The sequence below is a fragment of the Candidatus Nitrosocosmicus sp. FF01 genome (assembly GCF_047711275.1).
GTDB lineage: Archaea > Thermoproteota > Nitrososphaeria > Nitrososphaerales > Nitrososphaeraceae > Nitrosocosmicus.
The window spans coordinates 925,082-982,752 of sequence record NZ_JBLNIG010000001.1 but is presented as its reverse complement, the minus strand read 5'-3'; the positions used below and the strand labels follow the sequence as shown (position 1 = coordinate 982,752).

At 34.9% G+C, this 57,671-nt stretch carries 57 protein-coding genes, 2 tRNA genes and 1 pseudogene (1 of these 60 cut by a window edge); 28 read left to right on the top strand and 32 right to left on the bottom strand.

Features of this window, described 5'->3' with window-relative positions:
- Positions 1-386: the 3' portion of a PepSY domain-containing protein gene (locus ACMT7R_RS05315; RefSeq protein WP_415310484.1), read on the top strand. The gene continues 250 nt to the left of window position 1, outside the view; the window shows 386 of its 636 coding nt (coding positions 251-636); its start codon lies beyond the left edge, outside the window; the stop codon is at positions 384-386.
- A gap of 124 nt (positions 387-510) precedes the next feature.
- Entirely contained in the window at positions 511-846 is a 336-nt protein-coding gene (locus tag ACMT7R_RS05310; protein WP_415310482.1) for a hypothetical protein, read from the top strand.
- A 152-nt stretch (positions 847-998) separates the two neighbouring features.
- Here the strand turns inward: ACMT7R_RS05310 and ACMT7R_RS05305 are convergent, their stop codons facing one another.
- The 7 genes from ACMT7R_RS05305 to ACMT7R_RS05275 form a co-directional block, all read right to left on the bottom strand.
- Positions 999-1,502, bottom strand: coding sequence for a hypothetical protein (locus tag ACMT7R_RS05305; protein WP_415310480.1), 504 nt, complete (start codon positions 1,500-1,502; stop codon positions 999-1,001).
- A gap of 183 nt (positions 1,503-1,685) precedes the next feature.
- Entirely contained in the window at positions 1,686-3,110 is a 1,425-nt protein-coding gene (locus ACMT7R_RS05300; protein ID WP_415310582.1) for a M20/M25/M40 family metallo-hydrolase, read from the bottom strand.
- A 180-nt stretch (positions 3,111-3,290) separates the two neighbouring features.
- Positions 3,291-4,535, bottom strand: a complete 1,245-nt coding sequence (locus ACMT7R_RS05295; RefSeq protein WP_415310478.1) for a hypothetical protein — start codon at positions 4,533-4,535, stop codon at positions 3,291-3,293.
- Between the two features lie 245 nt (positions 4,536-4,780).
- Positions 4,781-5,293, bottom strand: coding sequence for an HNH endonuclease (locus tag ACMT7R_RS05290; protein WP_415310476.1), 513 nt, complete (start codon positions 5,291-5,293; stop codon positions 4,781-4,783).
- Positions 5,277-5,492, bottom strand: coding sequence for a hypothetical protein (locus tag ACMT7R_RS05285; protein ID WP_415310475.1), 216 nt, complete (start codon positions 5,490-5,492; stop codon positions 5,277-5,279). The genes ACMT7R_RS05290 and ACMT7R_RS05285 overlap by 17 nt, the downstream gene beginning before the upstream one ends.
- Before the next feature lie 12 nt (positions 5,493-5,504).
- Positions 5,505-5,885 (bottom strand): hypothetical protein, encoded by a 381-nt coding sequence (locus ACMT7R_RS05280; RefSeq protein WP_415310474.1) that lies wholly within the window; start codon positions 5,883-5,885, stop codon positions 5,505-5,507.
- Between the two features lie 130 nt (positions 5,886-6,015).
- Positions 6,016-6,384, bottom strand: coding sequence for a hypothetical protein (locus ACMT7R_RS05275; protein WP_415310472.1), 369 nt, complete (start codon positions 6,382-6,384; stop codon positions 6,016-6,018).
- A gap of 105 nt (positions 6,385-6,489) precedes the next feature.
- On the opposite strand from ACMT7R_RS05275, the gene ACMT7R_RS05270 reads away from it, so the two are divergent.
- Entirely contained in the window at positions 6,490-6,969 is a 480-nt protein-coding gene (locus tag ACMT7R_RS05270) for a COX15/CtaA family protein (protein WP_415310470.1), read from the top strand.
- 11 nt (positions 6,970-6,980) lie between these two features.
- Here ACMT7R_RS05270 and ACMT7R_RS05265 read toward each other — a convergent pair whose 3' ends face one another.
- On the bottom strand, positions 6,981-8,012 hold the full coding sequence (locus ACMT7R_RS05265) for an NAD(P)/FAD-dependent oxidoreductase (RefSeq protein WP_415310469.1): 1,032 nt from the start codon (positions 8,010-8,012) through the stop codon (positions 6,981-6,983).
- A gap of 135 nt (positions 8,013-8,147) precedes the next feature.
- On the opposite strand from ACMT7R_RS05265, the gene ACMT7R_RS05260 reads away from it, so the two are divergent.
- Positions 8,148-8,384: a hypothetical protein gene (locus ACMT7R_RS05260; protein ID WP_415310468.1), complete on the top strand. Its 237-nt coding sequence runs from the start codon at positions 8,148-8,150 to the stop codon at positions 8,382-8,384.
- A 103-nt stretch (positions 8,385-8,487) separates the two neighbouring features.
- Complete coding sequence (locus ACMT7R_RS05255) at positions 8,488-8,958, top strand: hypothetical protein (RefSeq protein WP_415310466.1); 471 nt, start codon at positions 8,488-8,490, stop codon at positions 8,956-8,958.
- Between the two features lie 566 nt (positions 8,959-9,524).
- Here the strand turns inward: ACMT7R_RS05255 and ACMT7R_RS05250 are convergent.
- A pseudogene (locus tag ACMT7R_RS05250) lies at positions 9,525-10,409 on the bottom strand (class I tRNA ligase family protein); the annotation flags it as partial.
- A gap of 859 nt (positions 10,410-11,268) precedes the next feature.
- Complete coding sequence (locus tag ACMT7R_RS05245) at positions 11,269-12,561, bottom strand: class I tRNA ligase family protein (protein WP_415310465.1); 1,293 nt, start codon at positions 12,559-12,561, stop codon at positions 11,269-11,271.
- A 233-nt stretch (positions 12,562-12,794) separates the two neighbouring features.
- Here ACMT7R_RS05245 and ACMT7R_RS05240 point away from each other — a divergent pair, with 233 nt between their 5' ends.
- Positions 12,795-13,853, top strand: a complete 1,059-nt coding sequence (locus ACMT7R_RS05240; RefSeq protein ID WP_415310464.1) for a hypothetical protein — start codon at positions 12,795-12,797, stop codon at positions 13,851-13,853.
- Positions 13,854-13,898: 45 nt separating this feature from the next.
- Here ACMT7R_RS05240 and ACMT7R_RS05235 read toward each other — a convergent pair whose 3' ends face one another.
- Positions 13,899-16,103: an elongation factor EF-2 gene (locus tag ACMT7R_RS05235; protein WP_415310462.1), complete on the bottom strand. Its 2,205-nt coding sequence runs from the start codon at positions 16,101-16,103 to the stop codon at positions 13,899-13,901.
- A gap of 345 nt (positions 16,104-16,448) precedes the next feature.
- On the opposite strand from ACMT7R_RS05235, the gene ACMT7R_RS05230 reads away from it, so the two are divergent.
- Positions 16,449-17,285 carry a menaquinone biosynthesis family protein gene (locus ACMT7R_RS05230; protein ID WP_415310461.1) on the top strand — a complete coding sequence of 279 codons (837 nt, stop codon included), beginning with the start codon at positions 16,449-16,451 and terminating at the stop codon, positions 17,283-17,285.
- An 89-nt stretch (positions 17,286-17,374) separates the two neighbouring features.
- On the opposite strand, the gene ACMT7R_RS05225 is transcribed toward ACMT7R_RS05230, so the two are convergent.
- Positions 17,375-18,430: a radical SAM protein gene (locus ACMT7R_RS05225; protein WP_415310580.1), complete on the bottom strand. Its 1,056-nt coding sequence runs from the start codon at positions 18,428-18,430 to the stop codon at positions 17,375-17,377.
- A gap of 149 nt (positions 18,431-18,579) precedes the next feature.
- Between ACMT7R_RS05225 and ACMT7R_RS05220 the strand changes: the two genes are divergently transcribed.
- Positions 18,580-19,707, top strand: coding sequence for a CofH family radical SAM protein (locus tag ACMT7R_RS05220; protein ID WP_415310460.1), 1,128 nt, complete (start codon positions 18,580-18,582; stop codon positions 19,705-19,707).
- A gap of 96 nt (positions 19,708-19,803) precedes the next feature.
- On the top strand, positions 19,804-21,201 hold the full coding sequence (locus ACMT7R_RS05215; RefSeq protein ID WP_415310459.1) for a hydroxymethylglutaryl-CoA synthase family protein: 1,398 nt from the start codon (positions 19,804-19,806) through the stop codon (positions 21,199-21,201).
- 33 nt (positions 21,202-21,234) lie between these two features.
- Here the strand turns inward: ACMT7R_RS05215 and ilvA are convergent, their stop codons facing one another.
- Together ilvA and ACMT7R_RS05205 are read right to left on the bottom strand one after the other, a co-directional pair.
- Positions 21,235-22,410 (bottom strand): threonine ammonia-lyase, encoded by a 1,176-nt coding sequence (gene ilvA / locus ACMT7R_RS05210; RefSeq protein ID WP_415310457.1) that lies wholly within the window; start codon positions 22,408-22,410, stop codon positions 21,235-21,237.
- 758 nt (positions 22,411-23,168) lie between these two features.
- Positions 23,169-24,047 carry a hypothetical protein gene (locus ACMT7R_RS05205; RefSeq protein WP_415310455.1) on the bottom strand — a complete coding sequence of 293 codons (879 nt, stop codon included), beginning with the start codon at positions 24,045-24,047 and terminating at the stop codon, positions 23,169-23,171.
- A gap of 31 nt (positions 24,048-24,078) precedes the next feature.
- Between ACMT7R_RS05205 and ACMT7R_RS05200 the strand changes: the two genes are divergently transcribed.
- Positions 24,079-24,384, top strand: coding sequence for an Lrp/AsnC ligand binding domain-containing protein (locus ACMT7R_RS05200; protein ID WP_415310453.1), 306 nt, complete (start codon positions 24,079-24,081; stop codon positions 24,382-24,384).
- Positions 24,385-24,390: 6 nt separating this feature from the next.
- Here ACMT7R_RS05200 and ACMT7R_RS05195 read toward each other — a convergent pair whose 3' ends face one another.
- Both ACMT7R_RS05195 and ACMT7R_RS05190 read right to left on the bottom strand, forming a co-directional pair.
- On the bottom strand, positions 24,391-24,567 hold the full coding sequence (locus tag ACMT7R_RS05195) for a hypothetical protein (protein WP_415310451.1): 177 nt from the start codon (positions 24,565-24,567) through the stop codon (positions 24,391-24,393).
- 184 nt (positions 24,568-24,751) lie between these two features.
- Positions 24,752-24,848: transfer RNA gene (locus ACMT7R_RS05190), tRNA-Phe, on the bottom strand.
- Between the two features lie 147 nt (positions 24,849-24,995).
- Between ACMT7R_RS05190 and ACMT7R_RS05185 the strand changes: the two genes are divergently transcribed.
- Both ACMT7R_RS05185 and ACMT7R_RS05180 read left to right on the top strand, forming a co-directional pair.
- Entirely contained in the window at positions 24,996-25,181 is a 186-nt protein-coding gene (locus ACMT7R_RS05185) for a hypothetical protein (protein ID WP_415310450.1), read from the top strand.
- Between the two features lie 69 nt (positions 25,182-25,250).
- Positions 25,251-25,805, top strand: coding sequence for a cob(I)yrinic acid a,c-diamide adenosyltransferase (locus ACMT7R_RS05180; protein WP_415310449.1), 555 nt, complete (start codon positions 25,251-25,253; stop codon positions 25,803-25,805).
- A gap of 185 nt (positions 25,806-25,990) precedes the next feature.
- Here the strand turns inward: ACMT7R_RS05180 and ACMT7R_RS05175 are convergent, their stop codons facing one another.
- Positions 25,991-26,599: a phosphatase PAP2 family protein gene (locus ACMT7R_RS05175; protein WP_415310448.1), complete on the bottom strand. Its 609-nt coding sequence runs from the start codon at positions 26,597-26,599 to the stop codon at positions 25,991-25,993.
- Positions 26,600-27,292: 693 nt separating this feature from the next.
- On the opposite strand from ACMT7R_RS05175, the gene ACMT7R_RS05170 reads away from it, so the two are divergent.
- Entirely contained in the window at positions 27,293-32,128 is a 4,836-nt protein-coding gene (locus tag ACMT7R_RS05170; RefSeq protein ID WP_415310446.1) for a hypothetical protein, read from the top strand.
- A 66-nt stretch (positions 32,129-32,194) separates the two neighbouring features.
- On the opposite strand, the gene ACMT7R_RS05165 is transcribed toward ACMT7R_RS05170, so the two are convergent.
- Positions 32,195-32,773 carry a hypothetical protein gene (locus tag ACMT7R_RS05165; RefSeq protein WP_415310445.1) on the bottom strand — a complete coding sequence of 193 codons (579 nt, stop codon included), beginning with the start codon at positions 32,771-32,773 and terminating at the stop codon, positions 32,195-32,197.
- Between the two features lie 118 nt (positions 32,774-32,891).
- Positions 32,892-33,575 carry a class I SAM-dependent methyltransferase gene (locus ACMT7R_RS05160; RefSeq protein ID WP_415310443.1) on the bottom strand — a complete coding sequence of 228 codons (684 nt, stop codon included), beginning with the start codon at positions 33,573-33,575 and terminating at the stop codon, positions 32,892-32,894.
- A 267-nt stretch (positions 33,576-33,842) separates the two neighbouring features.
- Between ACMT7R_RS05160 and ACMT7R_RS05155 the strand changes: the two genes are divergently transcribed.
- Genes ACMT7R_RS05155 through ACMT7R_RS05145 form a run of 3 tightly spaced genes read left to right on the top strand, consistent with a single transcriptional unit; the run spans position 33,843 to position 36,106 of the window.
- On the top strand, positions 33,843-34,481 hold the full coding sequence (locus ACMT7R_RS05155; RefSeq protein ID WP_415310442.1) for an HD domain-containing protein: 639 nt from the start codon (positions 33,843-33,845) through the stop codon (positions 34,479-34,481).
- A gap of 4 nt (positions 34,482-34,485) precedes the next feature.
- A complete protein-coding gene (locus ACMT7R_RS05150; protein ID WP_415310440.1) occupies positions 34,486-34,818 on the top strand; it encodes a hypothetical protein in 333 nt (110 codons plus the stop codon).
- Positions 34,819-34,870: 52 nt separating this feature from the next.
- Entirely contained in the window at positions 34,871-36,106 is a 1,236-nt protein-coding gene (locus ACMT7R_RS05145; protein WP_415310439.1) for a TIGR00300 family protein, read from the top strand.
- Between the two features lie 104 nt (positions 36,107-36,210).
- On the opposite strand, the gene ACMT7R_RS05140 is transcribed toward ACMT7R_RS05145, so the two are convergent.
- From ACMT7R_RS05140 to aspS, 6 genes are all read right to left on the bottom strand, one after another.
- Complete coding sequence (locus tag ACMT7R_RS05140; protein WP_415310438.1) at positions 36,211-36,444, bottom strand: hypothetical protein; 234 nt, start codon at positions 36,442-36,444, stop codon at positions 36,211-36,213.
- 211 nt (positions 36,445-36,655) lie between these two features.
- Positions 36,656-37,267: a hypothetical protein gene (locus tag ACMT7R_RS05135; RefSeq protein ID WP_415310437.1), complete on the bottom strand. Its 612-nt coding sequence runs from the start codon at positions 37,265-37,267 to the stop codon at positions 36,656-36,658.
- Positions 37,219-38,202 (bottom strand): Asp-tRNA(Asn)/Glu-tRNA(Gln) amidotransferase subunit GatB, encoded by a 984-nt coding sequence (gene gatB, locus ACMT7R_RS05130; RefSeq protein ID WP_415310436.1) that lies wholly within the window; start codon positions 38,200-38,202, stop codon positions 37,219-37,221. The genes ACMT7R_RS05135 and gatB overlap by 49 nt, the downstream gene beginning before the upstream one ends.
- A complete protein-coding gene (gene gatA, locus ACMT7R_RS05125) occupies positions 38,184-39,647 on the bottom strand; it encodes an Asp-tRNA(Asn)/Glu-tRNA(Gln) amidotransferase subunit GatA (RefSeq protein WP_415310435.1) in 1,464 nt (487 codons plus the stop codon). The genes gatB and gatA overlap by 19 nt, the downstream gene beginning before the upstream one ends.
- 3 nt (positions 39,648-39,650) lie before the next feature.
- Positions 39,651-39,950, bottom strand: coding sequence for a hypothetical protein (locus ACMT7R_RS05120; protein ID WP_415310434.1), 300 nt, complete (start codon positions 39,948-39,950; stop codon positions 39,651-39,653).
- 36 nt (positions 39,951-39,986) lie between these two features.
- On the bottom strand, positions 39,987-41,348 hold the full coding sequence (gene aspS / locus ACMT7R_RS05115; RefSeq protein ID WP_415310433.1) for an aspartate--tRNA(Asn) ligase: 1,362 nt from the start codon (positions 41,346-41,348) through the stop codon (positions 39,987-39,989).
- Between the two features lie 1,099 nt (positions 41,349-42,447).
- Here aspS and trxA point away from each other — a divergent pair.
- The gene (trxA, locus tag ACMT7R_RS05110; RefSeq protein ID WP_415310432.1) at positions 42,448-42,729 is read left to right on the top strand and encodes a thioredoxin; all 282 of its coding nucleotides are present in this window, start codon (positions 42,448-42,450) and stop codon (positions 42,727-42,729) included.
- A gap of 69 nt (positions 42,730-42,798) precedes the next feature.
- Positions 42,799-45,597 (top strand): alanine--tRNA ligase, encoded by a 2,799-nt coding sequence (gene alaS, locus ACMT7R_RS05105; RefSeq protein WP_415310430.1) that lies wholly within the window; start codon positions 42,799-42,801, stop codon positions 45,595-45,597.
- A 135-nt stretch (positions 45,598-45,732) separates the two neighbouring features.
- Here alaS and ACMT7R_RS05100 read toward each other — a convergent pair whose 3' ends face one another.
- Together ACMT7R_RS05100 and ACMT7R_RS05095 are read right to left on the bottom strand one after the other, a co-directional pair.
- Positions 45,733-46,821 carry a DUF1297 domain-containing protein gene (locus ACMT7R_RS05100; RefSeq protein ID WP_415310429.1) on the bottom strand — a complete coding sequence of 363 codons (1,089 nt, stop codon included), beginning with the start codon at positions 46,819-46,821 and terminating at the stop codon, positions 45,733-45,735.
- A 69-nt stretch (positions 46,822-46,890) separates the two neighbouring features.
- The gene (locus ACMT7R_RS05095) at positions 46,891-47,202 is read right to left on the bottom strand and encodes a twin-arginine translocase TatA/TatE family subunit (RefSeq protein WP_415310427.1); all 312 of its coding nucleotides are present in this window, start codon (positions 47,200-47,202) and stop codon (positions 46,891-46,893) included.
- A gap of 133 nt (positions 47,203-47,335) precedes the next feature.
- On the opposite strand from ACMT7R_RS05095, the gene ACMT7R_RS05090 reads away from it, so the two are divergent.
- Positions 47,336-47,656 carry a hypothetical protein gene (locus ACMT7R_RS05090; protein ID WP_415310426.1) on the top strand — a complete coding sequence of 107 codons (321 nt, stop codon included), beginning with the start codon at positions 47,336-47,338 and terminating at the stop codon, positions 47,654-47,656.
- Here ACMT7R_RS05090 and pyrH read toward each other — a convergent pair.
- The 3 genes from pyrH to tmk are packed head-to-tail and all read right to left on the bottom strand — an operon-like array spanning position 47,643 to position 50,325.
- Positions 47,643-48,332, bottom strand: a complete 690-nt coding sequence (gene pyrH, locus ACMT7R_RS05085) for a UMP kinase (protein ID WP_415310424.1) — start codon at positions 48,330-48,332, stop codon at positions 47,643-47,645. The genes ACMT7R_RS05090 and pyrH overlap by 14 nt on opposite strands.
- A gap of 34 nt (positions 48,333-48,366) precedes the next feature.
- Positions 48,367-49,680: an HD domain-containing protein gene (locus tag ACMT7R_RS05080; RefSeq protein WP_415310422.1), complete on the bottom strand. Its 1,314-nt coding sequence runs from the start codon at positions 49,678-49,680 to the stop codon at positions 48,367-48,369.
- Between the two features lie 42 nt (positions 49,681-49,722).
- A complete protein-coding gene (gene tmk, locus ACMT7R_RS05075) occupies positions 49,723-50,325 on the bottom strand; it encodes a dTMP kinase (protein WP_415310421.1) in 603 nt (200 codons plus the stop codon).
- Between the two features lie 62 nt (positions 50,326-50,387).
- Here tmk and ACMT7R_RS05070 point away from each other — a divergent pair, with 62 nt between their 5' ends.
- On the top strand, positions 50,388-50,717 hold the full coding sequence (locus ACMT7R_RS05070) for a hypothetical protein (protein ID WP_415310419.1): 330 nt from the start codon (positions 50,388-50,390) through the stop codon (positions 50,715-50,717).
- Positions 50,718-50,724: 7 nt separating this feature from the next.
- Here the strand turns inward: ACMT7R_RS05070 and ACMT7R_RS05065 are convergent, their stop codons facing one another.
- Complete coding sequence (locus tag ACMT7R_RS05065) at positions 50,725-51,432, bottom strand: hypothetical protein (RefSeq protein ID WP_415310417.1); 708 nt, start codon at positions 51,430-51,432, stop codon at positions 50,725-50,727.
- Positions 51,433-51,517: 85 nt separating this feature from the next.
- Between ACMT7R_RS05065 and ACMT7R_RS05060 the strand changes: the two genes are divergently transcribed.
- Positions 51,518-52,792 (top strand): aminotransferase class V-fold PLP-dependent enzyme, encoded by a 1,275-nt coding sequence (locus ACMT7R_RS05060; RefSeq protein ID WP_415310416.1) that lies wholly within the window; start codon positions 51,518-51,520, stop codon positions 52,790-52,792.
- Between the two features lie 20 nt (positions 52,793-52,812).
- On the opposite strand, the gene ACMT7R_RS05055 is transcribed toward ACMT7R_RS05060, so the two are convergent.
- On the bottom strand, positions 52,813-53,064 hold the full coding sequence (locus ACMT7R_RS05055; RefSeq protein ID WP_415310414.1) for an Lrp/AsnC family transcriptional regulator: 252 nt from the start codon (positions 53,062-53,064) through the stop codon (positions 52,813-52,815).
- Between the two features lie 155 nt (positions 53,065-53,219).
- Here ACMT7R_RS05055 and ACMT7R_RS05050 point away from each other — a divergent pair.
- The 7 genes from ACMT7R_RS05050 to ACMT7R_RS05020 all read left to right on the top strand — a co-directional run bounded on the left by ACMT7R_RS05050 (position 53,220) and on the right by ACMT7R_RS05020 (position 57,240).
- Positions 53,220-53,303 (top strand) — tRNA-Ser (locus tag ACMT7R_RS05050).
- Positions 53,279-53,554, top strand: coding sequence for a hypothetical protein (locus ACMT7R_RS05045; RefSeq protein ID WP_415310412.1), 276 nt, complete (start codon positions 53,279-53,281; stop codon positions 53,552-53,554). Before ACMT7R_RS05050 ends, ACMT7R_RS05045 begins: the two co-directional genes overlap by 25 nt.
- Before the next feature lie 1,298 nt (positions 53,555-54,852).
- On the top strand, positions 54,853-55,050 hold the full coding sequence (locus tag ACMT7R_RS05040) for a hypothetical protein (protein ID WP_415310410.1): 198 nt from the start codon (positions 54,853-54,855) through the stop codon (positions 55,048-55,050).
- Positions 55,051-55,439: 389 nt separating this feature from the next.
- Positions 55,440-55,709, top strand: a complete 270-nt coding sequence (locus ACMT7R_RS05035; protein WP_415310408.1) for a hypothetical protein — start codon at positions 55,440-55,442, stop codon at positions 55,707-55,709.
- A gap of 252 nt (positions 55,710-55,961) precedes the next feature.
- Complete coding sequence (locus ACMT7R_RS05030) at positions 55,962-56,102, top strand: hypothetical protein (RefSeq protein ID WP_415310407.1); 141 nt, start codon at positions 55,962-55,964, stop codon at positions 56,100-56,102.
- A gap of 457 nt (positions 56,103-56,559) precedes the next feature.
- Entirely contained in the window at positions 56,560-56,757 is a 198-nt protein-coding gene (locus ACMT7R_RS05025) for a hypothetical protein (RefSeq protein WP_415310405.1), read from the top strand.
- Positions 56,758-57,000: 243 nt separating this feature from the next.
- The gene (locus ACMT7R_RS05020) at positions 57,001-57,240 is read left to right on the top strand and encodes a hypothetical protein (protein ID WP_415310404.1); all 240 of its coding nucleotides are present in this window, start codon (positions 57,001-57,003) and stop codon (positions 57,238-57,240) included.
- Positions 57,241-57,671 lie beyond the last annotated feature (431 nt).

The window sequence follows — 57,671 nt, the reverse complement described above, 5'->3', positions numbered from 1 at the left end:
TAATGGAAACTATGTATCAGGCTATTGAATCAAAGTTTAATGTCACACTAGTAGATGCCATTACTACGGCTGAACAATCAGTTGGAAATGGCACATATGCAATGTCCGCTAACGGTGAAGAAAAGGACGGATACTTGGTATATTCAATAATTTTGGGCTCTCCGGATATGAAATTTACAAAAGTATTGGTTGACCCAGGTAACGGCGAAGTTTTACAGACCAAGAACATTTCAATGATGGAGTGGATGATGATGATGCATTCTCAAGGACACCAAGATATGGGCATGAAGGGGATGCACGGTGGTGGTAGTAGTAGCGGTTATGGTCAAGGTCAAGGCTATGGCGGTAACCAAAACTGGGAAATGAATCCAGGTTCGGGTTGGTAGCAAAAGCTAAATAAAAAAAAGTTTAACAAATCTATTTTTTTCTTAGTTCAATACTATTAAAGTTTGGAATTGTTGCCTTGATATCAAATTTATTAAATGATTTATGCCCTCTATTACTAGTCTCATGTCAAATAAAAACTCTGAAGAAAAAAGCACCGATTTGAATCGACGAATAATTTTGACAGAAAAAGAAGTTTCTGAGATTTCTTCACTATATGAAGCCGCACTGAAGCTTTCAGAAAAGTCTTTTAATTCTCAAGACAGGCCATCAGACCAAAAAAACACAATCATTTCATTAGATGACTTCAATTCAGGTTCTTCTGTAATTCAGAGAAAGAAAGCTTGGCATGCAGTTCAAGAATATCTAGAAAGATTGGGTAAAAAGTATGATTATGACCCTGAAAAGTTTGTGATAAACAAGCTAACAAGAGAGCTTGAACCATACAAGCCAGATTTGTAATAAGCAATTCAGTCTAAAATATTTAGAAAAATGGTAAGACGGAAGGCGTATACAGAGTTGTCACTATTTTTTTGACATAGGCACGCATAATCGATTTGATAAATTAATAGCAAAAAAGGGGATCTAATGGTAGGGTTCAAAATTAAAAAAAATTAGTTGCTTGCAAAGATCTTGTAAATATGGTTTCCACTCTGGCAATCATCATCTGGGTCATCAGATGTCACCTGGAGAGTGTATACTTTTGATAGATTCATGATAGTAAAACCTTGTGGAATAAATTCTACAGTTTTACCGCTAAATTTGGGGGTACCTGTTAAATCACCATCCTCAAGACAAGCCCCTATCTCAAATTTTTCCACTTGAAATGAATCGGCAGAATAATATGGCTTACTTTCATCCACACCTAGTGCTACGGTGGAAGCGAATACACCCTTATCAGTCACAAATGTATAGGCGTAATACGATTCATCTCCCATATCAACAGAAACTGATCTGCCAGCTTCCCCTTGTACAGTCATAAATGGATTGCCATTCTTTACTCCATAGTCTGTGATTACAAAGTCCTCTCTATGAAATATGCCGTATGCCTGTGGAAAATAAAATACCATTAAAAGAGATACAGATAAGATAATTGCAATAAGAATGCTGTATTGCATTTGTCTTATCTATTGGAATAATATTTATCCTTTTTCGTTGCAGAAAAGTTTGATATGGCTGATTTTAGATTAAGTATGGATGAAAGTGACCTTTATTCATGACCGAACATACATGTACCCCATTACAACAATGCTATTGAAATAATCCAATGGGGATTGAAACGCACTTGGTTTGTCCCTTTGCTATTGCTTCTCCTCAGACATATTGCCAGGAAACTTTGAGAAATTATTTATTATTTCTATAAAGCAATTTGTTCCCTTGTGAAGCAAATCAAGATTAGTAAACTCGTTAGGTGAATGCATCTTGTTAGGTAATACTGTACTTCCTATGCAAATCGAATCTACACCCAAGATATCCTTAAACACATACATAGGTCCAGTCCCAGAAGATGATAAGTTTAAAATTACACCGCTGAAAATTTTTGATGCAGAATTAACCACTAGTTTGACATATTGGCTGTCGACAGGTGTACGATATGCAGGTTCACCACTCAGGTATTTAATGGACACTTCTTGCTCAGAAAATCCTTTTGCCCTTAAATAATTTATCAACCTTTCGAATTGTATTTTGGGATCCATTTCTGGGACCAGTCTAAAGTCTAACTTTGCAGAAGCGACAGCAGGTAAAATCGTCTTCACGCCCTTCTTTGTGTATCCAGAAGACAAGCCCGATATATTACAAGAGGGTTCTAGGGCCAGCGCTTTTTTTATTTCGTAAGATTTTTGATTATTAATGAAATTACTTATTCCATATTCTTTTTTGAAAGCCGCTTCATTAAATGGTTCATCTGCAAGTACTTGTAATTCCTTTTCAGTCAGGGGTTTTACTTCGTTATACCATCCATCTATCAAAATTTTACCATCTTTTGAATCATATAGTAAGGACAACAAATTCACCAATTTCCACGCCGGGTTTTCTATTGCAACGGCAAGGCTTGAGTGGATGTCTCTAGAAGGTCCGTTAACACTAATCTCTGTGTTTAGTATTCCCTTTTGACCTAAAGAGATGATTGCTCTCTGGTCCTTGTCAACATAACCGCTTTCCCAGATTACCAAGTCACAGTCTAATTTTTGTTTGTATTTTCTTACGTAATCAGATAAATTTGGACTTCCAATTTCTTCCTCGCCTTCCACCAGGAACTTTATGTTACATGGCACATCTCCAGTTTTTTGGAGAATAAATTCGACGGCCTTTAGCCTTGTAATAAGTTCACCTTTATCGTCTGATGATCCTCTTCCATAAATTAAATTTCCAACAACCTTTCCACTGAAAGGATCTTCATTCCATTTTTCTATTGGATCAACAGGTTGAACATCGTAATGGTTATAGAACAAAATTGTTTTTGAATGAGGGTTTGATTTTGATTTAACTTCGCCAAAAACTATAGGGGGTACTTGCTTCGTAATTCCGCTTTCTATTTGATCTTCTATATCCAAGTACAAAAGCTCAGAATCTATTCCGGCGTTTTTCATCATATTGGATATCAAAATCGCACACTGTTCCAAGCCTTCAGATGTTGCAGAAATACTAGGTTGTCTGATAAGGATTTGAAGATCTGCTATCAGCTCATGCATCTGATCTTCATTGAAGGAAGCAGATATCAACACGTTATCCAATCATTTCACCTACACCCCAATATACATCAATAATAAGTATAAAATGCTTCCTAATATCCATATACCAGTTTACCCAACTAACACACAATATTATCTATTAAAATTTTGTTAAATGAATTATATGACTTTTCAACTAAATAAAAGTATATAATAATTGAATATAACAATCTATCATAAAAGGGGAGAATTATTCTTGGTTTTATCCCATACATGTTGGATGATTTCAGACACTGTTTGATAAACATTGCCATTATAGGTTGATTCCCATTTTTTAGCAACGTATTGACCAGGTGAAGTTTTGGCCTCCAAACGCTTTTCCAAAATCCCGATGAATTCATTTCCAAGACCCAAATCCTTTAAGCCTTGTTTTGCCACATGTAACTGAGTCTTTACTGTTTCAGAGACATTAAAATGGGTTTTGGCATCGTAACCTGAACGGATTATAGCAGCACGTTCCTCTCTTAGTGACGACAATGGTCTTAGTGGTTTTCCTTCTAATATTGCGCGATACAAAAATCCAATAAAGAATTCAATCATTGCTACTGTTTCTTTTGGTGTAGGCTGTACGGACATTATTCTTGTCTCCACTCTATAGTTCGGAGAATTCAATCTGATTCTTAGATCATCATGCCTATCTTTTTCCAGACCAAAATAGTCGCGCGTCTCATCAAGCCCGGGTCTTGAAGCAATATAATCTATATATTCATCAATACGATCAAGATATTTTGGAATAGCCGGAAAACCAGAGTTTTGTTGTTCTGAATGATCATATAAATAAACCCTCGGCTCGTAAAACGAGTACAGTCTGCCAGCAAATAGTCTGCTATTTGATCCAAGTAGAATTGCTGACGGCAGAAGGTTGAGGATGTAATTAAACATATGAGTAGTATAGATAGGATTCAAACCTTGTAAGTGTAAATGAAATCCCTGTATTGCAGTTGCAATAGCGTTGGGTTTGTATATTTGGCCTTCAATTTCAATATCCGGAAACTGTTTTTGCCATTCATAAAAATTAAGATATCTTTCTTTTCTTGTGATAAACTTTCTTTTAAAAATATCAGGCGAAGGATTACCTCCTAAAAATGTAGGTATTACATTACTGTTTTTGTATACTTTTCTTATTGATTTATCCAAGTATTCAATAAAATCTACGAAAAAAGTGTTCACAGTAGACAAGTCATGCATGGAAATTGGCTCTGTTTTAACCTCAAACTGGCATTTTCCATATTCCGCATCCATATCAAACTTTTTGCTCAATTCCTTTATCAGGGGATTAGCATTAACCGGCTTTGCTTTATCATCAAGCAGACAGATCTCAATCTCCACTCCTACACGATAGAGTTCATCCCAACGATGAAGGTCATCTTGAATTCTTTTCTTTAATCCAAGAGTCTGGTCTGCCAATGGGCTAGTCAAATTAAGTAAATTTCTTTGACGAATTATTATATAAATTTCTTTATATGTTGATTTGACCGGGATGGAGTATGGTTATATCTCAGCAATGTACAACAAAGTGTGCTAATTAATTTTAGAACGATATTGATTTGCTATTTTCATATAGGATAGCTTAATAAAGTGTTACCATAATCTATATCTATATACGTTTAACTAGTAGTATATCATTTTAGTATTATAAGTACTATATTATGATAACAGGAGCATTAGTTGGTATCATCATAGGGGTTTAATAATTTGGACCTGTCGCTTACTACATTGGCACTTAAATTCTTATGACATTTGTAACATAACGTTCTCAGGTTGTTTCCATTGTGTATAAATTCAAGAATTGTCTTAACCTTGTTATCAAGTGTATCAAATTGATAACCTAAATGGTAATAATATGATTTAGGTATAATATGATCGCATTCAAGCCAGTTCTTTAGTGGCTTGTTGAATCTTTTCTTTCTATGGAGTACGATTCCGCAAATTTGACAAGTATAATTGTCCCTTTTTAGGACTTGGTTTCTAATATTTCTCCAGTAAAAATTTGCATTATACCACTTCGTGAATTGAATGCTGCATTTTTTTGAGCAATATTTCCTAAATGGTTTGCAAACGGATTTCATACAGTTATGATTTCTGCATTTTTGGTTTCCACTTTCATCGAACTTGTCAAATTCATGAATATAAACTATAAAGTTTGAAATCTTTGGAAAATTAAATTTTGAAGGCATATTCGGTAGCAGTAGCAGCAGTAGTAGCAGTAGTGGTGTTGGTGGTATTGCCAACATTAACGTCTAATTTTTGAGTAACGCTGGATACTACATTTGAGTCTTGAACCACTTTTTTTATCTGTTTTTTAGTTTTTCTCTTCTTAACTATCATTTTTTTCTTGCTTGCGACCAGATATCTCTTTAAAAGCTTTGGTAACAAAAATTATATCGATTAGGAGCTGGGCCACAACCATATGTTTCTATGTGCTGATCCATTTGAATACAAATCATATTCATAAATACCTGCCTTATTGGCAAGATCAGACAATTGACCCCCTGGTAATTCATTTGATGTAAAGTAAATGAGACCGAGGTACTTTGTGACACCTTGTAAGTAATCATACACCTGATCATAGGCATTCCAACCGATTCTGTCCGAATCACTTGTTATAAAAAAACCTGTGCCCTTTGCATACGTAATGGTTTTGTCCAATCTTGATTTATTGACTTGAATGTCAAAACTAGATTCGTTGGATGCCAATGATCTTGGCTTAGATTCTTCAATGTAGTAACCTATATTATGAACCGTCTCAGAATTATAAATTTTCCCCATCTCATAAAATATTTGCAGATCCATACTTGTATTAAAATTTGAGTCTGCTGAAATTAAATCCAATTTATTTAAAAGTATGCTATTATTTGAGTCATAAAACGGGTTTCCAAGTGAAAGGTCTGTTGTACCTTCATTGATTTGCGAATTGTTTTTGAGAGGAGGTGTTGGAGGTATTGCTAGATCTGATAAGGATGAAGAACTGGCAGTGTTGGGATCGGACTGCAGTGGTGATAGTTGTGGGTGTATTGTCCATGGTGTTGGGTGCTGTTGTTTTTGTGGTGGAAGTTGTAGCAGCAGCAGCAGCAGCTTCACCAGTCGTACCAGCCGATGTCTCGCTATCATTTTTTGCAGCGGCTAGTGTTGTAGTGGCAAAAGAGTCTTGTACTACTAAATTGCTATTGCCTTCAAAACTAATACTAAAAAGCAAAATTCCAAACATGCACCCAAGGATAGAATAACAAAGATCTTTTCTTGATGCCTTTTGAAACAGTAAATGCAATAATATCACATCAATGAAAACTTCAAATTTATTATTAAACATTATCAAGTGAATAAACATTTAAAACACCTATTTTAGATAATTTATTTATTTAACTTGAAGAGTATGGGTATTGGTAAGACTCGTTTTCCAGCCAAAAAATTGTTTATTGTTACTATGATAATAATTGGAATTACTTATTCGGTTATGATGTTAGGGGTATACCTCTCATCCATACATCAAGGCCTATCGTGTTTAACTTGGCCCCTTTGTCCAAATGGCTTTGATTTTCCTCCACCAAAATACTTTTATGAACACCTCCACAGGACATTAGTCCTTGTTTTGATGATTTCGCTTTTCTCATTGGCTGCATATTCTTTTGCCAAATTAAATAATAAGAATTTCAAAATAAAACTGGGATTAGCTTCAGCATTACTTGTCGGTCAGGTTTTACTAGGATGGGTTATGATTGTTACTAAGTTGCAACCACTCGTAGTCGCAAGTCATCTTGCCACGGGTATTGCTTTTTTTGGTATCTTGATCGTTACCTTAATTTCCCTACATCACCATATACAAAAAAACAACAATCTTCAAAAACAAAATTAAAATAATTATCCTTATATTTTTGTTAACTTTAACATATTGAGCATGTTGACCTCCATTCCAAATCGATCCTCACTGCTCTTCATGTACTTGTAAATTTTCAATACTTCAACAAAATCTTTTATTATATTGAATTTCTTGTTAATGCTTTTCCTTATAAAATTGTAAACATTTGTATATATTTTGAAGGTGGACAGCACCTCGGCTATATATTTTTGATGATCATAAAGATTTTCTACAAACAACTGCGCGCATATAGTTGAGGGAATTATCCCCTCACCTAGTAGTGCATATACCGTACCTATTGATTCTCCCACACCGATTGTTTTTCGGCCATCCGTGAATGGAAGACAGTGGGAAGGTGGTGTTATTCTAACAGGCCTTCCAACTTTTTTTAGTACCTGGCATGGGTATTTTTTCATGAAAGATTCCATGAAAATATGAGTTTGTTTGCGCTGAAAGTCTCCAGAACCGATATGGGCATATCCATTTCCAAGTGGAAAGTACCAAAAATATCCGGATAGTGAAGGAAAAGCTTTGAGGTAAAAATCATCAAATGGAGTATTGTCGTATTTTACTTTGTATTGTATACAAGGTATCCACAATTCATTTTTCAATTTAGGGAGATAATGTCGATGAAAACCTGTTGAATCAACAATGATATCGTACTCATCTTCAAGAGTGGCCTTGTTTGGGGCTTTTTGAAAGCTAATATCAGTACCTTTTATCATATCCTGGATGAGTCTTAACTTGTCATAGCTAACCATTCCTTTCAGATTGATTTCAATGTTTTTGCTCGAGTTCGTGCCATCACCCACATCTACCTTCATTTTTTTTCCATCATGTAGAATGTAATTTTCTAAATTTAGACCACACTGCTTGGCATAATCTTTCATAACATTATCGCATGTAGCCCAAGCACAGACTGCATCGTGTTCCTTTTCAGGCATTCTTTCAAAGCCTTTTACCTGAACGTCATGGAGGTCACTTAGCTGATTCATCAAGTATGCCCCCGCTACGCCTATCCCAACGACTGCAATCTTCATAAATTAAATTAACAGATGACAAATAAAATGATTTCATTCAAACAATGAGAATAAGTGAAAATAACCAAGAAAAAAAACGAAACAGAGAGAGATATAAATAAAAAGAAGAATTCAAAGATACTGATATAGATCTAGATGGTTGATAAGAGAACCCCAGTGCCTAAAAAGAAAAACAGAAAAAAAATGGCAGGACCACTTAGGGCAGGAATTGCACTCATTATTTTGGGAGCTTTTATTGTAGGGATGGGTGCTCTTTTTAACAGAGAGTCAATGTCACTTTACGGATTTATAGTTGTAGTTTTCGGGTTTTTTTTGTATTTTGTATCTTTTTACTACCTCGATAGAATCCAAAAAAAGAAGTTAAAAAAATAATAATTTAGCACATAAAAAAACAATCAATGATATCTGTTTAGAAAATGACAACAATACATTTTAAAAATGATGATAATTATCTAATAGGTAATCTCGAATTATTATGGAAGACGATTTATTTAGAAGGTTTCATAATCAAAAATTAGGTGTCTCATTCTTTTACAACTCATTGTTAAATTCCAATAAAGATCAGGCAAATAGCGAGCATGAGAATGACCTCCAACTAAAGCATGAAGAATTAAAATTCAGAATTATCAAACTCTCTTCTGAAGCAAATGTAGGTTTACAACTATTTGGTTTAGAAAACGGATTGAAATCTTCGTTAAATGAAAATGAAACCATAACTGAAGATAGTAAATTAACACACACCCAAGTAGCAGGCAATGAAACTGCTCATACTACAACAATTTATCCCACACCTGTTGGAAACTTTAAGATAAGAAGATATCTGGTTTCTCATGGGGGCCAAGGATATTTGATTGCATTCCAGGACAGGGCTGAAAAATTCGAATCCGAGGAAAGTCAAAAAATTTTTGAAACAATACTTGATACCTTTAAATTTCTGGATTCATAAAATCTTATATCTATTTATAGTAACAATTGACCAGTCCAGGATAGTGACTGATAGAAAAAAGCAAAGTGATAGTGGTGATAGCGGTGGCGGTATTAATTCCAATAAAATCATTGGATGTAGATTGCAGGTTTGTAGGGTCTTGAAAACCTAGACTTATTCTTGGGGTCTACCAACTGCTGATCATTTTCCTCAAATATCTCAATATCCTGTGGTTGTATATTCAATTCATTAGCAATAAGTGATTTTGCATCAAGTAATGGTATTTTTTCGTCAAAGTGCGTTATTTTTCCTCCTGCTCCTGCTCCTGCTCCTGCTCCTCCTTTTCCCCCTCTTCTTGCTAATTCGGTGGGAGACAAGGATAAGATATCCTCATTAATTTTTTTTACCAAATCAGAATTGCTTTTTATGAATTTCTTCTCATCCTCAGATATTGTAACGTCACTCAATAGCGATTTCATTATTACACCAAAATTTCTGGTGTTTGCGTTTATTACAATATCTATCATGCTTTTATACAACCTTTTTTTATTGGCAGATGCCAGATAAATGTAAACTTTTTGAGGGTTTGTGTTTTTGGTAACTTTGACTATCTTATTCAAATCTTCAAGTAAATTTGAAATCATCAGTTCATTTTCTTCAGTAACAAGATTTTCCAGATTTTTATCAAAATCTGGCCAACTAGTACTAAATACGGATTGATTGTTTGTTTCTTTGCCGGATAGTAAATTCCAAACCTCCTCTCCTAGAAAAGGACAAAATGGTGCAAGCATCTTAATTCGGAATTTTAAAAACATGTATACGACAAAGACATAGTTTTCTTCCTTGATTTGGGCTTGATCTTTTGACATTCTCCTTTTATTATACCATTCAAAGTCTTTATCCATCAAATACAATACGGTATTAAGAGCATCTCTTATCCTAATCTCATCAAAAGATTTTGAGACTTCAACAGTAGTGCTATTAAGCCTGTGAAGTAACCATTTATCTTCCAAATTCAAATTGTTAACAAAACTAGTCAATGGACTAGGCTCACCATCAGAAACACCAACCAGTGTCTCTATTGATTTTGATTTTATCACATTTTCATTTTGTGCTATAAAATTATTGGCAAATTCATAAATTTCATTTAGTCTTGAGTATATACCTCGTAAAGTCGTAAATGAAAAATCAACATCTTGAAGCAATTCTCCTAATACCAGCATAGCAACACGGATGGAATCAGCATTAAATCTCTTTATTGTACTTCTCAGTGGAATTATATTTCCCATAGACTTTGACATTTTTTTTCCATCCATAAGCACTGACCCATTTACCACTATCTGCTTTGGCCACAACTTTTTTGGAAATATTATCGAATGGTTGAATATAAAAAATGACAAGTGATTGGGAACCAAATCTCTTCCAGAGTGCCTTGAATCTAACGGATAGTAATATTCAAACTCATTTTTGATCTCTTGTGAGATTTCTAAGAACTTTTGATACGAAATATCTTTTTCTTTTAATTCATTCTGTTTTGCTTGATTATGATCCTTTATTTGGGATTCATTGAGATATGGAGCATTTTTGTCTTCAAAATTATTTGGTTTCTTATCCAAGAGCACATAATCAAAAAAAGAATTATCAATATAGCCTATGTACTTGTCTAAATCATACAGATTAACGTATTTTGCTATGATGTAGTATACCATATAGATTACAGAGTCAGATAAACTTTCAATTAGCCATTCTCTATCCCAGGGCAAAAGTGTGCCTAACCCAGACTTTCTTGCACATGCTCTAACCTTAAGCCAATCAAAAACATTTCTAAACTCTTTTAAAATTTCTTGAGGTATTATTTCCATTGAATCAAGGCACTCATAAGCGAGTGACTTCCACTTTGCATTTCCATAATTTAGAAACCATTGATTGTCCAACAATTTTACATAACATTGAGTTCCGCACCTACAGTAAACAGGTTTATTTGTCAATTCATAAAATAAAACTGCATGATTATCTTTCATTAGATCCTCTTTTACCTTCTCCTTTGCAGTAGCAACGGTCATATTAGAATATGGGTATGCCTTGTCGTTCATTTTTCCAGAATAATATTCCAATGAATAGAGCTCCGATGTGGCTTTTTCTAGATTAGGATCACTTTGTCCAGTAATTGAATATTTTTCTAAAAATAACATTGCTGGTACCTTGACATCTTTGTTAGCGGATTCAACTCCCTCATTGATATTGTTTTTTTCGTTGGTTGAATGCTCTTCGGTATTTGCAGATTTAGAGGAATGGGCGTCAATTGTGGTGGAGGTGGAAATATTGGTGGTATTAGTGTGTGCACCTGAAGCTGTCAGAAATATCAGGATCAACAATTCCTGCCCGAGCAATATTAGAGTTCGTTGTTTTGTTACCAGTTACCGTATTTTGTTCCTCTTGTGACTGTAATTTAGACTCTATAATGGAAATTGGTATAATATCCTTAAAATTAGAACGGGTAATATTTTCAATCGAATCTGTTTTCTTAATATCTATCAAGGCCTGAAGATCGTAAGGAGCGTGCGCCGGTACGGACATGACTACTCCGCTTCCTTCATCCGAAGTAACAAAACTGGCAGGCAAGATCGGAACGCTTTTTTTGGTAATCGGGACTGTCACCGTCAGACCAGCATATTCTGCGCCGCTAACCTCTTTAACTATGTTAACGTCGTAATTGAGATGAGTTAGTTTGTTTGTGGCTTCTTTACTTACCAACCAATTTTCTTTACCATCAATACTTACTATCAGATATTTTTCGTTTGGGTTAATCCAAAGATTGGTGACTCCAAAAAGAGTTTCAGGTCGTAGCGTAGCTACAGGCAAAAACAGATTACCGCTTTCAACTCCTTCTAGACGAAGCTTTATCAAAGTATATTCTGTAAACGCAGGTTCTACATCTCCCAAAGTATCGTGTTGACTCACAGGATTGCTATCATTTGGACACCAGCCCACTGGGTGAGACCCCTGTTCGATAACTCCGAGTTTTTTTAAGGTTTCAAATTGCCAAGATATTAATTTCTTGTAAACCGGATCGATAGTAGTAAATTCACGTCTCCAATCAATAGAGTATCCCATTTCCTTCATCCCCAACCTGATTTCATTGTGAAAGTACTTTGCAATCTTTAGAGGATCAACAAATGAATCGATATCTTTTTTATCAACTTTATAAATTGTCTTAAAGTTCTCTATAATTTCGGTATCACCGGCTTGTACTCTCTTTGACATTCCTAGTATTGGGGTGCCCGTATAGTGGAAACCCATCGGAAAAAGGACATTGTATCCCTTCAACCTCTTATACCGGGCATGTACGTCTGCAATGGTGTATGTTCTGCCATGTCCTATATGTTGAGGCGAATTTGGATACGGATAGGCCACAGTAATAAAAAACTTTTTTATGTTAGGTTGTGGGTCCGATCTATTTGTATGATTTTTATCCCAATAATCTAGCCATTTTTTCTCAATTGAATTCCAAATGTTTTCATCACTTGACATTTCCCTATCCCTATTGAAATTATTTCCCTCCTGTATTTGAAAATTCGGAATTTCTTTATGAATTTGTTGGTCAAAAATTAATAAATCAAGCAATCCAAAAATTTCTTAAGTCACTCCTCTAAGTTTCAGATGTAACAAAAAAAATTTACAGAAATTACTTTGCTTGCTTAGAAATATCTTGTCCTATAAATACACATGGGTAATTGGATTGTAGTATAATCTTTTTATGCTGAATATTATGCCCGCCCAAAGTCGATTTAAGTATACAAGCATCATGGGGGTTTGTGAAAGGCTTAAGTTAACCTCAAAAAGAATTATAGTTAAGATTGGAAAAGTCATTCGACTATTCTAAGTATCGAATTAGTAGTATTCTCATTCCGCTATTAATTGGAATTGTTTTGTTTTTGATTCTTTATCTTTATTCGCGTCTCACTACTCCAGGTCAGGATATATATCTCTCCAAGTCGCTTTATTCACTTGCTCAAATCGTCCTATGTTCCTTCCTCGTCAGTTTGGCTTTGTTTTTTGTCAGCATTCATAGATTCTACTTTTCTAAAAGCCATGCAGAAAAGGATCCCAAATCTCTATTATATCAGATTCAATACCCATTTAGGCTAAAAAAATACAAACTCATATTTTTTGGCAGTGCTGCAGCCTATTTCATTTTTTTTGGATTTCTATCGAATATTTTTATTTATTTCATTGACGATCACACTATTTTTTCGATAGTAACTTTACCTGCCTCAAACCACGGCTCGACACAGGTAGCAGACATAATTCCAAATGCTAATAGTACTGCAAATCATGCACCCCAGCAACAGCATCAAGAATTGCCTTCTAATAATCATCAGGATCTTTCTGCTCCCCATACTACCAATCCTGCTCCTTCTTCTTCTGAAACTTCTGCTCTTAATTATGAACAAGATCAAAATACTTTTAATTCAACCTTTGCAAAAAATTATCCTTATTTTCAACTGGTTATTTGCTGTAACTCAATAGGATATGTCCCGATGCTAATTATGAAGATGACTGAGCATTTTTCAATATTAATAATTCCTCTTAATTTAATAATTGCTACTGTAATTTCAGTTTTAGTGGGTCTGAACACCACTTTGAATATTTATTTGCTGTCGAGGCAAAGATCAATCAAGCTATCAAAAAGAAACTTTTTTGGGGCTGTAGGGATATCCGCTGGACTTTTTGTAGGCTGTCCCACATGCACTGGTAGTTTGTTTTACTCTTTAGTAGGGATCAGCTCGTTAGTGCTTTTTACATCACTTAATCTCTACCAAATACTCTTTGTTCTTATTAGCGTTCCCATGCTCTTTGCATCATTGCTTTTAATGATGAAGATTGCTCCAGAAATCTTTTATAGATTCGTGTAGGCTGTAAAAAAGAGAATTTAAAAAAAATGTGGGATGGCGGTTGTTTTACTCTTTGTCGATAAATTCGTCTGGAGATGGAGGTTCTGGAGCAATACCTTTTCTCTTTCTGATATCAGTTACCAGACTCCTGATAACCGATTGAGGTACTGCTTGCCATGTCTTAAAGTAAGTGCTCCACATTGCTTTGCCGGCTGTGCCACCTCTCATTGTTTCAGACAAGTCGAAAGTCTCTGAAGCAGGAACTTCTCCTAAAATGATAGCAATGACTCCTTTTTGATCTACGTTTAATAATTTTCCACGCTTTCCTGATAAGATACCGGCCACAGTGCCTATCTGTTCTTGTGGACATTTTACCTCAATTCCAAGAATTGGTTCCAAGAGTACCGGATCAGCAATAAGCATAGATCCCAACATAGCTCGTCTTGATGCGGGCATCAATTGTGCTAAACCTCTGTGAGCAGGATCCTCGTGGGGAACAAAGTGATGTAATACAAATTTGAGACCTCTTACTTGTTCTTGAGCAATTGGACCTGAATGAATTACATCATCAAAACCTGATTTTATGGAATCCATAGATTCCTGTATGAATTGGACACCCTTTGTCTCATCTGCAAGCATGTTACCGGTTGGATCAACTGTTACAACACTTCTTGCTTCGTCTGAACTCCAACCCTTTTCCCTTAGTATACGGGCCATTTCCTTTTTATCCATATCCTCTTTTAGTTGGCCCGTTCGTATCATCTCTATGATTTCCTCACTAAGAGGTTCCACCCTCAAAAAGATCTTGTTATGTTTGTTTGGTGATTTGCTCATTATTGGACCTGCTTTACCTTTTATAGTTTCACGATAATTAATCAATGGTTGAGTCGTTTTAATATCCAACCCTGCTTCTTGCAAAAGAGAAGTAGCAATTTCAAGGTGTAATACACCCATTCCAGCCATTAACGTCTCTCCGGTCTCCTCATTGATCTTAACAATAAGGTTAGGATCTTCAACTGTGATCCTTCTTAAGCCTTCAACTAATTTTGGTAAATCTTTAGGATGTTTTGGTTCCACTGCAATAGTAACTACAGGCTCAGAAACATACTTTATTGATTCAAAAGCATCAACGTTTTTCAATGATGATATAGTTTCTCCTGCAACAGCGTAATCTAATCCCAACAAAGCGGGTATATTACCGCATGGCAGAACACTTACAACTTCACGAGTATTACCCATGTAAATATTAACTGACTGTACCTTGCCTGTTCGTTTTGCATCAATCAAATAGACTTCATCTCCATCCTTTATGGTTCCTGAAAATAGACGTCCTGTCGCAACCCTACCTGCTTGTGGATCAACGTTTATCGTAGTAACCATCATCAGAGCCGGTCCATTCTCGTCACAATTAATCAGCGCTTTTCCAATGTCTGAATCTAAATCACCTTGCCAAATTTTTGGAATTCTATATTTTTGAGCAACGTGAGGTGGAGGGTGATGCTGAACAACCATACCCAGCACAGCATCATGTAGTGGTGCCCTTTCTGATAATTTCTTTATAGATGTGGGATCAGTTGAAGTATAAGCGTCATAAACATCTTTAAAACTGATCCCCTTTTTCTGTGCCACCTTGAAATTAAAACCCCAACGATCTTTGGCCGAACCAAAAGCTACTGTATTGCCTTGAATACTTACCTTCCATTTCTCTTTTAACTCGGGTTCAGCATATAGATCAACAAGTCTATTAAACTCTGCAATAATATTAGACAACCATTTTTGCATAGCGGCTGGGTCTAATCTCAATTCTTTAACTAATCTATCAATTTTATTAATGTATAAAACTGGTCTAACTCTCTCTTCTAGAGCTTGGCGTGTTACAGTTTCGGTCTGGGTCATTATACCCTCTACAGAATCAGAAACTACAACAACCCCATCAATTGCTCTAAGAGCTCTAGTAACTCTTCCTGTAAAGTCAATGTGCCCAGGCGTATCAATCATGTTGATCACATATTCTTTACCATCATCATTTTCGTAGAATAGCGTGACATTAGCCCCTCTGATAGTCATCTGCCTATTTTGTTCTAATTTCATAGAGTCCAAGGCCAAGGCTTGACCAGCTACACTTGGAGATATAATTCCGGAAGCTGCTAAAAGACTATCACTCATAGTTGTTTTTCCATGGTCTACATGAGCGATAACACCAAAATTTCTGATTTGATCTTTATTTCCAATAATCCTAAGAATATCTTGTGTCGATTTAAACTTGGGCATACTACATTTCAAAAAAGTTTTTCTAGGGTTATTAAACCTTCCTTGAGATAACAAGCACCTTATCATTTGATCTCTCCTCATCTGACTATGACAAAAAATGACAAGTTCTCATAGTTTTCCTAGGATAATAACAAGTAATTTCACTGAAATCTACCCTGGTTTAGTGTGCAGGATTAATCTATACGAAGAAATATACAATTCAAAAATCAAGAGTTAACTAGGCAAGACAGTCATGACTTTTGGCAGTTGTAAATTTGATGACCGCGAAATAATGGACGCCTGATCGTTAGTTAATCGCAACCCGTTAACTTATATTGCAACATTTATCTAAAAATTAGTAAAGTCATGGTAGATGAAATTAGGGTAGGTCATACTCCTGACGCAGATGACGCTTTCATGTTTTACGCCATAGAAAATGAATTAATCCCTATGAACAATTTTAGGATTGTCCATCATGTGGAGGACATTGAAAAATTAAATAAAAGGGCATTAGACCATGAGTTAGAAATTACCGCAATCTCCGCTCATGCACTAGCCTATCTAAGCAATTATACAATTTTGATGAGTGGTGGAAGTTTTGGGATAAATTATGGTCCCATAATTGTATCAAAAGAAAAAAATTCACTTGATAATGTATCCAATGGAGTGATTGGGATTCCTGGCTACATGACATCTGCATATTTGCTTATGACAATTTCTCTTGGAAAACAAAAATGTAAAGAATTTCTTTTTAGTGACATTCCTGATGCAGTATTTAACAATTTAGTAGATTATGGTCTGATAATCCATGAGTCTCAAATAACCTATGAATCACAAGAATTACACAAGTTATTTGATTTGGGGCAATGGTGGAATAAGACTTCGGGTGGTCTACCTGTTCCCCTTGGAATAAACGTTGCCAGCAATAACTTGATGAATATTTCACGAATTCGGGATTTTGATGAATTATTGAAAAATTCCATACAATATAGTCTGGATCATTTAGAAGAAGCAATTGAATTTGCTTCAAAATATGGAAGAGGGACTCAGAGATCGGTTTTAACAGAGTTTGTGAAAATGTATGTTAACGAATTTACCTTAGATATGAGAGAACAAGGAAAGAGTTCCATATCAAAGTTGTTTGAATTGGCACATGAAAAAGGCATTATTGAAAAAAATGTTCCTCTAAAATATTCAAGGTAAATTGGCTAGTCGAAATTTTGCTCACCCAAAGTAAGAGACTAGTACCAATATGCTTGTAAGCATGTTTAATTTAAAAACAATGTAGAAATTCAATCATTGCTGATAGGATTAAAGAAAGTATCCCTTTGCACCGGCTGTCGTCCTATTTCTTTTATCAAGAATTTCAATTCATTTGTTGTAGTTTGATTAGGTTTCCCAGCGGCTTTGAAAATTTCTTCTGAAAAGGCCGTTCCCACCAAATCATTACCACCATAGCAGAGTGCCACCTGTGCGAGTTTCTTGCCTAATGCGATCCAATAAACGGAGACATTGGGCAATACATTTGCCAGCAATAATCGCGCCAATGCAATTACCCTTAGATCATACGTTGAAGGACTTTCACTTGTAATAGTATGCTCCTTTTCCAACCGTGTATTCTCTAAACTAAATTTTAGCGGAATAAATGTAGTAAAACCGCCTGTCTTTTTATTTAACTCACGCAACTTTATAATGTGATCAACAATATCTTCTGGTGTTTCTATATGACCAAAAAGCATCGTACAATTGCCCCTCAAACCGATTTTATGTGCTTGATAAGCTGTATCCAACCACTCTTCTCCAGAGCATTTTCCAAGGACAATTTTATCTCTCGTATTCTTGTTAAAAATTTCTGCCCCACCACCAGGCAATGCATCCAGCCCCGCCTCTTTAAGTCGAGTCAATACTTCCTTTATCGAGTTCTTCGTAACCTTTGAAATAAAAAAGATCTCGGCAGGTGTCAGTGCCTTAATTATAACCTTGGGAAATCGTTGCTTAATAGACCTGAACATTCCCTCGTAATACTCCATATCCAACTTTGGATGGAATCCGCCAACGATATGAAGTTCAGTAGCATTTAATTGATTAATAGCTACTTCTGCTCTCTTCACAATGAGTTCATTTGTTAAAGTGTATGCATCATCATCCTTTTCCTTTCTATAAAATGCACACAGTTGACAACTTGCAGCACAGATATTAGTATAGTTTAGATAGTATGATGAAACAAATGTAACATTTTCGCCACGTATCTGTCTCCGCAGCCGATCGGCAGCGTTACCCAACAAAAATAGGTTTTCATTTTTCATGAGGTCGACGCCGTCCCTAAAGTTTAGTTCTTCGCCGTTCATCGCCTTTTCCAACGAAGCCGTTGGCTTGGCCAAAATGTTAGACAATACTATTAATCAACCATTTAAAAAATATAAGTGCTTTCAGAAAAAAAAACTAAAACTGTCAAAATCAAAGATTAAATTGTACGAAGAACAAGATTATTTAATCATTGCAAAATAGCCAGATCAGTCATGATATTTTTAAAGGTTCTGAATTAGAAAATACGGTAGATAAAATCCTAAATGATCAAGATTTAGAGATAAATGATCTCATTTATTTACTAAAATCGCCTGAAATTCAGAGGCTCGGATTAATAGGTAATAGCTTGCGTGAAAATTTGTATGGTAAGCAGGTTTCATTCATCAATAATATAATCCTTAATTATACAAACGTATGTGTAACTTATTGCAAATTTTGTGCTTTCTACAGGCCTCCTGGACACGAGGAGTCCTACACTGTCAGTAAGGAAGAAATAATTGAACGAATCGTTTTTGCAAAGAAAAATTATGATATAAAGCAAGTCTTATTTCAAGGCGGACACAATCCGAAGTTAAACATAGAGTACTTTGAAGATATATTTAATACGATCAGGTTAAAGTGCCCAGATGTTGCAATTCATGGTCTATCTGCATCTGAAATTGACATGATTGCAAGAGTAGATAAAAGTTCGCATCGAGAAGTTTTAGAAAGGCTGCACATAGCAGGATTGGAATCATTACCTGGAGCAGGAGCAGAAATACTTGTAGACGAGGTGAAGGAAATTATAAGTCCTCTTAAAATTTCAAGTCAAACTTGGCTGGAGATTATGGAGACTGCGCATAAGATTGGAATCAAGTCCTCAGCAACTATGATGTATGGAACAGTTGAAACAATAGAACAGCGTGCCCGTCATCTCCTAAAGATTGCAGAGCTGCAAAAACGTACACGTGGATTTATGGCTTTCATACCATGGAGTTTTGAACCAAATAAAACCGAGATCCAAGAAATTGGGACAGTTCAATATGCCATGGGAGGGTTTGAATTGTTGAAAATGATATCGGTATCAAGAATTGTGTTTAATGGATTAATAGATCATCTTCAATCTTCATGGCTTACTAACGGAATTGGCATGGCACAACTTGCAATATTCCATGGATCCGACGACTTTGGTGGCACATTAATAGGTGAAGAAGTAGTAAGCGCTACAGGTGCTCGGTCTACTGAGCTTTTGGCAAATAACATAATAAATGCAATAAAGTCAATGGGTTTTGTTCCAGTAGAGAGAAATAATAGCTATGATTGGTTGAGAACATTTTAGAAATTTTTTAGTTTATTTAATTATATAATTTTCCATTTTGACAAACTGAACTAATATAAATAGGTTTATAAATGAATTTATGTAAAAAATACAATTGTGCCAGTTGGAATAGATGACATGGCTATCTATGTTCCGAAGCTATATGTGGATTACAAAGACTTCGCTGAGGCTAGGGGAATAGACCCTCAGAAATTAGAATACGGTATAGGAATTAAAAAGATGGCTTTGGCCGATGCGAATCAAGACCCTGCTAGCATGGCCGCAAATGCTTGTATGAGGTTAATGAAAAATAATGATCTTCATCCTCAAGACATTGGTAGGATATATGTTGCAACAGAGTCTGGCTTGGACGAATCAAAAGCCATGAATTCATTTGTGATCGGAATGCTAGAACAAGTGTATGGAGAAAGTACGCTCGAACATGCGGGGGGTATCGAATGCAAATTTGCCTGTGTTAGTGGCTCATATGCTTTGTATGATAATACTAATTGGATTAGGGCTGGTGAAAGTAACGATAAAGCAGCTATTGTAATAGTTAGTGATATAGCAAAATACGATATTGGTTCCGCCGGAGAATATACCCAAGGAGCGGGGGCGGTTGCATTATTAATAAAGGAAAATCCCAGGCTTGTATCCTTCGATGAAAGAGTTACGTCAACTATAATAAAGAATGAGTATGACTTTTACCGCCCATTTGGGAAAGAAACTCCACTAGTCAACGGCTTGTATTCAAACTTGCTTTACCTAATTCAAGTAAGAAAGGCTCTTGAGACTTACAAAGAAAAAGCTCTCAAAACAGGAATTGTAGTTCTCAAGGAAGATGAATCAATTACAGATCATATCGACTATATTAGTGTGCATCTACCTTACCGTCGCATGGGCGAGAAAGCTTTGGCTTACTTGCTAAGACATGAATGGAGACACTTGCCACGATGGAAAAAAATAACAGAAGAAATAGGATTGGATGAGCCTGTACCCAAGGATCCTCGTGGGACTATAGAATCGATTTTGGCAGATGTGGAATTTATGAAGGCAGATGAAAGGTTTAGAAGAGAATTCATGAAAACTGAACATTACAAGAACGTATTTGACAGAAAAATGTCTTCATCCCTGCAAGCTTCAGCATTAATTGGAAATCTGTACACTGCTTCGATGTATATGGGGCTGAGGAGTTTATTGGAATTTGAATATCTAAAGAACGTTGATCTTTATGGTAAACGAATTGGATTTGGTTCTTATGGAAGTGGTTGTAGTGCAATGGTATTTTCGGGAGTGATCCAGGAGAATTATAAAGAATTAGTATCTCGTATGAATTTAGACAGAGATATTGGACCTAGGACAAAAATGTCTATTGAAGATTATGAGAAATTGCACAAAAATACACGAAAATATGATCAGGCATTTTTGAATGCAGAGGATGAATTTATTCTAGTTAATATTGGTGGCAATACCGCCGACAGAGCTGGATTCAGAGAATACTGCTACGCATCCTAGCCTGCATTATCTAATTTTTTTGTAAATGCTCAATTATTTCATCAATTTATATTTTATTTTAAGTTTATCAAAAAGATTTATCAATACTTTAGATTGATCTTTATTTTCTAATTCAAGGCTTAAATAAACTCCTGCTGTTCCTGCAGAAATGTTTGAACTTAATCTGTCATGGACTACTTCAACTATGTTTACATTTGCTCTTGTAATTTCATCAACAATGTTTTTGAGTGCACCAGGTTTGTCAGTCAACTCAATAAATAGTTTTATCATTCTCCCAGTTTGCATCAGCCCTTTTGCAACTACCTGACCTAGCAAATACATATCGACATTCCCTCCTGAGAGAATTGACACGATATTCTTATTTTTAGAAAGGAGTTTTCTATTCGATATAAGGTATGCCAGCGAGGCTGCACCTGCTGGCTCCGTAACTATTTTAGATCTTTCCATAAGTAGAAACATAGTTTTGACTATTGATAGGTCGTCAACTACTACAATGTCGTCTACAAATTTCTGAATTATCTGGAATGGAAGTTTTCCAGGTGTTTTTACTGATATACCATCTGCAATTGTATAACCATCTTGGACATTACTAATCTTATTTTTTTCTATGGATCTTTTCATAGATGGGAAGGCAACAGACTCAACCCCAATTATCCTGATTTTTGGATTAAATGATTTTGCAGCTATTGCAACGCCAGCTATTAATCCTCCACCTCCAACAGGAACGTAAATTTCATCAATTTGCTTCAAATCTTCAAGAATTTCTAAACCCACTGTTCCTTGTCCTGAAATAATGTCAGGATGGTCAAATGCAGGTACTGGTGTTTTCCCTTCGGTTTCTGAGATTTGGAGGGCATACTTTGATGATTCATCATAATTGTTTCCTTCTAAAATAACCTGGGCGCCATAAGATTTGGTGGCCGCAATTTTGGCTGGAGATGCATTCTTAGGCATTACAATTGTACATGCCATTTTATTCATCGCCGAAGCATAAGCCACACCTTGTGCGTGATTACCCGCCGATGCAGCTACAACGCCATTTCTTTTTTCTTCTCTGCCGAGTCCTTCGATCATAGCAACAGCACCTCTGACCTTAAAGGAGCCAGTCTTTTGATAGCATTCTAATTTTAAAAATATCTGATTATGACATATATTAGAAAAAGTATTTGAACGGATTAAGTCTATTTTTCTAATTGAAGACTTTGGCATTAACCTTTGGGCCTCTCTAATAGTATTTAGATCGATATTAGAAATTTCTATTCTCAAAAGATAGGTAATTTATGTTTAATTTATATCTAATTTTACAGAATTGGATTCTATTTAAACTACCAAATTGACGTATAGTATTCTCAACAAAAAGTGTATGTCATTTCAGCTGCCATGAATGAAGTAGCGAGTAAATTTAGCTAGTCCCGGAGTTACTTTTTTTAGCCGGTGTAATCATAAACCGTAGAACAGCGTCTTCTATTCTCAGAATAGTAATGGTAAATTTTTGAATATATTGCGATAGCTAATTGAATTCAATTTACAATGTAAAATCCGTAGGAGAAAAGGCGTCAACCTCAGGCAACGATATAACCTTTCTCACGCTTTCCTATCTAGGCCCAGAAATTTATTTTAAGGACTTAATAGTTATCACACAAATGTAGCTTTTTTCTCCATCAATTTTACATTGTGATGTTTATTGAATATTTACAGAATCAAGGATTCAACCTAGAAATAGCCGGTTGTATGGATAAAAACAGTATCGAATATTAGGAGTAAGTTCAAGATATTTGGCCAAATTAATAGGAAGGTTTCAAAATTGCATCCTTTGTAAATTGTCATACGAATAAAGCAAATTAAATATGACTATGACTGAGCATCTATTTTCTAGATATTTATCTTGTTTCACGTCTTTTATCAGATAGATAAATCTAGTTTTATCTATCCATAATATCCTTTTGAGAAATCTTATGAAATGGGGATTAATGGATTGCTAATATCTCAGTTATTTCATCAAACCCTCTTTTTATTTCATTTAGAGTTTCCTTAGATATTTTTTCGAAATTTATGACTGAGGTTTTTTCTTTTGTTTTTTTGTTTTTCATCATTTCAAAGTCAATATAGATTACCATACCTTCCTCTCCTTGAAGCATTTTATTTTGATCTAGGGAAGCTAGGTTGATTTGGTAAGCTTCTATAATAAAAGATTCTAACTTTTTCTTTAATTTACCTATGTGAATATCGTTTTCCTCAACAGAAGGATAATTTTCTTCCAGCTGTGAAGCCTTCTCAATAAGTCTCCCAGACAGTTCACTTTTTGTAAACAAATCTTCAAAAAGCTGAGAATTATCGACTTCTTTATAACCCAACTTTTCTAATTCTTCCTTAATTATCCGATCTCCTTCGGTGGTAATTTCATTCTTCGTATTACTGTTTAGATTCTCAGCCTCCCTAATTTGCTTTGATAGATTTATGACTTCTTTATCAACTTGATAGTAGAATAGGGAATGAAATTGTATACCCAAATAAACATACAAGTAATAATTTTCAATTTCTAAACTCAATTGAATATAGATACGCCGCAAATCGTCTGACTTGGTTGACTGAACACTCACTATTTGCCACTTAGTGGGACGGCTGGTTATTGATTTCTCAACTGAATTGAAAAATTTGACAATGTGATTTGGGTCAAATGAGCTGATATCTATAACAGAGAAATCAGCAAGCATAACTTTGGTTTCAAAGGTTACAAAGTTTTTCTTTATTGCATTTTCGAATGCTTCCTTCAGGTCATGATAAAAATTATTTATTAGAATGATAATATCTTTGTCTTTTCCCTTTTCTTTTAAAGGTAATCGCATTTATTTTAATATTGACACTACCTATTTATGTTTGAATAAAAGAGTACGCATCAATAGATTAAAATATCATCTGATGGACAATATCTTTATGCCGACTGCTTATATATTGATAAATTGTATCTTAGGAAAAGAAGAGGACATTATAAAGCAAATATCTCAAATTCAACAGGTAAAAGAAGTTCGTGGCACATATGGTGTTCATGATATGTTTGTGAAAATTCAAACCGATACGGTTGATGAGATGAATAATACAATAACGAATAGCATAAGAAAAATAAATGGTATAACTTCGACTGTAACTCTAGTTTCCATTCCAGAGCAGGGTGGAAGAGGTTAACTTTGTTTATTTTTTAATATGCAAGAAAATTAGAAATGTGCTTAATCCAACGGTAATCCAACCTACAGCTCCAACTATAACAAAAATGAAATAAATCGGGACTATCAATGCAATTGCCGATAAGGCCGCGCCAAAACACCACATAAAGAGAAGAATTTGAATATCTATTTTAGAAACTTGCATTTACCCTCTTAAATCCTCATCGTATCCCAATATAGTATTAATCGTGGTTCCACACTCATTACAGATTTGGAATTCGATGAACTCCAAATCATCATACTTACGGTAAGAGAAACTTTTCTTATGCATACAAACCATTTTTCTAAAATTCTTGATTATACAGTTAGCACCTCATATATTCTTGAAGTGCCGCCGGTGAGATTTGAGCTCACGACAGCTCGGTCTTCAGCTTCACCCTGCTTTATCTTGCAGTCGAGTGCTCTTCCAGGCTGAGCTACGACGGCACATTTTAAAAACATTATCTAATATTATATATATTATTGCTTTACTGGTTGGTAGAAAAAATTTATATCAAAAAGATATGCATGATTATTAAATAAAATTCAACCCCAATCCTAATAAATAAATGAGTATATTTTAAAGAATTAGCTATGACAAATAAGAATGAATTGGACACTTCAGCTAATGAATCGTCTTCAGTATTTGAAAGTCCAGAAGAAAAAAAGAAAAGGTTTCTAATGGAATTCGAAAATCCATTTAAATGCGACAAATGTAGCGAGAGGTTCAAAAAGAAAAAATATCTAAGAGAACACAAAGCCGAAGTACATGCATACTAGTTGTGTTAGCTTGAGGATGTTGGCTTCTGTAACCTTTTAAGAAGCGCTAAGAAAAATTAATTCAATTATATGAAGATTTATACCAAATCTGGGGACAAGGGTAAAACTAGTCTATTTGATGGAAGCCGTGTTGATAAAGCAAGCAATAGAATAAAGTCGTATGGTGTCATAGACGAGGTAAACAGCCATGTTGGAGTTCTCATATCTCTCTCTTATAACAAACATGAAGTCCTAGATCTAATTAACATGCTCTTGGTTATACAGAAACAATTATTTGTTCTTGGAAGTGATCTTGCTAATCCGTCGAACAAAATTTCGGATTATCCTCGTATAAACCCGGAGGATGTCACTTATCTAGAAAATCAGATTGATGGCCTAGACGAGCATTTGGAACCTTTAAAATCCTTTATTCTTCCTGGCGGATCGATCCAGGCATCACAATGTCATGTGATTCGTACTGTAATTCGCAGGGCCGAAATTTCTATGGCCGAATTATATTCAAATAATGAAATAAGTGATAGTGCTTTTATCTATATTAATAGATTATCAGACCTTTTTTTTATGCTGGCTAGGACATTTAACAAGCGACAGGGACGGGATGACATAATCTGGAAAAAAGGATGATTTTTTTTGGAATCTTGTCATAAAGTAACTCGATTTGCTCATAAGGCAAGAAAATAAATTGACAAATCATAAAATACGAAGTTGTCAACGTTATCTGATATTATGCTCTAATACTATAGGTATCAAGACACCAGCGGGTTCAACGAAGTATTTTTCATTATAAGAATTTTGAATGGAAATTTCAGTTACAAGTGTTTTTTCTTTGTAATTTTACTAAAAATCATGTAAATAACCCTAAGATATACAGTATGGAAAGTCGATACAAAGAGGGTTATCCCACTCCCTAGAATTATTCCGCCTATTACATCTGTTGGATAGTGAACACCCAAGTAAATGCGAGAAATAAATACAAGCAGCGCCTCTAGAACGAGTCCTGAAAATATTAGTAAGTTTCGTTTGGTTTTTTTCAAAAACAGCCCAAACGCAGTGATTCCAACTGCGACTACACTTGCATGACCAGAGGGATAGGATTTGTCCTCCTGTTTTTCTGATAAAACATCTAGTAAGTGAATGGGTGGTCGATCTCTATCCGACATTTCTTTTGCCAGAGAATTAAACGGAATAACGATTAGCAATGAGAAAACAATTACTACTGAGATCATCTTTCCGTGATAACCAGCGAAAACAAAACAAACCAATATAACAAATATCCAAAAAAACTCTCTTCCATAATCCGAAATAAGTTTCATAAGAGAATCTAAATATGAATTATGAATTAATGAAAAGTAGACCACTACTTGCTCATCAAAATCCATCAAAAATTGCCCTTCGGGAAGAACACGATTGTTTGTCAAAAAAATAACAGTTGAGAATAAGATAAAAACTGTAATAAGAAAAATTCCTGTATAAAAATAATCCATTGACATGTTTGGCCTACATGATGCTTTATGGGGGGGAGACTGATGGTTCAATAATTAGTCAATCATACCCTAAACTTGAATTAATTTCTATTGAAAATTATATGTATTAAACTTAAGAACTAATCAAATGACAGATATTTTAAAGCAGATAAGTTAATGCCTTAAAGTTTGATGCTAAAGAGACTGGAAATCAATTAAGATCATAGCAATGGAGGAATCGAATATTCCCACATATCAAATAAATTTTGACAAATTGTATTAAACGAATTTCAAACGGTATTCCCAATTGCCGTAAAAGAAGCAGATCGATGATGTACAAACCTGTCGAATTCTACAATCTCAAACATACTAAATTCTTAAATATATTAATTGTGCTGAAAAATAAATTTGAATCGTTTGATTATGGATAGTACTTTAATTACCTTAATTAAGAATAGTAGTATAATTTTTGATTTAACTGTACTAAATGTATTTGACAGTATTATAAACTGTAATCTCTGTTACCTCAAAATTTACTATAATAGTTACCGATATGGCATAAAACAAGAATTTGCAATTGCTTGCCTACTTGTCTTGACAGCATTTTCTAATACGAAAAAAACAGCGTACCAAAAGGGGGTATAAATATTGGCAACATATTTCGAACGGATCAAGTTTTTTTATGGCATTGGATTGGCTATAATGATTCTCTTAGGAAATAGTGGATTTGTAATCATATCTCCTAAAATTTCTCTTGGACTCATAAATGATCCTTCGATATTACAGTTACCTATTGACATTTCATCCGAATCCCTCCTTTCCAAACAGCAACTTGAAAAATCTCTTCAGTTATCCAAAAATGCTGAATCCTTATTATTACAGGAACCGGATAATGATGAGGAAAGAGACCATTCTAGAACCGACAACACAGAAGAATCAAACGAGCCAAGCTATCTTGATGAAGATCAATACCAAACAGAAAAAAGATACAAGCAGGTCGGAGAAAAAGGAAATTCTGTTTTCCAAGAGAAGAACTATATAAAATATGAAGAGAAAGAGAACGATTCTAAAAATAGCAATGATAATAATCAAACTCCAACCAATACTAACAATAACAATCAAGGTACCCAAAACAACAACCAAAACAAGCAAAAGAATATCAAAGGTCCTGTTAAACTCACTTTTGTTGATTCTTATTGGACTAATAATGTCGCTCCTGAAACAGTTGTAGCAAGTATCTCTTCGGGCCAAGTTACAGCTCAGCAAATGCCTCCAGTTGCTAGACAGGAAGTAGACCCGGGAGAGGGTAATTCGGTACTTGCTGTCACAATAATTAATCAAGGTTTTTCCGATATTTCAGGCGTTAAGGGTTACTTTGATTTTCCAAATGGCTTTAAGGCCCTAGTTACACCTGATAATGTAGATTCAGATACTGCAATTTCTAGTTACAATGGTGTAGTAAAAGCGGGGCAATCATTTGTCCTTTACTTTCCAGTCAATATTTTGCAAAATACACAGGTGGGAAAGGAATATCAAGGAGATCTGAAAATTAAATATTTTAAATTAACGGAACAATCAAAAAAGGATTTTAGAACTGCCAATATTGAAGTGCCGTTTCGATTAACAGGAAAGGTAATCTTGGAACTGAAGGGAACAGACCAAGACTCAATTGCGCCAAATGCAAATGGACCTAGTAATATTTATCCTTTCGGTAGATCGGACATCATTAATGTTATGGCCGGCTCTCCAAATACTCTTGACATCAAATTGTCAAATAAGGGTACAGCTACAGCAACTGGCGTTACTGTCAATGTCCTAAATAGTAATCAACAAGTAACGACAAATGTAAATCCGGGCGATGGAAGTAGTAATTCTACACTACAATCGAGTCAGTCTACCACGCAGGTTCCCTTCATTAATTTAGGAAATACAGTCTTTAACGTAGGTTCTATATCGCCCAAACAAGAATTTAGTATCGACCCAGTCATTTTCCCTCCAGCATCTTCTGGAAACGTCCTTCAAAATATAGATATCAGAATTTCTTTTAATGACGCATATGGTAATAAAAAGACGATAAACCACTTGGTGGGCATTCAAATCGTTCCTACATCTCCGCAGAACGATCTCTATGTATCGCCTGCAACAGTTGTGACGCAGGAGAATACGAATATTCAACCTATTCAATTTGAAAAAGATCAATTCATTAAATCTGAATCTAACGATCAACACTTCGGATATGAAAAGTTGGCAGATTTGTATCCCTACCACCTCTACCCTCTAACGACATTAGTATCCCCAAAAAATCATCTTTATAATGTCCAATTAACGGATAACGCTCCAAAACCAGACCCTACCGAGGAAAACCAGATTCAAATCGTAGCAGGAAAAGTCTCAAAAATCAATTTTAGCATTAATGGATTCGACAATTCTGGATCGGGAGGCAAAAACATTATATCCAATCTTGCAGTCAGTATTACACCACAATCACCTTCGGTAAAAATTGTTGGAAAATCTCTATGGAATTTACCGACCTTGGGCTCCCAAAGCAACATATTATCTACGGACGTTTTTGCTTCGCCATCGTTGATAGGGAACCCAATTTTTTTCACGGTGAAGGTTCAATATCTCAAGAATTATCAAGAACTAAAAACGGCTACTTTTAATCTTGGTGCAATCATTACCGGAAACATAAAATTATCTGTGAATGATTTGACTATAAGAGCTATCGGTAACCAATATAATCTTGCGGGGAATATTCTAAATGAGGGTAACTCTGTAGGTCAATTTTCTAAAATATCCATACTTGATGACAGTGCGAATACATCCGCGAATGGTATTACGCAAGAATCCCCGCTTCCTGAAAGTGAAGAATACATTGGAGATCTCCCCGTAAACATTCCAATTCCTTTTAATATACCACTGTCCCAATCCATGATGTCAAAATTAATAAAAGAGACCGAAAGTCAGGATGGTTCTTACCAAGATGACATGACATCTACAGTGATGATCCCGTTGAAACTGACTTATACAGACAGTGTCCAAATGATACAAGAAAGCATCAATTCATATCCCCTCACATTAGACGCGAAAATTGTCTCTGCATTCGGCGGATTGGCCTTGAACAACGGCTTTGTAGATTCTTACTGGGCGGTAGATGCACCATTACAAAGCAACTCGGCATCTACAACTTCTTTTACTAGAACCTCTATACAAAAGGCCGTTGCTCCTGGGGATGGGTCTTCTATACTAGCTGTTGAACTAACGAACACAGGATTTGCAGACATTTCTGGAATTACAGGTTACTTGCGATTACCACCAGGATTTCAGCCTGACAATTCTCAATTTAACAATGGTAACAATGGACTACCTTATCCTGATACATTAACTGCAGTTTCATCCAATGGTAACATAATCAAATCTGGTCAAACGTATACACTTTATTTTAAAGTGAAGGTATTGGAATCGGCCACAATTGGAAATCATATAGGATCTCTCACGATCTTTTACTTTAAGGTTCCTGATACAAAAGTGGGTACCTATCGAACCCAAGAAATAGATTTTCCGTTTTACCTTCCTGGAAAACCTATATTGGATCCATCGTCTAATGCAACAGATCTTGAACCAGGAATAAGTAATCCAGTTAAGATTTATATAAATAATAGAGGAAGCGCACCTGCTACAGGCGCGACTCTGCAAATTTCAGAATCTGATGATACAGTCATATCATCCGGTACCGCAGAAATAATAGGACGGAATGCAACTTCCGCCAGTAGTATCCAAGATGATTCTGTCTCCGTCCCTCTGATTACGACCGGCCAAAGTACGTTCGATCTTAAATCCATCCCAGTGAATGGTTACTCTGAAGTCCAGATTAATATTATTCCGTCGGTAGACTCCGAGGAAAGTTTGCAAAAACTGAACCTCCACCTCACCTATGTTAATCCAGTTGGAGTCCTTACTACAACTGACAAGACCATAGGTTTTAGGGTGTTACCAAACCCACCTGATGGGGGATTGAGTGTAACTGGTAGTAGTCCGGCTGATGAGAGTACCGAAGAAGGGTTGAGTGTAACTGGTAGTAGTCCGGCTGATGAGAGTACCGAAGAAGGGTTGAGTGTAACTGGTAGTAGTCCGGCTGATGAGAGTACCGAAGAAGGGTTGAGTGTAACTGGTAGTAGTCCGGCTGATGAGAGTACCGAAGAAGGGTTGAGTGTAACTGGTAGTAGTCCGGCTGATGAGAGTACCGAAGAAGGGTTGAGTGTAACTGGTAGTAGTCCGGCTGATGAGAGTACCGAAGAAGGGTTGAGTAGAAGTACTAACAGTTCGATATTAAACGTGGAAAACAATACTGATGGTCAAACCGAGAGTTTGGTAGAAAATTCTGTAAAACAGCCTCAAAACCTGTCTCAAAATAGAGAAACCGAAAAACTTGATGGAGAGTTATCCTTCATTTCTTTATCTGATACTTCAACTAGGACAAATTATTCAAACAACCTTTCCAAACAGCCTTTGTCATCTAAGAATCCACAAGATCAAACTATATTCATAACTGCGGGAAAAATTGATGATTTCAGATTCAATATTACCAACAATAATGATAACGAGATACGTAATGCAGTGGTAACGTTAACTGTAAATACAGATTCTTTAGAAATACTGGGAAGCTCTAAATGGGATTTAACAAGAATTGATCCAAAAACATCCGTATCACTTCCAACAAAAATATTCGCCTCAACTTCCTTGATAAATAGTCCTGTATCTTTCAATGTGAACATTGAGTATGTAAGCAACGGTCAATTGAAAACAAGTTCCTTTAACATAGGAGCAAATGTTGTAGGAGAAATTGACGTAAGTGTTAATGATCTTGCAGTAGATAACATAGGAGGTATCTTGAATGTAGTAGGAAACCTTCTTAATAAAGGAAACACAGGAGGGCTATTTACCACTGTTGAATTAGTAACTGATGAAAAATTAATCAAAGACGAGATAAATAAAATGTCATTAACAGGGAAAAATGTTACTAACTTACGAATAGTTTCACCGTTATCTACTACTCCTCAGTATTTGGGAGATTTAGAAGAGGATTCACCATTACCATTTAATATTCCTCTTTCAACAAGCAACAAATCTTCCTCTGGAAACTATTTGGTTCCATTAAAAATTGAGTATTATGATGATTTAAGAAATTTATACACAGTTTTCTCAACCAATATTGTAAATATTGAAATGCCCCCGCAGCCTACGAACGACAATCAGGGCTTGGGAAGTATTTTTTCTGGCTCCAACCCATTAGGTTTTATAATTCTGATAATTATTGCTGTTATTGTATTACTAGTGATAAGATACCTGAAAAGGAGGAGGAGAAATAAGAAACAGAAAAGTAAGAAACAATTGAGTAAAAGTAATAATTTCATCGATTTGTTAGATAATGTCAAGAAAAGTGGAGAAATAAATCGTAAAGACGAATCAGAGCAGAAAAAATAAATTCTTCTTTTTAAGGAGTATATAATTCTGCTGACGCTACCTAATAGGAGTAACTAATTGTGCCAATTACCCCAGAATTTTTAATCCAAACCCAACTAATAGTACAATTGTTAGAATGATTGACCCCAAGCTTAAGAATTTTAGAGCGTTTTCATAACTTTTTGTTTTTTCTGTTAGGATGTTATTTCGTTTATTTTCCTTGTAGATCCTCGAAATCTTTATCTCCATGTAGCTTAGGGCAAAAGGAATCAAAGATAGTGAAATTGCAAGAAGGTGTATGAAATTAGTTTGAATCACAAATCCTGCAAGAAAAGGAAGCATCCCCCATGAAATCGAAAACCAAAAATTGTTGTGAAATCTCCCACCAAACAACTCAAAGTTATATGCAAATAGAAAAAAACCTTCTAGTAGTCCAATGATAATTAAATAAGGTGCAAAATTATAAGCATAGTAGAATCCTAAACTGTAAGCAACTACTAGTGTAAAAATAATAATAGTCCAAGATTGTTTTTTGCTTAACAATTCTCCCCAAGGTTTTACCCGATTCGATCCAATGGCATCTGCAACATGAGCTGCAATCCCCAAGGACAGAAAATAAACTAGTATAATTCCCGCCATTCTCTCAAAATGAACGTTCGGTGACAACAAACACCCCCAAACGACGAATGATAAACACATACCTGTATATGGAAGAAAAAGCATTCCGCAGACCATTCGAAATTTTAGCGGTCCGAATTTTGGTACGAACCACTCATTCATCCTACTATCGTATGTCATCTTTTATTGCAGTAACGATAAGAGAAGTTTGAAAAGTCAAGTATGTTAATGCGATTTGACTAAACCCAGATTTATCCAAGATACCCTCAATCCTTGAGTCCCATCGGTTTTGCTTTATAAGATCATCAAGATTATCGAACACATTTTTCCATTTATCATTATTTTTCCATATGTAGCTAATAATTTTATAGTAAATGTTCCAAGCAAACTTGTACAAAGAATTTCTTGGAAGAGTAAAATCATGGAGGACTATACATCCACCAGATTTTAGAACTCTATAACATTCAAAAATTAAGAGGTCTAGATTAGTATATTTTGGCAAATAAGATGTCACTATGAAATCAAATGTATTCTCAACAAATGGCAACATTTCTGCATTTGCATTTATAAGATTCATTTGGATCCCTTTTGAGGAAAACATTTTCAAATATGCGAAAGTTAAATCAACACCTATAACTTTGTTGCCGTTTTCTAGGAGCGAGGACGAAAGAATTCCTGTCCCGCAAGCAAGATCTAATCCGAAAAGATTGGTTTGAATATTGCCGGCAATTTTTTTCTTCCACTTCGAATCCTGACCGATGGTGGCTAATTGAACCAATCTGTCATAGTCTCCTGAATTCTCTTGTCCAAAAAATGCGCGAGCATAATCTACACCAATTTTAGAATTCACAAGTAAAATGCGCGCTGATACCTAATATCTCTGCTGGTTTGATGTTTTACCTTAACAAAGATATAAATTAATTCATATCAAACAACAAAGCATGACCCAAATTACAAACGTTATGTATATTATATTGATTACCATATCGATGTCTATTTTAGCCACCTTTTTCACATACCTATTCGATATATCATTTGACGTCAAAAGTCTGGTCAAAAGTATCCCGCATATAATATTTGGCGAGCATTTTCAATATAAGGTGGTCATTTAGCAAGTTTGACGGATTACCTCAAGGCACAATCAAACGATTTGAAACAATTTACTTTACCTTACTACAAACTTAAAGAGTTACTCAGAACAGGATGGATAGAAAAACTTCAGATCGAAAATTCTGAGTCGGTGGCATCCCATACTTTACTTATGATCGTAATTATATTATTTTTGGCTTCCAAATACTCGTTTACTAGTGAGAAAAAATTGAAGCTTATTCAGATGGCCCTTATTCATGACTTGGCGGAATCAATAGTTGGAGATATTACCCCCGAAACTATGAGTATTATTAAAAAGCAAAAAGCCGAGGACAAAGCATTTAAATTAATTTTGAAAAAATTGCCTCAAAGCAAGTTAAGACGCGAATTGTCAAACATCTGGAGAGAATATAATGAAAATAAATCATTTGACTCAAGGTTTGTACATATAATAGATAAAATGGAGATGTTGCTTCAAGCAGACTTTTATCAAAAAAATAGAAAAAATGTAAAGCGTTCCAATGTTGCTCCTTTCAAAAAGAGTGTTTCGTTATTTGTGAAGAACAATACAGACAAATTTGACATGAAAATGAATTCCGAAATAACTTCAACTGAAAATATGAAATTGAACGAAATTAAAGAAATATTAGCGTATCTTTGCAAATAAATTTATGCAATATTTTGCTGCTTTAAAGATGGGTGAAAAGAGGGTTAAAGATGCACAAGATCTTTTGTCAAATTTCATTTCAGATAACACTCCAGCGCTACCAGCATTGGCTCTCAAGGACAACAGGAGTAATAACTGGGAACCAGTAGGAGAAGAGAATTACTTTGCAATTATAAAAGAAGAACAAGGTTATCTAATTGCCATATGCGACAAAAATGGGATTGCTAAATCTATTGCAAATTGGTTTTCTGAGGAAAAAAAAGATGTAATAAAAAGTAGAATAAAACAAAAAGGGGGTTTAGAGGAGTATTTTGGAAAGGTTTCATTACCAATTTAGGTTGAACTCAAATTTGAACACGCTGAAAAATACTTTGAGGTTTTGAAGAGAATTGGGTAACTACGAAAAAGAAATTGAGGTCAGGGGTCATCTTGTAGACTCTTCTATACTTACTCGCATTTTTGATAAGGTAATGGATATGAAAGGTGATTTTACAGTTGAAGAATTCATTATTGGAAAGAAGAAAGAGGATCATAGCTACGCGAGATTGGTCATAAGAGCAGAGACAGAATTACATCTCTCAGAGATTTTGGAGAGCTTGTTCCGAGAGGGAGCAACAAGTGTTTCCACAGATGCTGTAACTTGCACAAAAGCACCTAAAGACATGGTATTACCTGATGACTTTTATAGCACCACGAATAATTCAACCCAAATTTACTTTGACAATCAGTGGATAAGCGTTGAAAGAATGATGATGGATAAATGCATTGTGCTTGATCCAATCTCAAAAAGGGCCGAATGTAAAACAAATCGAGAGGTAAGAAAAGGTGATTTGGTTGTGACGGGTGAAAGAGGGATTAAAATTGTACCTCAGGAAAGACCCAGGGAAGGCGTAGATATTTTTCAATTCATGAGTAGTACTAGTTCCAGCGAACGTCCAACACAGCAAATAGCAAAAAAAGTTGCGTTAGACATCATCAAAACCAAACAGGAATCAGGTAAAATAATAGTAGTTGCAGGACCGGTCGTGGTTCATTCAGGGGCTTCGGATGTTTTGGCAAAAATGATCAGAATGGGATTAATCGATGGAATATTGGCAGGCAATGCATTAGCCGTACATGATATAGAAAACGCTTTGCTTGGCACATCTTTAGGTATGCATGTGGACGATGGTACTCTCGCTGTTAGAGGACATCGAAATCACATGTCAGCTGTGAACGAGGTTTTTAAGGCAGGATCTATCAAATCAATGGTAGAAACCGGGACCCTTACTAAAGGTATAATGTATGAATGCATTAAAGCAGATATTCCCTTCGTATTATGTGGTTCCATAAGAGATGACGGTCCGATTCCAGACGTTATCACAGATGTTGTAGAAGCCCAGATGCAGTACAAATCAGTATTAAGAGATGCCAAATTGGTCATTATGCTGTCAACTATGCTCCACTCTATTGCAGTAGGAAATATGTTACCTGCGTCAGTTAAGGTAATAGCTGTAGATATCAATCAACCCGTTGTTACTAAACTACTTGATAGAGGAACGACGCAAGCCATAGGAGTGGTTACTGATATTGGCTCTTTCTTGCCTATTGTGATGAGAAATTTGGAAAACCTATTACCCAATTGACAAAATCAAGTTTATGGTTTTTGACATAAACTTGATTTCTAGCATTAATAACAAAATAATCCAAGTTTCATTACTTCTATTTATCTAAATCAGAGGGTTTTCGTTTAGAAGTCCTCGCTTCGCATTACTTCTGCATCAATAAATTTGATTAGTTTTTTGTCAGACACCCTTGTTGTGTGATCACACCCGACGCACTTAAAAAATACTTGAGATTTTCTGATTTTCGGAGTCTTTTTAGACTCCAGATGTTTAACTATCCAGTCCTTTGGAGATTTGGTTTTACAAAACGGACAAACAATACATGTTGAAACTTCATCTATATCGTTTGAAATTGACATATGGATACCAGTCTAGTAATGTTCAACCTATTTATTTCATATATATCAACCAATGTATCAAGGCCGATTGTTTAGAAGATCCTCAAATTTTGCATATACAATATATACGATTTAAGAAAAAAACTATCAATTAAAAGTTTAAAACTCACAACTCCCCTAATAATTTATTTAAAAAAAGGGTGATGAAATAATCATTAAAAAATAGGTATTATCATGATTGCTTGTCACTTTGAGAGATGATTTCTCTTATTAAGTTCATCGAGACTTGCGGATCTGCCTTGCCCTGTGTTTCTTTCATGATCAAACCGAGAATGAAATTGGTGACGTTGGGATTACTCTTTGACTGGTTAATGAGGTGAGGTTGATCTGAAACTATTTTTTTTATCAAATCAGCTATTTGTTCAGTATTTGAAATTCTTTTAGTATCCAATCGTTTTACCAATTCAAATGGATCATCACCAGTTTTCAAACAGGTGTCAAAGATCTCCCTTGCCATACTCCTACTGGTTGTTTTTTCTTCGACGAGTTTTGCCATGCTAGCGATTAAACGGGGAGACATATGTGATCCTGACAAAATGTTAAATGATGTCTTGCTACTATCAGATTTTTCCAATTCATTTATTTTCGTTAATAATTCGTTGACGATCCAATTAGACACTTCCACTGGAGCCGAGTAAAATTTTAGTGCCTGCTCAAAAAAATCGCTTATTTTTTTACTATTTACCAAGATTCTGGCAGTATGTGGGGTGATTTTAAACGTATCTTTGTACCTGGCTAGCCGTTCAGCAGGCAGTTCGTGCATTTGGGATCGTAGTCCAGACACAAAATTCTCCCCCCCAAGTTAATTCTGGGAATATCCGGCTCAGGAAAATACTTGTATTCTTCCTCTTTTTCCTTTGATCTTGCAGCGATTGTAATTTTTCTCCTTTCGTCCCAGTGTCGGGTTTCTGCCTGTACATCGATATCATGCATAACCAAAGTTTTCTGCCTTGTAATTTCGTAAAGAATCGATTTTTCAACGTCTTTAAATGAGCTAATATTCTTGATCTCGACTTTTTTTCCACCGCTGATAGAAACATTCACATCACAGCGAATCGAACCCTCCAAGGCCGGGTCGCATACTTCTAAATATTCAAATATATTGATAATTTCATTTAGGAATAGCCTGACATCCGATGGGCTTGTGAAATCTGGCTCTGTTACAATCTCAACAAGCGCTACTCCTGCCCTATTATAGTCAATCAAACTATAATTGTTGATAGAAGATTTGTCATCCTCGTAAACAATCTTTCCCGGATCTTCTTCTAGTTGAATTCTGGTGATCCTAACAGATGGCTTCTGATTTTCATTCGACGAATCACTACTGCCTCCAAGTAAATCATTAGCAAAATAATACAATCCATTGTAACCGATACTACTTAATTCGTATGAGTTGTACTGGGTAATCTGAAAATTTTTCGGTAAATCAGGGTAAAAGTAATTTTTCCTATAAAACGATATTTTTTCAGGTATACTGCAATTGAATGCTAAGCAAATCATAGAAGCAAATTCCACTGCCCTCTTGTTTAGCAAAGGTAAAGTTCCCGGTAAGCCGAGGCAGATTGGACATGTATTCTCATTTGGTGGCAAATTTCTATAATTACAAAGACATTTGCAAAATAATTTTGTATTAAGATTGGTAAGTTGACAATGTATTTCAAGACCTATCTTAAGCTGATCGATGTTTTTTGTATCCAATTTCATAATTCTGGGAAGCACTCTCCATAATCTGCTTCTTTTTCAAAGAGAACCGCAATATCAACCAGTTTTTGTTCTTCAAATGCATTCGCGATCAATTGAACCCCAAATGGAAATCCCTCTTTGGAAAATCCTGCTGGAATGGAAATTGCTGGTAGCCCAGTTAGATTTGCTATTATTGTAAACAAGTCCAAATTGTATATCTCTACAGGATTAGATATTTTTTCTCCCAGTTTGAATGGCAAAACTGGCATGGTAGGGAGTAAGATGATGTCAAATTTCTGGAACAAATTTTTGAATTCGTTTCGAATTAATGAGCGTACTAATTGTGCCTTAGCATAGTATTTACCAAAGTAACCGGCTGATAGAACATATGATCCCAACAAGATACGCAGTTTAACTTCATCACCAAAAAGTGATCTTGATTTTGAAAAATAACTTGTCCATTCATAACCCTCAGGGTTTAGATGGTAACCATATCTAATATTGTCAAACCGAGAAAGATTACTAGAAGCTTCAGCGGTGGCTATAATGTAATATGCTGCAACCGCAAAATCTATCATCGACAATTTAATATTCTCCAAATGATGATGATGCTTTTCCAAAAGATCTATTTTGTCTTGAATCCCGCTGATGATTTGATGATCAGAACTTTGAATCAGATCAGATAACAAGCCTACCTTAAATTTGGCTGTCCGTAACTCTTCATCGGATTTTATCCTACAAAAATTAGTTGAAGGGGAGGTGGTATTATCATTAATATCTTCTCCAGAAATTGTATTCAAAAGAGGAACAATATCAAATATAGTCCTTGCGATGGGTCCAATTTGTTCTAAGGAATTTGAGTAAGAAACTAATCCATTTCTGCTCACGGTTCCATAGGTTGGCTTGAGTCCTATCACAGAACAAAAACTAGCAGGACATCTAATGGATCCCCCGGTATCAGATCCTAGTGATATTGGTATCTGGAGTGATGATACCGCTGCAGCACTTCCACCAGAAGACCCGCCAGCAACGTACTCCGTGTTCCATGGGTTTCTCACCGGTCCGTATGCCGAAAATTCTGAAGTAGTTCCCATCCCAAATTCATCCATATTTAACTTTCCTATAACAATCGCGTCTTGATCTTCTAAACGATCTATCACCGTTGCATTATATGGAGAAATATAATCGCTAAGCATTCTAGACGCACATGTGTTTTTCAATCCCTTTACATTGATGTTGTCTTTGATTCCTATTGGAATACCGGCAAATATCCCTGTTTTTTCTCCGGTTTGTATTTTCTTGTCGATTTTCTTTGATTTTTCTAAGGCATCTTCAAAATTCGTGGTGATAAAGGAATTTATTCTACCATCGGTCTCGTTGATTCTCCCTATAATTACAGAAATATATTCCTCTGCACTGAATTCACCATTCTTAATCTTGCTTACAACTAAGTTAGCTGGGAGTTTAAATAGATCCTTCAAAATTTAAATCCTCGGTCCAAGGATGTAACCATTCTTTGAGTTGGAGAATTTCATCTTGGTTTCAAGATTACGTTTAACAGCATTTGTGTTAAATGCCTGGTCATCTCGCAATGCATCAATAGGTTTTTCTATTATTATATCATTATTGGTATCAATCTTGTAATCCGCCTTATCAAATTCGTCAAGTTTGTCAAACAATAGTAGAACTTCGCTTATTTTTTTTCCGGTTTCGATCATCAATTCATTTGGGATTTCCAATTTAGAGAGATCACACAACTCCCTCAAATCATCTGTAATTGGCATTAACTAGGTGGGTTCACACTCAACTTTATATTTATCTTATGGAGTTAATCGATCAATATCACGTGGATAAAAAGTCGCATCTCTGATATTCTCTAACTTCAATATTGCCATGATTAGTCTTTCTAGACCTAACCCAAATCCGGCATGTGGAGGCACTGCATAATCAAATACTCGGAGATGATACTCAAATGCTTTATCATTTAAACCTTTTTTCTTCATATTCTCGATCAGAATCTGTTTATTGTTTATACGTGTGCTGCCAGACGACAATTCTAAACCACCATACATCAAATCAAAAGACTCGCTAAGGATCTTTTTTTCGCTGATTTCCTTTTCCGCAGAGAGTTTGTCTTCGGTGATTGTTTTAACGTAAAACGGTTTGGTTGATGAAGGCCAATCAACAATAAAAAAGAATTCATCGCCAAATATGTCTTTAAGCATCTTAGGTGAAATATCATCACCCCATCTAATGTATTTGTGATTTTCTTGAAGTTTTCTCACCAAGTCGGTGTATGTTATCCGAACGAAAGATTTACTAACTTGTGGTAAATCGATACCCAAATTTTCTAAATCGTCAGCATTCTTCTTACTTATTTGACTAATGACATGTTGTATTAGTTTTTCCAGATGATCCATCATGTCGCGATAATCCACGTAGGCCTTTTCTGCATCAATAGAAATCGCTTCAGACAAATGTCTGTTTGTTCTAGAGGGCTCTGCCCTGAATATTGGAGCGATTTCAAAAACACTTTCGAATGCCATAGTAAGCTGTTCTTTGTATAACTGAGGGCTTTGAGCCAAGAACGCCTCTCTATCATAATAAAATATCGGAAATAGTGCGGCTCCTCCCTCCGTTGCCGTAGCAATCATTTTTGGAGTATTGACTTCAACAAAATAATTTTCAGTAAGATATTCACGAATCGAATTAATTATCGTATTCCTAATTCTAAATACAAATTGCAAATAGTTACGTCGGAGATCTATAGCTCTCAAATCCAGGCGAGTATCTATTCCTACGGAAGTAACTGATTGAGTTAAGAAAGGGGCAGGTTTATTAGAAATTGAGAGAATCTTGATCTCATTTGGCTTGATTTCAACTTGATCAGTTGAACTTTTCTGCTCTACTACCACTCCAGTAATAGCTAACGAGGAGTGTTCTTTCAAATTTCTTAGTGTGTTAAACAAGTCAGAGGAGACCTCCTTCTTCTTGACAACTACCTGTATTTCTCCAAACTGATCTCTTAGTTGCACAAAAAGGACGTTACCATGATCGCGTTTGGATGAAATCCAACCAATAATGACAACCGTTTCATCAATGTTGGATCGGCTTAATTGAAATGAATAATGTGACCGCCTCAGATCTCCAAGGTCATCTTCATTCACGATTTTTTCATCCATTCTAATACACTTGTTTCAATTTTTTATTAGAATATATCTCTTGTCCTCATGAACTCTCAATCCTTAGACATATAGTTAAACCATGGTAGTGTGCCATATGGAATGAAGATGATAGATATTTTTCTGGTGCTTAGGATTATAGAAGAGCATTTGAAAGTATAAACAACTGGAACCAAATAGGTTTCCAAATAAAGCGGCCAAAAGATAAATTATTTTTGTAGGAACAATTTATTGCTCTAAAACTTTTAATGTGTATGTTAACTTAATTACTTGTAACCTTACTAGTTTGTTGACATCCTTTGGGCCTTACAAATCTGGTATTTGGCATAAGTTAAATTCAGACTATTTTGAATCTGTTTATATTCACACAACAGGTCAGGTTTTTCGACCCAAGCAACATGATAGCACAATAGATCGAGGCCGTCTTGTTCAAATATCGAAGACAATCTCTTGACAGTAAAGTTTTCTGAAATTTGACTAAATTAGATCGAATTCATCTTTTTTGCTCAAATAATTAGCCTGAATAGTGTAATACACCTAAGACAGATTATTTTTTTAGACAACGTTAATTATGAACATAGCATACTTGTGTTTGAGTCGTTAGCATCTTGGATTTGAAAAGAAAATCTATTTTCATTTCAAGCCCTTTAGTCGTACCCCAGGAAATATGCTTACAAATGTGGTGGCATTTTCCTCTCTTGTATACTATTTTAGGTATGGTTTTTCCCAGCCAATTGTGAGCATAATGATATCAACATTTCAACGGGGTTTTATTAATAAGTGGGTCGGTCTATTCTGCTAATAGTATTAGCCCAAAAAAATGATATACTGTATTTTTATAACAACTTAATTCAATATGTGGAATTAAATGATCTTTCTTTAGACAAATTAACAAAAATTAATATTTTTTAACCGAAAAGTACAAATTAACAACTTATTTTTAAATCAATTTACTGAAATTGCGTAGGCAATTTAATCCTCAAAAGATTTTCAATATTTAAACGTCAACAAATATTCAAATACCGTTATTACGTTATGAATAATATGGGAAACGACAATGTCACTCATGTAAACTACTGGGAATTGGGATTCCGAGGTATTGAAAGCAGACAAGCCTGTGTTTGTTGACTTTTGGGCTGAATGGTGTGGTCCCTGTCGAATGGTTGGTCCGGTTGTGGAACAGATAGCACAGTCCTACTCTGACAAGGTAAAGGTAGTAAAATTGAATGTGGATGAAAACCAAGAAATCGCAATGAAATATGGTATTCAGTCGATTCCTTCTCTGTTGATTTTCAAGGACGGCAAAGAGATAAAACGAACTATCGGTGCAGCCCCGAAGGATACTTATATCAAGTTCATCAATGAAGCGATCGCAACTTGAGAATTCACATTTAATTTTTCAATAATTTAAAAGCATTAATATCCTCTTTCACCTTAGATAATTTTCAATTTGAATAAGTCAGAACTTCTTTCCTTATTTTCATCCGATTATAAGAAATATTATAATGTTTCATTATTTGATAGGCTAGGATTTGCAAGACAAAGTTGCACTGTTTGTGGACGATTCTTTTGGTCAATTACCCAGAAAGAGATATGTCCTGATCATGAAAATTATACATTTATTGGCAATCCACCAACCGAAAAGAGATTTGGATATACCCAAACATGGAATGAGATAAAAAAATATTTCGAGAAGAATAACCACGGAATAGTAAATAGATACCCTGTCGTATGTAGATGGAGAGAAGACCTGTACTACACAATAGCATCTATTGTGGATTTTCAGCGAATTGCAGAAAATCGCGTGATTTTTGAATTACCCACAAATCCTCTTTTAGTACCACAAATGTGTCTGAGATTCAATGATATAGAAAATGTGGGCATAACCGGAAGACACTATACTTCTTTCTGTATGGTTGGCCAAGCCTGCGACGCTGACTCACCTGGTGGGTACTGGAAAGACCGCTGTATAGATTTAGATTTTAATCTGTTAGTTGATGTATTTGGAATTCCACCTACAGAAATTACCTTTGTAGAGGATGTATGGATTGGTGCGGGAGCATTTGGCAGTTCCTTGGAGTATTTTGTGAGAGGCCTTGAGCTAGGAAATGCAGTATTTACCGAATTTGAAGGAACTGAAAATAATTACAAAGTTATGAAAAATAAGATAATTGATATGGGCGCCGGTTTGGAGAGGTTAGCATGGATAACCAACGGTACGCCGACTAGTTATGACTGTACCTTCGATCATGTCTTGACAAAAATCCTGGAACAAAAGCAAATTTACTCTTCAAGTTCTTTTGGAGATAATGATGAAATTAAAGGTCTATTATCAAATTATTTTAAAAGAGTAGCGAGTAGACTTGAAATCAATAACGATATTCCATTAACTAGGAGACAAATTGCCAAAGAGATGGGAATAGATGCTGACAAATTACAAAAAATAGTAGTCCCGTTGGAGTCATTATATACAATTATAGATCATGTTCGAACATTGGTCTTTGCTATTAGTGATGGTTCATTACCGTCTAATGTAGGAGGAGGTTATAATCTGAGAGTTTTATTAAGAAGAACGTTATCACTTTTAAAACAGCTAAAGCTTGATCTCCCAATAACAGACGTTGTTGATTTGCATATCGAGCAATTATCCCCTATGTATCCTGAATTGGAAGAGTATAGAGAAGATATTCATACTATACTAAGGATCGAATCTGATAGATACTCAGAAACCCAAAATCGCATCACTACAATAGCTGCAAAAATTAAAAAACAGAAAAATAAATTAAACATAGATGATTTATTAACGCTTTATGAATCCGATGGGGTGACTCCAGATTATTTGGTTGAAGTTGGGTTATTAAATTCAATACCAACAAACTTCTACACTCGACTGGCTGAGATTCATTCAATTAACAAACCCCAACACGCTGAAAAAAATGATTTTGACCCTAAAGATAATTTTGATTTTAGCGCAATTGAGAAAACAAAATTGCTGTATTATGAAAATCCGTCACAATTGGTCTTTTCCGCTAAAGTCGTAAAAGTCATTGATGGAAATTTCGTTGTTCTTGATAGAACTGGTTTCTATCCTAGAGGTGGGGGACAAGAACCTGACCATGGATATATTGGTTCCTTTAAAGTTAATAATGTTACAAAAATCGGTAACATAGTATTACACCATATAGAAGGAATTTTTGAAGCAAAGGAAGGACAAACGCTAAGTTGTGTAGTAGAGAAGGAAAGGAGAGATGCAATAACACGAAATCATACCTCAACACATATCATAAATTACTCATCCAAGAGCGTATTGGGATCTTGGGTTTGGCAAAATTCGGCTTTTAAAGAGGAACAATATGCCAGATTGGACATCACTCATCATTCTTCATTGTCGAGGGCGCAGATGCAGCAAATCGAAAAAAGAGCAAACGAAATAGTTAGACAGAACTTGCCAGTTACGATTAATTTTTATGATAGAGGAATAGCAGAACAAAATTATGGGTTTAGTATATACCAAGGTGGAGTAGTACCTTCCAATGACGTAAGAATAGTAAAAGTGGGAGGATTGGATATTGAAGCCTGTGGAGGTACACATGTCTTTTACACGGGTGAAATTGGATTGATAAAAATACTAAAGACCGAGAGAATTCAAGATGGGGTAGTTAGAATCGAATTTGTCTCTGGAGAAAATGCTTTGAACCGGGTGCAAAGTCAAGATGATCAAGTTTATGTCCTCACTACAAAACTTGGAACTAGTCGTGAAAAACTTTTGGATACTTTATCAAAGACCATTGAGGATTTGGATAAATCGAAAAAAAAGGTAAGAAATATCCTAAAAAATACCTCCCCATTATTCATTGAGAAAATTATGAAAGATGCAGATATTTTGGAGTTGGATACCATAACGATAAATGATAAAATTAAATTTTATCTAAATCGCGATGAAAACCATGATGAAGAGTTTCATTTAGCGGCGGGGAAGCTTTCAACGGAAAAAGATCATTATCTGATTTATATTGGTTTAATTATGCAGGAATCAAAATCTATCAAGATTGTTGTATTTTGTGGAAAAATAGTAGCAGAGAACATTGGCGCAAATATTATTGCCAGTAGTATAGCCCATAATTTTGGTGGTTCCGGAGGAGGGACGATATATTTTGGTCAGGGGGGAGGAAATTTATTGGAAAAGTTCAATACAATAGCGGAGTCAATACCAGAAATTTTGAGGGATATATATTCTAAAAAAAGCTGACTAAAACAAATAAAATCTTAAAGCATTTTGGCGATCTACCCTGAATTAAAAGCCATGAAAGTTCTTTCTGGAAATACCTCTATTGTTATTCATTTCATAAACAATAACTACTTTATTACATATGATATGGTCATCTCAGGTCACCAGTTTAGCTAAGTTTGATTGTTTTAATGAATTCTTAATTTCGATAGCTATCCTCCTACCTACTCCAAATGTTTCTCCATATCGGTACTTGGTGTAAGGCGAGGTAGTTGCCAGGATCGGATTACCTGGAACCCTCAGAGATACATCATATACAATAATATCGAGGTCGACTGTTACCACACTCTGAAGGGAAAATGGTCCGATAATACCTGGTGGATACTCTTTTAAACATGCACTTGCAAATTTATCACCCATCTTAAAAACTTTATCTAGCAACGATTCTCTAATACTGGCAGGAGTATGGCCCACTTCGATATTCTGCAAATCAATTTGAATGTCAAGTTGATTTCTTGCAGGGACTGATGTGGTAAAATCATGTATGTTACTTTGAAGCCTTCTTTCTATCCCCAGAAATTCTACATCGTTGTCTAAAGGAGAATAAAAATAATTAAAGTTAAAGTATGTTCCAATTAAGTATTGTTCAATGATCGAGGAATTAAGATCATTTTGGTTAATCATACCTGATTTTATCCTGCTATCAGACTTATTCTTGAAATCCTCATATGAAGTTACTATAAAAAATGCACGTTCAAGACTTCGTTTTGCTTCTTGAATCTTGACTATTGCAGGACCATCAATTTGCGCCGGGGATTCATATATACGAGGCAACATGAGATTTGCCTCCCTAAGCAAGAAATATTGATTTCTAGGTAACTGTCTTTCTTCAGCTTTTAATATATATTTATTACCAAAAACAGGAATCTTTAGACGTTTTTCAATATTTTCTATTCCCAAATATACCACAAAAGATCTATGAGGGACAATTATTGTATTTAGATCACGTAATTTTTGTTGATTTTCCTCGTGGATCAAATCCGAAAAATCATCTAAAATAAGGATTTCATTAGATAATCGTTTGAATTTTTGGTAAGGAAGTTCTCTCCCCTTTTGACATATGCAGATGGTTTTGAAGCCTTCGTCTTTGGCACCATCCAATATTTCTAAGGCAGAATGGCTTCCCAAAACACCGATGGTAATATTTTCGAAATCGTAATTGTCAAGGATACCATTTACTGACATTCAATCTGCACTGTATTTGATATTATATTTGTAGTATTCGGATTTGCATATTTTTGATTTATTTCTCGTTTATTGTGACCCTTGTTTTTTTAATTTTTCATCAATAGCATTTTTCAAATCTTGATCATCCTTATTTGTGTAATCAACACCTAAAGTTTCCGCTATTGATTCTAACTTTTCTCTGTCAACAGAACGCTGTTCATTTTCTTCATTCGCGGTTTGATTTTCAATTGTTTTTTTAGCTTCCATTCTAGCTTTTTGAAATTCGCTAGTGGCTTTTCCCATCGAGCGAGCCAATTCGGGTATTTTTTTGGCACCAAAGAAGATGACTACAATAACTAATATTATTATAACCCATTCCAATCCATTTATGAATGCCATAAGAATTATTTCACAATCCCTACTAATAAACACATATTAATAATGTATCCCAATATTTGCATCGATGGCGATTTCAAACCTCGATTTTTCTAGCATATTTTAATATGATTATTTTCTCATTTAAATTACAATCATGAAGTATAATGAAGCAGCTTTCATAGGTCAAAAAAGGGCCAAGGAAGCCCAATTAAAATTATTTGAATATACTGGTTTTGCAATGCCAACTTATACGATCAAGAAAGAGGAAAACAGTAGTGGATTTGCGCCAGTTGGAGAAGGAACTTTTGCTGGGAAAATAATATACAATAATCAAATGATAATATATCTTACAGATGAATCTGGATTTGCAAAAGCCCAATCAAAACCGTTAACAATTGAACAAGGATCTAGTATTTATTCGAAAATCATCGAAGACGGACTAGATGAATATTCAGGAGATATCAAGACGATATAGTTATTTCAGTACCTCTGCGAATTCCGTCTAAAACAACCTTTTCAATATTTTCGACACTAGATTTGAAAACTACAGTCGGCAGTCTCGATCTTTCAATTACTTTTAAACTGATCAAGTCCATTAGGTCATAGGTACCGGCCATTGAGTTTTCATTACTTAACATATCTATACATCTTTTAACATCTATCGAATCAAATAGCATTGCCTTGGGGTTCGTTCTGGGGTCTGAATCATAAATCCCTTCAACATCAGTTGCATTGAAAAACTTTTTCGCTCCAGTCCTTTCTGCAATAAGCGCAGATGTAGCGTTGGTACTTTGGCCAGGGTAAATACCACCTGTTATTATTATCTTATCCGAAACAAGAGCCAAAGATATTTCCTCCAAGTTTTTGGGAGTTGCCGGGTAACAAAGATCTCCCAGTCCAGAAATAAGCAGTCTGGCGTTAAGGTGCGAAACCATAATGCCTGTGAGGTCGAGTCCTGCTTCATCTAATCCCAGCTCTCTTGATAAATTAATATAAAAACGCGCGATTTTTCCTCCGCCTGTAACAATTATGGGTTGATAATGCTCACCAATCTTTTTAATTAATTGCGCATATTCTTTTAACTGCGTTGCTTGAGTATCGAATCCGAATAAGCTTCCGCTCAGTTTTATTACTATCCGCTGCTTAACCAATATGTGACACTTAGAGAAAAGATAATAAAAATCGTTAGAAATCTCTAATTTGTTCATTAATTATTTGTTCAAAAAATTTTCTATTTTCCTTTTGTGTATATACGCGTATCATATCTAGGTAACCACTAATTACATGAATAAGAGGAATCTGAACAAACGACTTTTCGTATTCGTCCTTTCTATCTACAACCATTATCGATGAGACTTCTTCTTTCTTCGGCGCTAGCGGAATGGATGGCGCTCTAGAGATATCAAGAAATACTTGTTCACCCACTTTATGGTATTTTTCTACGATCGATTTTAGTTTGGTCACTCGTTTCTCAAATATTTGCTCCAAATCTGTCTCTTGATATTCCCTATCAGAATTATCTTTTTGATTCACACGTATTCCTCCTCGCCTCTGCTTAGATAAAGAGAAATATTCATAAATACACTTAAGTAAATCTCTATTTCTATAGGCTCTAGCCAAATTTACATACGCATTTTCTTGAGGATTTAGAACTAGGTTATTGACATTGCAGAGTAATTCTAGCACGTTTTCATCATGTAAGCTAAAAAAGTGATCTAAAGAGGCCAAATCAGTCAAATTCAGAGATTTATTTAAATATTTCATTGCATTCAACAGCATTACTTCACCAGATCTTACGGTTTTATGAAAATAAACAGATTTGAACATCTGATATCTTGATATCAACATCGACTCGTAAGAATATAGTGCAGATTTATTAATACCTAATTTACTAGATGAAGTAACTTCCAACGAGTTTATGATCCTATGGTAATCAATTTTGCCGTACTCAGTTCCCGAAAAATAACTATCCCTAGGTAAATAGTCCATCAAATCTACAGAGAGTCCCCCAGAGATTATTTCATTCAAGAAAATAGTTTTATGTTTTCCAAAGCTTAGAGAAGATATCATTTTTGGATCATATCCATTACTGGTTAAGATATCGGCAATTGCTGTCTCCAAAATGATTCTCTCTCCCAATTTTTCATGAGAAAATGATGTGGTTTCCTTCAATATCTCCTCAAAAAGATGTGAAAAAGGACCATGTCCTATATCATGCAATAATGCAGATAATCTCAAAAGCTGTATGACGTCAGAATCAGCAAGATATCCCTTTTCAAGTAATGTTTGTCCTGCAAGCCCAGCCAAGAACATTGAACCAATTGAATGTTCAAATCTGGAATGCAAAGCACCAGGATAAACTAAATGTGCTCCAGCAAGTTGCCTGATACGTCTTAATCTTTGAAAAATTGAAGTATCGATTATTTCCCTTTCAACCAGGGTATATTTTATGATCTTATGAATCGGATCTGTGATTTCGCCGATATATTGTAGAGACATTTCTTAGTCTTAACCCCTTAGGACTCTCTTAACAATAAAAGATTATTCTCCAAGTCTTTTAAGAATATCATCAAAAAGGAGGGATTTTGGTACGTCTGAAGGGATAACCTTCCAGTCAAATATTTTTGCCAGTTTCAAATACTCATTTCTTGCTCTATTCAGGAATCCGCTATTTTGCTCAAATTCATCAGGAACAAAATTATTGCTCGTTAAACGCTTAATAGATATTTCGGGTATTACATCTAAAATGAAAGTAATTTCTTCTTTAGGTAGCCCATTTTCAAGATTCTCAAGCCAATCCATTTGGAGACCATTTGCTAGTCCATAGGCGAGATTAGATTGGTAGTATCTATTCATAATTACAGTTTTCCCTTCATGGAGAAATTTTTCAATATCTTGTTTCTTTTCCCATCTATTTGCCGCTAATAGCATATGTTTCGTTTCATTGTTATAGCTTACCTTACCATCCAAGAAAGCCCTTATCTCACTGCCTATTCGTGTAGAATAATCGGGGAAACTCATCAATACAGCACTACCTGGCTCTTTCTTACTCAAATAATCAAATAATAAATTTGATTGTGTAGTCTTTCCCGACTTATCCAAACCTTCCAATACAATAATTCTACCGAGATTTTTAGCGTCCACACCAAGCTCCAAAGATAGTGGCAAAGTTTTAATTTATAAATCCTCTATATTCAAATAGCATATTGAAACTTAAAGTTATTAGTCCCATACTTATTGTCGCCTGTATTTACATTCTAATTTACTTTGCATTTACCTCAGGTTTGATAAATGCAGTATTAGAGGGTCAAAATTACAATCAAGCAGTATTTCTACCCTCGCGAGCGGTCCAAAACAATTATGAAACATTCATAGGTATAACGGTCTTGTTATTCGGATTAGTTGGAGCAATCCTGACAGCAAGAGCCTTTATTGCAACTAAAATAAATGAAAAGTATGCTTTACTGGGAGCGGGTTTTCTAATTTTAATCATCTCCATGATATTCATGTACAAGGTTATGGAACTGAAAGCCTAAAAATGAACTAAGGGTTCGCATGAATATTAATTTTAATTTTTATTGATTGAGGAAAGAAATTCAAATGCCCAATCGGCTCTTTCATTCTGTTGGTCTCTTTCTTTATTACAGTGCAAACGAGCATATGATCATTTGTAATAAAATCCAGGCTAAGAACTGAATTAGAAATTCGTCTAAAGTGATTACGATTCCTGTTTTTACTATCATCCAGCATGACTAATTCCGTTATCAGATTATCTAAACCTCTTTTAGAAATATATGAAGTAATCACTATTGGCGTATCTTTGAGGAATTGATTTTGGAATAAGATATTCAAAATAGAAAACCCTTTGTAACCTGCATGTTTGATATTTCCGTAGAGGTTATCCATCTTTGTCATATTTTTGTCTTTTTTGATTTTTGTTTTACCATTGCCATTTGGGTAAAAGTTAATTCCAAAGTAATCCAAAAGTCCGTTTAATGAATCAACTACTATCAATGATCCTAAATTACAATGATTGGTGATTTCATCAATCAAAGTTTGAAAAGTTAGCATATATGGCAGAATCAAATTGGTTCTTTTTAAAATTGGATACTCTGAATTGACTAAAGTGTTTTTCTTTAGATTTGTGAGTTGGGTATCAAAATCTATTATTAGAGCATTCTTATAACTTAATTCTCTAACAATATTTTCTAGAAAGATTAGCTTTGTTTTGGGTTCCGTATAATACACCAAGTTTATACCTGTATTAATTAACGAAACTAGATTAGTTACGATGATATAAGTACACCTTAAATAACAATGACGAATCTAATATTTATTGAGTAATCAAAATGGTCAGACTTTATCTGATAAGGCTTTGTTTGACATGGTTCGTTCTGACTTTAATATAACAAAGAAGAAAATTTATTTGAATAATGGTTCTATTAGTCCTCTTCCCATTTCAACTATCAAATCTATCACAGATTTTTGTATCCGCTACTCTGAAACTGGCCCTGATTCCCCAGATTTTAACGATTATCTCGATACCCTAAAATACGAAGTAAGACAAAGGATAGCTGATCTTATCCACAGTAAGGCTGATGAAATCATTTTCACCCAAAGCACTACTGAGGGGATTAATATGATATCAAATGGCATTATCTGGAAACCAAAGGAACACATCCTCATAAGAAATTCTAGAAATGAACATTTTTCTAATTATTTGCCCTGGTTGAGAGCTGTTGGAGATTATAACTTAAGATTGAGCACCTTTCCATGCGTTAGCGTGGAAAGTACAGGTAGCTCGTTAGTTAAGGAATTCGACGATACATTTCCTAGACATACCTATCGATTGGTATCAACTAGTCATATAATGTATAACAATGGCTCGATCACACCAGTAGCATATCTTGGCACGGTTATTAAAAATAGTAATAAGTGTACATTCTTTTCAATCGATGGGGCACAGAGTGTGGGCGCCATTGAAGTTAATGTAAAGGATATTAGATGTGACTTTATGACATTTCCCAGTTTCAAGTGGGTATGTGGGCCTTTGGGATTGGGAGTACTATACATGAAAAAGGAATTAATGGATGAATTGAAACCAGTGGATATTGGTTCGGGTTCAGCAGAAATAATGAAACCCAAAGTTGGAAAAGTCTATCAAGCTAAAAAAGATGAAGCTTACGAAAAGATTAAATTCAATAAATACCCTGAAAAATATCACGCTTCATTTAGAAATTTTCCTGGACTTGCTGGATTAGAAGCATCGTTGAGATACTTGTTAAGAATAGGAATATGTAAAATCCAAGCGAGGAATAAGGTCTTATCAACAATATTGAGAAACGATCTTTCAAAGTTGAAGGAATTACTAATTCATGAAGCAGATGAAGAAGAGTACAGATCAGCTCTAATTTCCTTTTCCTTCAAGAAGAAAAGTAATGACAGAGTTCAAAAGCTAAATCTCAAGTTACAAGAACAAGGTATAATCCTAGCTGAAAGGGAAATTGGTGGACGAAAAATTTTGAGAGCATCTCCTCACTTTTATAATTCGGAAGACGAGATTCAAAGAACTTGTGAAGTAATAAAATCACTAATTAATACTGTCTTATAAAGAAGGTGGGAGCCCAGCTATCAAAGGTCTTTCTTGCCTTGCCCTTCTATAACTATCATTGTCAATGTGGAGCGAACTTTATCTATTTTGCGAATCCTCCAAGTAATTATTTCTCTTAATTTATCCATATTGTCAGACGAGACTCGTACTATTATGTCGTAAACTCCAAATACTCCATTCACCTCAACGACTTCTGGTACTTCTTTAATTTTCCTTATTATCTCACTCTCGGATCCCAAATCACAATTTATCAAAACATAGGCTGTTGGCATGTCTTTAGGATCGAATATGAATTATTAAACGTTTTTCATTCTCTGTTGTATCTAAATTTCAAAGTATTTTGAATTATAAGACAAACACAATTTACAATAAATGAGTCCACTTTTGCATATAATTCATATACCCTAACTAAAAAATAATCTATAAAGCGGGGGTCGCCTAGCCTGGTAGGGCGTGGGATTGCTAATCCCATGTTCGTAAGAACTCGTGGGTTCGAATCCCACTCCCCGCGCTTATCTTGGGGATTTATGCGACAATTTTAAATGCTATAGAAAAGCAATAGATGATAGAACGACAAATTTGGCGCATGCTAATAATCCTAATTTTGAAGGAAAGCAGCAGAAAGATATCCATTCTATAATCACTAAAAGGATAGACTCATTGACAAAATCAGACTTGAAAAAGGAATCAAAAAGACAAGGTGGTACTGATCTCATAGACAGAAGTTCTCAATCGAGTTTATTTGATTTCAATCCGCAGTAGCCAATAATTTGCTTCTGCTTAAGAATCTGTATCAAGTAAATATTTGGTATGAATTATATAATAAATCCACGTCGTTTCGTTAAGGTTTATAAGTAATTTTATCTATTTTCCGGCCATAATTAGCCATTGCTCTATATTTTTAAGGTTGATTGTAGTATAAGTAGTTAATGAGGTGAAAAATTGGAATTGTCTATCTCTGCTGCTCACGCTAGCAAAGCGCAACCGTCTTACTCTTCTTCCTTTTACTGCATAATTTGCAAGAAAGCTTACTACATAACTAGAAAAACAAAGTATAATCAATTAACTCGTAAGTTTATGTGTCCTAACTGTGGTAAATAGATTGGTCTACGCAGTAACGAAAATATCTAAAACCTGTTAAATTGAAGAGCATGGATATTAATCCATAATAGTATCTTCTCCTTTTTTATTATTAGCTAGTAATTCAGCTAGTTTTGGTGAATTTTTTTACTTCCATTGTTCAACTACGTTTACATTCTAATTTGCAATTTCTTTGATTTTGTTTCTAAATTCTCCTGATTGCTTAATTTTTTTATGGGATAAAATAAGTTATCTTCTATCACAACTTATGTATCTATAATAATTATTTTAGAAAAAATCTGGTGTTTATCCTCATTTGAATACATAGTGCTACAATGCGTAATGCGTATTAACGTGATTTTGATTGTATTTATAATTAAAACAATAGTTTAACAGTTAATACTATCAAATTATTCAATAGAGAATGAACTTGCTAGTCATTACTTTGCAGGTTAGATACTATGTCTCTAATTATTTGAATATTCAACTCAATTATGTAAAATTTTAATAATAAATGTTCTATACCAATACAATAGAATTATGAAAAACCAAAATACTTAAAAATTCTGATGTATTTTGATTGCTTACCAACAAAGCATGAGAGAATATTCGCAATAATGCCTATTATGTAAAGTAGAGGGATTAGGAAATGTTTGACTGCGAGCTATGCACAACAACAAGTTGCTAATCTCTTTCTCACTATAGTTAACTATTCATTATTTTTTTCCTTTAACCGTTACCTTTAATACTTTTTGGCAAACGTTATTTAGTATTCACCTGTGAGAAAAATTGAACTATTCGAGACCAATTATTAGTAAGAACATATATTCGTGAAAATTAAAAAATTAAGGAATAAGTGAAACTTTAAGAGCATATTATTCTTTGTTTAATAGGGGTGAAAAGTTGCTAAAGCATGCGATTGAAGATTTGATAAACGCTGCCATTATTACCAAAGCCAGGGAAGATTTAGCTGTTTAAAAATGACTTTAGGCTGTGGAATTTACGGGTCTCCGTTAAAGACTGAAAAGATGGAAAAAGAATGGCCAGTAAACAGAACAAGAACTCAGTTTGAAATAGGAAGGATCGCGGAAGAGGAAAAAGATGTTCAGCTCTTTGTTATGTGGTTGAGAAGTGGAAAATTCTACGGAGCTGAATATATGGATAAAACAGATAATTGAAAATGTTCTAACTAATAATGATAAGTGACATTGATTTTGATTATACGAAGGGCAGTTATATTGGTCCCTCCAACCCTCTAACAACTTACGACATACTGATCTCTAGAGGCTGTGACATGGTTAACCGATATGGTAAAATAATGGTTGGCTGTGCTACTGGGTATCTCGTCCAAATGATATCACAGCGGGAATACTTATGAAAAAATTGCTTTAAGATATTTCCTGTCTGTCCAAGAAAAAATAAAAGTAATGTTTCCTCCACAACTTGCAAGAATCATTACTATAGTATTAAAGTAATCATAAATCGCCAAAAACAATCAAGGGAAGAAAAAAGCATGAGCAAAGAACCAATCAGGTATAAATTAATTAGTTAATCCTTAAAGCTCTGAATGTTATTTTATTTTAAGAAAGTGGGTATCTGTAGTAATAATAGTAAAACTACGAGAAGTAAAACAAGAAAAGACAGCAGAGCAAAGTGTATAATTAAATTAGATATTTTAGACATTCTTGACGATTCGGGATTCTCACCAATAATTCCATATACTAATAGATTCCATTTATTTGCTGCTGGAACAGATTATAAGACTATGCTTCAAAAGCAGAATCCCTTATTTACAGCAAAATCAGCTGTTCTCGCTGCTAAAGAAAAGATAAACTAAGATCAATTGGATGACATACTAATGTTCCTAAATTACATGTCATTACTCTCTCAATCCAAATCCAACAAAACAAAAGAAAGATGGCAATAAAAGAAAATATTAATGATGAAAATACTCTTTGGAGGATACACGATGTATAGGTCTGATGGATTTGTGAAAAGGAGTTTGGATGCAACTGCAGAGGCAGTAGTAGGAATGTCCAGGATCATATCTAGAAACGTATTTTAAAAATAAAGGGTATGGAGAGGATAAATGCGATCGATAGATAAAAATGATGAGCTTGATAAATTAATCTCTTTAATCAACGAAGTTAAACCAGCTCAAAATAAGGACAATGAATTCGATATGTCAGATAATGATGAATCGATATCAAATTCAAAAATTACGAAATAAGAAAAGAAAGAGAATGATTCAGAGACAAAAGGAAATATTACTAACAATTCTGATCAACCCTCCCAAGCATTTATCAAGTTAAACCTTAAAAACAAACTATCAAGTCCTACATACCTAACTCCAAGTGACGTGAAATAAATTCATTCAATGGTTTTAGAAGAACCTGGTCAAAAATTCGCTATGTTTCATTAATGTAATATAACATGCCATGGTTTGTAGAATACTTCTGTTTAATATTATTTAAATTATGAATCCAATTCTTAAAGTGTATGAATCAATTACTCTTCATATTTTTATGAAAAGTACTTTAGAAGCTAACTGAGATCTAAAAAAGATATTAGTTGTATCAGAGGAAATACTGCCTCAGTATTCCCAACAAAGATGGTAAAGTGATAAAATTCATAGAGTGATTTTTGTTGGCCACTCTATACTTATGATAGTCGATGAGTTATCAGCAGTGAAGAAATGTAAGAGTTCCTTCAGACAGAACGCGGTTGTTTCTAAACCCGGTGATGGAAATTCAGTATGTCTCAATTTAGACTCTAAGGACGTCAATAAAAAATTTGATAGAGCTCAGAAAGTGAAAGCAACTGTATTAATGCCACCTATGAAAGCTTTTTGGGAGGACAGATTTAGTTGGTATAAGGATCTGTAAGGGCATATTTGTGAAACTGCAACTCACAAGAAAGACACGACCAATGAAGAATCTGAATAAGCCGCAAAGAAGCTTTTGAACGAATAAAAAATCAAGGAGCAAATTGGGTCGAATTTGCATAGTATTTCGCTTGCGGGATACATATGACTTAAAAAATGAGTCACTGTAAATTCGGATGTACCATAGAATTACTACATAATATTTTTATGTAAGAATTTACTATAATAAATGCAGTCATGAAGAATGGATCTTGACTCTTTATTTGAAAATGATGATGGATTTTTAAAATTTGAAAAGTTGAGAGGAAATTTTGATTGGTTTTATTCCAACTATGACGAATTAAGAAAGAATTACAAAAGTCAATATGTAGCAGTAAAAGAAAAAACAAATATTGATAATGATTATGACCTAGAGAGGTTGCTAAAGAGATTGAATTTATACAACTGTGACGAATCAATCGCCATTGAATATGTAGCTGGTTGATAAGATAAGATAAAATAATTGAACAAAAATATCATCCAACTCATACGAAATAGTTACCATAATATTAATACCATAAATATTGATTTTTTTTAGTACAGTTATTGCTTTTTTGTCTTCCAGATCCTTTAATATATCAAATGAGCTAAACTACAGCTAATTTGCCACTGCTTAAGAGTTAATCTCACATAATGGGTAATTATCTAAAATTAAGTTGAATTGAATTAGTTGTTTAGAGAATGTCTATTACTTGAAAATTTCTTTGCTCTTTCTGTGATCCTATTATGTTATTATTTGCGGAAACGCAAGGCATAGAATAAATGATGTAGTAAAAATCACAGCCAAAAGAAAAGATAGGTACCCCAGGAAATTCATAACATTTCATCCATATCCTTGGTTGTTCTTATTTTCAGATTAGATACTGTTGCGGGCAC

Excerpts from the sequence above, each read along its gene's own strand:
- ACMT7R_RS05310 (WP_415310482.1), top strand. The coding sequence starts at position 511 with ATGTCAAATAAAAACTCTGAAGAAAAAAGCACCGATTTGAATCGACGA.
- ACMT7R_RS05305 (WP_415310480.1), bottom strand. The coding sequence starts at position 1,502 with ATGCAATACAGCATTCTTATTGCAATTATCTTATCTGTATCTCTTTTA.
- ACMT7R_RS05290 (WP_415310476.1), bottom strand. The coding sequence starts at position 5,293 with ATGCCTTCAAAATTTAATTTTCCAAAGATTTCAAACTTTATAGTTTAT.
- ACMT7R_RS05280 (WP_415310474.1), bottom strand. The coding sequence starts at position 5,885 with ATGGGGAAAATTTATAATTCTGAGACGGTTCATAATATAGGTTACTAC.
- ACMT7R_RS05270 (WP_415310470.1), top strand. The coding sequence starts at position 6,490 with ATGGGTATTGGTAAGACTCGTTTTCCAGCCAAAAAATTGTTTATTGTT.
- ACMT7R_RS05265 (WP_415310469.1), bottom strand. The coding sequence starts at position 8,012 with ATGAAGATTGCAGTCGTTGGGATAGGCGTAGCGGGGGCATACTTGATG.
- ACMT7R_RS05260 (WP_415310468.1), top strand. The coding sequence starts at position 8,148 with ATGGTTGATAAGAGAACCCCAGTGCCTAAAAAGAAAAACAGAAAAAAA.
- ACMT7R_RS05255 (WP_415310466.1), top strand. The coding sequence starts at position 8,488 with ATGGAAGACGATTTATTTAGAAGGTTTCATAATCAAAAATTAGGTGTC.
- ACMT7R_RS05235 (WP_415310462.1), bottom strand. The coding sequence starts at position 16,103 with ATGCCCAAGTTTAAATCGACACAAGATATTCTTAGGATTATTGGAAAT.
- ACMT7R_RS05230 (WP_415310461.1), top strand. The coding sequence starts at position 16,449 with ATGGTAGATGAAATTAGGGTAGGTCATACTCCTGACGCAGATGACGCT.
- ACMT7R_RS05225 (WP_415310580.1), bottom strand. The coding sequence starts at position 18,430 with ATGAACGGCGAAGAACTAAACTTTAGGGACGGCGTCGACCTCATGAAA.
- ilvA (WP_415310457.1), bottom strand. The coding sequence starts at position 22,410 with ATGCCAAAGTCTTCAATTAGAAAAATAGACTTAATCCGTTCAAATACT.
- ACMT7R_RS05205 (WP_415310455.1), bottom strand. The coding sequence starts at position 24,047 with ATGCGATTACCTTTAAAAGAAAAGGGAAAAGACAAAGATATTATCATT.
- ACMT7R_RS05195 (WP_415310451.1), bottom strand. The coding sequence starts at position 24,567 with ATGCAAGTTTCTAAAATAGATATTCAAATTCTTCTCTTTATGTGGTGT.
- ACMT7R_RS05185 (WP_415310450.1), top strand. The coding sequence starts at position 24,996 with ATGACAAATAAGAATGAATTGGACACTTCAGCTAATGAATCGTCTTCA.
- ACMT7R_RS05180 (WP_415310449.1), top strand. The coding sequence starts at position 25,251 with ATGAAGATTTATACCAAATCTGGGGACAAGGGTAAAACTAGTCTATTT.
- ACMT7R_RS05150 (WP_415310440.1), top strand. The coding sequence starts at position 34,486 with ATGCAATATTTTGCTGCTTTAAAGATGGGTGAAAAGAGGGTTAAAGAT.
- ACMT7R_RS05140 (WP_415310438.1), bottom strand. The coding sequence starts at position 36,444 with ATGTCAATTTCAAACGATATAGATGAAGTTTCAACATGTATTGTTTGT.
- ACMT7R_RS05120 (WP_415310434.1), bottom strand. The coding sequence starts at position 39,950 with ATGCCAATTACAGATGATTTGAGGGAGTTGTGTGATCTCTCTAAATTG.
- aspS (WP_415310433.1), bottom strand. The coding sequence starts at position 41,348 with ATGGATGAAAAAATCGTGAATGAAGATGACCTTGGAGATCTGAGGCGG.
- ACMT7R_RS05100 (WP_415310429.1), bottom strand. The coding sequence starts at position 46,821 with ATGTCAGTAAATGGTATCCTTGACAATTACGATTTCGAAAATATTACC.
- ACMT7R_RS05095 (WP_415310427.1), bottom strand. The coding sequence starts at position 47,202 with ATGGCATTCATAAATGGATTGGAATGGGTTATAATAATATTAGTTATT.
- ACMT7R_RS05090 (WP_415310426.1), top strand. The coding sequence starts at position 47,336 with ATGAAGTATAATGAAGCAGCTTTCATAGGTCAAAAAAGGGCCAAGGAA.
- ACMT7R_RS05080 (WP_415310422.1), bottom strand. The coding sequence starts at position 49,680 with ATGTCTCTACAATATATCGGCGAAATCACAGATCCGATTCATAAGATC.
- ACMT7R_RS05055 (WP_415310414.1), bottom strand. The coding sequence starts at position 53,064 with ATGCCAACAGCCTATGTTTTGATAAATTGTGATTTGGGATCCGAGAGT.
- ACMT7R_RS05040 (WP_415310410.1), top strand. The coding sequence starts at position 54,853 with ATGACTTTAGGCTGTGGAATTTACGGGTCTCCGTTAAAGACTGAAAAG.
- ACMT7R_RS05035 (WP_415310408.1), top strand. The coding sequence starts at position 55,440 with ATGTTATTTTATTTTAAGAAAGTGGGTATCTGTAGTAATAATAGTAAA.
- ACMT7R_RS05030 (WP_415310407.1), top strand. The coding sequence starts at position 55,962 with ATGCGATCGATAGATAAAAATGATGAGCTTGATAAATTAATCTCTTTA.
- ACMT7R_RS05020 (WP_415310404.1), top strand. The coding sequence starts at position 57,001 with ATGGATCTTGACTCTTTATTTGAAAATGATGATGGATTTTTAAAATTT.